52 protein-coding genes and 1 pseudogene (2 of these 53 running past the window's edge) are annotated in these 56,079 nt (G+C 61.2%); 29 read left to right on the top strand and 24 right to left on the bottom strand.

Annotated features, from left to right (window positions below):
* The 3 genes from ACQ7C1_RS09115 to ACQ7C1_RS09105 all read right to left on the bottom strand — a co-directional run.
* A protein-coding gene (locus ACQ7C1_RS09115) for a TerC family protein (RefSeq protein ID WP_085779527.1) crosses the window boundary here: on the bottom strand, positions 1 to 702 show its 5' portion. The gene continues 48 nt to the left of window position 1, outside the view; 702 of the gene's 750 nt are visible here — the first part of the coding sequence; it begins with the start codon at positions 700 to 702; the stop codon falls past the left edge of the window.
* Positions 703 to 809: 107 nt separating this feature from the next.
* Positions 810 to 1,646 carry an AraC family transcriptional regulator gene (locus ACQ7C1_RS09110; RefSeq protein WP_430958041.1) on the bottom strand — a complete coding sequence of 279 codons (837 nt, stop codon included), beginning with the start codon at positions 1,644 to 1,646 and terminating at the stop codon, positions 810 to 812.
* Positions 1,647 to 1,753: 107 nt separating this feature from the next.
* Positions 1,754 to 2,434 carry a TetR/AcrR family transcriptional regulator gene (locus tag ACQ7C1_RS09105; protein ID WP_430958040.1) on the bottom strand — a complete coding sequence of 227 codons (681 nt, stop codon included), beginning with the start codon at positions 2,432 to 2,434 and terminating at the stop codon, positions 1,754 to 1,756.
* A gap of 151 nt (positions 2,435 to 2,585) precedes the next feature.
* Here ACQ7C1_RS09105 and ACQ7C1_RS09100 point away from each other — a divergent pair, with 151 nt between their 5' ends.
* From ACQ7C1_RS09100 to xylA, 5 genes are all read left to right on the top strand, one after another.
* Complete coding sequence (locus tag ACQ7C1_RS09100; protein ID WP_430958039.1) at positions 2,586 to 3,800, top strand: HlyD family secretion protein; 1,215 nt, start codon at positions 2,586 to 2,588, stop codon at positions 3,798 to 3,800.
* A gap of 26 nt (positions 3,801 to 3,826) precedes the next feature.
* On the top strand, positions 3,827 to 5,428 hold the full coding sequence (locus ACQ7C1_RS09095) for a DHA2 family efflux MFS transporter permease subunit (RefSeq protein ID WP_430958038.1): 1,602 nt from the start codon (positions 3,827 to 3,829) through the stop codon (positions 5,426 to 5,428).
* 205 nt (positions 5,429 to 5,633) lie between these two features.
* Positions 5,634 to 6,656 (top strand): LacI family DNA-binding transcriptional regulator, encoded by a 1,023-nt coding sequence (locus ACQ7C1_RS09090; protein ID WP_430958037.1) that lies wholly within the window; start codon positions 5,634 to 5,636, stop codon positions 6,654 to 6,656.
* A 20-nt stretch (positions 6,657 to 6,676) separates the two neighbouring features.
* Positions 6,677 to 8,131 carry a xylulokinase gene (gene xylB / locus ACQ7C1_RS09085; RefSeq protein ID WP_430958036.1) on the top strand — a complete coding sequence of 485 codons (1,455 nt, stop codon included), beginning with the start codon at positions 6,677 to 6,679 and terminating at the stop codon, positions 8,129 to 8,131.
* Between the two features lie 196 nt (positions 8,132 to 8,327).
* A complete protein-coding gene (gene xylA / locus ACQ7C1_RS09080) occupies positions 8,328 to 9,638 on the top strand; it encodes a xylose isomerase (protein WP_430958035.1) in 1,311 nt (436 codons plus the stop codon).
* A gap of 61 nt (positions 9,639 to 9,699) precedes the next feature.
* Here xylA and ACQ7C1_RS09075 read toward each other — a convergent pair whose 3' ends face one another.
* A complete protein-coding gene (locus ACQ7C1_RS09075) occupies positions 9,700 to 10,731 on the bottom strand; it encodes a LacI family DNA-binding transcriptional regulator (RefSeq protein ID WP_097597195.1) in 1,032 nt (343 codons plus the stop codon).
* 256 nt (positions 10,732 to 10,987) lie between these two features.
* Between ACQ7C1_RS09075 and ACQ7C1_RS09070 the strand changes: the two genes are divergently transcribed.
* From ACQ7C1_RS09070 to ACQ7C1_RS09050, 5 genes are all read left to right on the top strand, one after another.
* Positions 10,988 to 12,514 (top strand): sugar ABC transporter ATP-binding protein, encoded by a 1,527-nt coding sequence (locus ACQ7C1_RS09070; protein ID WP_097597196.1) that lies wholly within the window; start codon positions 10,988 to 10,990, stop codon positions 12,512 to 12,514.
* Between the two features lie 76 nt (positions 12,515 to 12,590).
* Complete coding sequence (locus ACQ7C1_RS09065) at positions 12,591 to 13,595, top strand: ABC transporter permease (RefSeq protein WP_085860497.1); 1,005 nt, start codon at positions 12,591 to 12,593, stop codon at positions 13,593 to 13,595.
* Between the two features lie 86 nt (positions 13,596 to 13,681).
* Complete coding sequence (locus ACQ7C1_RS09060) at positions 13,682 to 14,629, top strand: substrate-binding domain-containing protein (protein ID WP_011426857.1); 948 nt, start codon at positions 13,682 to 13,684, stop codon at positions 14,627 to 14,629.
* 248 nt (positions 14,630 to 14,877) lie between these two features.
* On the top strand, positions 14,878 to 15,930 hold the full coding sequence (locus tag ACQ7C1_RS09055; protein ID WP_430958034.1) for a sugar phosphate isomerase/epimerase family protein: 1,053 nt from the start codon (positions 14,878 to 14,880) through the stop codon (positions 15,928 to 15,930).
* Between the two features lie 189 nt (positions 15,931 to 16,119).
* Positions 16,120 to 17,307 carry a Gfo/Idh/MocA family protein gene (locus tag ACQ7C1_RS09050; protein WP_430958033.1) on the top strand — a complete coding sequence of 396 codons (1,188 nt, stop codon included), beginning with the start codon at positions 16,120 to 16,122 and terminating at the stop codon, positions 17,305 to 17,307.
* A gap of 73 nt (positions 17,308 to 17,380) precedes the next feature.
* Here the strand turns inward: ACQ7C1_RS09050 and ACQ7C1_RS09045 are convergent, their stop codons facing one another.
* Positions 17,381 to 17,782: a DoxX family protein gene (locus ACQ7C1_RS09045; RefSeq protein WP_430958032.1), complete on the bottom strand. Its 402-nt coding sequence runs from the start codon at positions 17,780 to 17,782 to the stop codon at positions 17,381 to 17,383.
* Between the two features lie 267 nt (positions 17,783 to 18,049).
* On the opposite strand from ACQ7C1_RS09045, the gene ACQ7C1_RS09040 reads away from it, so the two are divergent.
* Together ACQ7C1_RS09040 and ACQ7C1_RS09035 are read left to right on the top strand one after the other, a co-directional pair.
* Positions 18,050 to 19,444: a GH1 family beta-glucosidase gene (locus tag ACQ7C1_RS09040; RefSeq protein ID WP_430958031.1), complete on the top strand. Its 1,395-nt coding sequence runs from the start codon at positions 18,050 to 18,052 to the stop codon at positions 19,442 to 19,444.
* Between the two features lie 81 nt (positions 19,445 to 19,525).
* A complete protein-coding gene (locus ACQ7C1_RS09035; RefSeq protein ID WP_430958030.1) occupies positions 19,526 to 21,739 on the top strand; it encodes a putative bifunctional diguanylate cyclase/phosphodiesterase in 2,214 nt (737 codons plus the stop codon).
* Between the two features lie 27 nt (positions 21,740 to 21,766).
* Here the strand turns inward: ACQ7C1_RS09035 and ACQ7C1_RS09030 are convergent, their stop codons facing one another.
* The 3 genes from ACQ7C1_RS09030 to ACQ7C1_RS09020 all read right to left on the bottom strand — a co-directional run bounded on the left by ACQ7C1_RS09030 (position 21,767) and on the right by ACQ7C1_RS09020 (position 24,158).
* Positions 21,767 to 22,696 (bottom strand): rhodanese-related sulfurtransferase, encoded by a 930-nt coding sequence (locus ACQ7C1_RS09030; protein ID WP_430958029.1) that lies wholly within the window; start codon positions 22,694 to 22,696, stop codon positions 21,767 to 21,769.
* 87 nt (positions 22,697 to 22,783) lie between these two features.
* Entirely contained in the window at positions 22,784 to 23,692 is a 909-nt protein-coding gene (locus ACQ7C1_RS09025; RefSeq protein ID WP_430958028.1) for a CHAD domain-containing protein, read from the bottom strand.
* The gene (locus ACQ7C1_RS09020) at positions 23,670 to 24,158 is read right to left on the bottom strand and encodes a CYTH domain-containing protein (RefSeq protein WP_221112661.1); all 489 of its coding nucleotides are present in this window, start codon (positions 24,156 to 24,158) and stop codon (positions 23,670 to 23,672) included. Before ACQ7C1_RS09020 ends, ACQ7C1_RS09025 begins: the two co-directional genes overlap by 23 nt.
* Before the next feature lie 155 nt (positions 24,159 to 24,313).
* On the opposite strand from ACQ7C1_RS09020, the gene ACQ7C1_RS09015 reads away from it, so the two are divergent.
* From ACQ7C1_RS09015 to ACQ7C1_RS09000, 4 genes are all read left to right on the top strand, one after another.
* Positions 24,314 to 24,952 carry a 2-dehydro-3-deoxy-phosphogluconate aldolase gene (locus tag ACQ7C1_RS09015; protein WP_430958027.1) on the top strand — a complete coding sequence of 213 codons (639 nt, stop codon included), beginning with the start codon at positions 24,314 to 24,316 and terminating at the stop codon, positions 24,950 to 24,952.
* A gap of 112 nt (positions 24,953 to 25,064) precedes the next feature.
* A complete protein-coding gene (locus ACQ7C1_RS09010; RefSeq protein ID WP_430958026.1) occupies positions 25,065 to 25,784 on the top strand; it encodes a tellurite resistance TerB family protein in 720 nt (239 codons plus the stop codon).
* Positions 25,785 to 25,901: 117 nt separating this feature from the next.
* Entirely contained in the window at positions 25,902 to 26,597 is a 696-nt protein-coding gene (locus ACQ7C1_RS09005) for a GNAT family N-acetyltransferase (RefSeq protein WP_430958025.1), read from the top strand.
* A complete protein-coding gene (locus tag ACQ7C1_RS09000) occupies positions 26,594 to 26,800 on the top strand; it encodes a hypothetical protein (RefSeq protein ID WP_085779506.1) in 207 nt (68 codons plus the stop codon). The genes ACQ7C1_RS09005 and ACQ7C1_RS09000 overlap by 4 nt, the downstream gene beginning before the upstream one ends.
* 1 nt (position 26,801) lies before the next feature.
* On the opposite strand, the gene ACQ7C1_RS08995 is transcribed toward ACQ7C1_RS09000, so the two are convergent.
* The 3 genes from ACQ7C1_RS08995 to ACQ7C1_RS08985 all read right to left on the bottom strand — a co-directional run bounded on the left by ACQ7C1_RS08995 (position 26,802) and on the right by ACQ7C1_RS08985 (position 29,537).
* Positions 26,802 to 27,878 (bottom strand): nickel/cobalt transporter, encoded by a 1,077-nt coding sequence (locus tag ACQ7C1_RS08995; protein ID WP_430958024.1) that lies wholly within the window; start codon positions 27,876 to 27,878, stop codon positions 26,802 to 26,804.
* Positions 27,872 to 28,513: a DUF1007 family protein gene (locus ACQ7C1_RS08990; RefSeq protein ID WP_097597208.1), complete on the bottom strand. Its 642-nt coding sequence runs from the start codon at positions 28,511 to 28,513 to the stop codon at positions 27,872 to 27,874. Before ACQ7C1_RS08990 ends, ACQ7C1_RS08995 begins: the two co-directional genes overlap by 7 nt.
* A gap of 130 nt (positions 28,514 to 28,643) precedes the next feature.
* Positions 28,644 to 29,537 (bottom strand): LysR family transcriptional regulator, encoded by an 894-nt coding sequence (locus tag ACQ7C1_RS08985; protein ID WP_430958023.1) that lies wholly within the window; start codon positions 29,535 to 29,537, stop codon positions 28,644 to 28,646.
* Positions 29,538 to 30,068: 531 nt separating this feature from the next.
* Between ACQ7C1_RS08985 and odc2 the strand changes: the two genes are divergently transcribed.
* From odc2 to ACQ7C1_RS08970, 3 genes and pseudogenes are all read left to right on the top strand, one after another.
* Positions 30,069 to 31,202: an ornithine/lysine decarboxylase gene (odc2, locus tag ACQ7C1_RS08980; protein WP_085779503.1), complete on the top strand. Its 1,134-nt coding sequence runs from the start codon at positions 30,069 to 30,071 to the stop codon at positions 31,200 to 31,202.
* Between the two features lie 96 nt (positions 31,203 to 31,298).
* A complete protein-coding gene (locus ACQ7C1_RS08975; RefSeq protein ID WP_097597209.1) occupies positions 31,299 to 31,889 on the top strand; it encodes a GNAT family N-acetyltransferase in 591 nt (196 codons plus the stop codon).
* A gap of 213 nt (positions 31,890 to 32,102) precedes the next feature.
* A pseudogene (locus tag ACQ7C1_RS08970) lies at positions 32,103 to 33,125 on the top strand (serine hydrolase domain-containing protein); the annotation flags it as partial.
* Positions 33,126 to 33,201: 76 nt separating this feature from the next.
* Here the strand turns inward: ACQ7C1_RS08970 and cysE are convergent.
* The 5 genes from cysE to ACQ7C1_RS08945 all read right to left on the bottom strand — a co-directional run bounded on the left by cysE (position 33,202) and on the right by ACQ7C1_RS08945 (position 37,631).
* Entirely contained in the window at positions 33,202 to 34,020 is an 819-nt protein-coding gene (cysE, locus tag ACQ7C1_RS08965) for a serine O-acetyltransferase (protein ID WP_430958022.1), read from the bottom strand.
* 83 nt (positions 34,021 to 34,103) lie between these two features.
* Positions 34,104 to 34,598, bottom strand: coding sequence for a GNAT family N-acetyltransferase (locus ACQ7C1_RS08960; RefSeq protein WP_430958021.1), 495 nt, complete (start codon positions 34,596 to 34,598; stop codon positions 34,104 to 34,106).
* 15 nt (positions 34,599 to 34,613) lie between these two features.
* Entirely contained in the window at positions 34,614 to 35,603 is a 990-nt protein-coding gene (locus ACQ7C1_RS08955) for a WD40 repeat domain-containing protein (RefSeq protein ID WP_430958020.1), read from the bottom strand.
* On the bottom strand, positions 35,603 to 36,697 hold the full coding sequence (locus ACQ7C1_RS08950; protein WP_430958019.1) for a CobW family GTP-binding protein: 1,095 nt from the start codon (positions 36,695 to 36,697) through the stop codon (positions 35,603 to 35,605). The genes ACQ7C1_RS08955 and ACQ7C1_RS08950 overlap by 1 nt, the downstream gene beginning before the upstream one ends.
* Positions 36,698 to 36,842: 145 nt before the next feature.
* Entirely contained in the window at positions 36,843 to 37,631 is a 789-nt protein-coding gene (locus ACQ7C1_RS08945; protein ID WP_183698676.1) for a creatininase family protein, read from the bottom strand.
* A gap of 85 nt (positions 37,632 to 37,716) precedes the next feature.
* On the opposite strand from ACQ7C1_RS08945, the gene ACQ7C1_RS08940 reads away from it, so the two are divergent.
* The 3 genes from ACQ7C1_RS08940 (at position 37,717) to ACQ7C1_RS08930 (ending at position 40,364) form a co-directional block, all read left to right on the top strand.
* Positions 37,717 to 38,229: a MarR family winged helix-turn-helix transcriptional regulator gene (locus ACQ7C1_RS08940; RefSeq protein WP_430958018.1), complete on the top strand. Its 513-nt coding sequence runs from the start codon at positions 37,717 to 37,719 to the stop codon at positions 38,227 to 38,229.
* 119 nt (positions 38,230 to 38,348) lie between these two features.
* A complete protein-coding gene (locus tag ACQ7C1_RS08935; RefSeq protein WP_020922290.1) occupies positions 38,349 to 39,371 on the top strand; it encodes a LacI family DNA-binding transcriptional regulator in 1,023 nt (340 codons plus the stop codon).
* A gap of 27 nt (positions 39,372 to 39,398) precedes the next feature.
* A complete protein-coding gene (locus ACQ7C1_RS08930; RefSeq protein WP_430958017.1) occupies positions 39,399 to 40,364 on the top strand; it encodes a 2-hydroxyacid dehydrogenase in 966 nt (321 codons plus the stop codon).
* Between the two features lie 13 nt (positions 40,365 to 40,377).
* On the opposite strand, the gene ACQ7C1_RS08925 is transcribed toward ACQ7C1_RS08930, so the two are convergent.
* Positions 40,378 to 41,157, bottom strand: coding sequence for a gamma-glutamyl-gamma-aminobutyrate hydrolase family protein (locus ACQ7C1_RS08925; RefSeq protein WP_430958016.1), 780 nt, complete (start codon positions 41,155 to 41,157; stop codon positions 40,378 to 40,380).
* Positions 41,158 to 41,447: 290 nt separating this feature from the next.
* Between ACQ7C1_RS08925 and ACQ7C1_RS08920 the strand changes: the two genes are divergently transcribed.
* A complete protein-coding gene (locus ACQ7C1_RS08920; protein ID WP_064804998.1) occupies positions 41,448 to 42,554 on the top strand; it encodes a TRAP transporter substrate-binding protein in 1,107 nt (368 codons plus the stop codon).
* A gap of 81 nt (positions 42,555 to 42,635) precedes the next feature.
* Here the strand turns inward: ACQ7C1_RS08920 and ACQ7C1_RS08915 are convergent, their stop codons facing one another.
* A complete protein-coding gene (locus ACQ7C1_RS08915) occupies positions 42,636 to 44,126 on the bottom strand; it encodes a TRAP transporter large permease (RefSeq protein ID WP_430958015.1) in 1,491 nt (496 codons plus the stop codon).
* Positions 44,127 to 44,146: 20 nt separating this feature from the next.
* Positions 44,147 to 44,686, bottom strand: coding sequence for a TRAP transporter small permease subunit (locus ACQ7C1_RS08910; protein WP_085779491.1), 540 nt, complete (start codon positions 44,684 to 44,686; stop codon positions 44,147 to 44,149).
* A gap of 317 nt (positions 44,687 to 45,003) precedes the next feature.
* Between ACQ7C1_RS08910 and ACQ7C1_RS08905 the strand changes: the two genes are divergently transcribed.
* The 6 genes from ACQ7C1_RS08905 (at position 45,004) to ACQ7C1_RS08880 (ending at position 51,803) form a co-directional block, all read left to right on the top strand.
* Complete coding sequence (locus tag ACQ7C1_RS08905) at positions 45,004 to 47,307, top strand: putative bifunctional diguanylate cyclase/phosphodiesterase (RefSeq protein WP_430958014.1); 2,304 nt, start codon at positions 45,004 to 45,006, stop codon at positions 47,305 to 47,307.
* A 139-nt stretch (positions 47,308 to 47,446) separates the two neighbouring features.
* Complete coding sequence (locus tag ACQ7C1_RS08900; protein WP_085779489.1) at positions 47,447 to 48,199, top strand: N-acyl amino acid synthase FeeM domain-containing protein; 753 nt, start codon at positions 47,447 to 47,449, stop codon at positions 48,197 to 48,199.
* A gap of 223 nt (positions 48,200 to 48,422) precedes the next feature.
* Positions 48,423 to 48,647 carry an aa3-type cytochrome c oxidase subunit IV gene (locus tag ACQ7C1_RS08895; protein ID WP_011426827.1) on the top strand — a complete coding sequence of 75 codons (225 nt, stop codon included), beginning with the start codon at positions 48,423 to 48,425 and terminating at the stop codon, positions 48,645 to 48,647.
* 207 nt (positions 48,648 to 48,854) lie between these two features.
* A complete protein-coding gene (locus ACQ7C1_RS08890) occupies positions 48,855 to 50,003 on the top strand; it encodes a Re/Si-specific NAD(P)(+) transhydrogenase subunit alpha (RefSeq protein WP_430958013.1) in 1,149 nt (382 codons plus the stop codon).
* Positions 50,003 to 50,401 carry a proton-translocating transhydrogenase family protein gene (locus tag ACQ7C1_RS08885; protein ID WP_430958012.1) on the top strand — a complete coding sequence of 133 codons (399 nt, stop codon included), beginning with the start codon at positions 50,003 to 50,005 and terminating at the stop codon, positions 50,399 to 50,401. The genes ACQ7C1_RS08890 and ACQ7C1_RS08885 overlap by 1 nt, the downstream gene beginning before the upstream one ends.
* A 7-nt stretch (positions 50,402 to 50,408) precedes the next feature.
* Positions 50,409 to 51,803: an NAD(P)(+) transhydrogenase (Re/Si-specific) subunit beta gene (locus tag ACQ7C1_RS08880; RefSeq protein ID WP_430958011.1), complete on the top strand. Its 1,395-nt coding sequence runs from the start codon at positions 50,409 to 50,411 to the stop codon at positions 51,801 to 51,803.
* Positions 51,804 to 51,834: 31 nt separating this feature from the next.
* Here ACQ7C1_RS08880 and ACQ7C1_RS08875 read toward each other — a convergent pair whose 3' ends face one another.
* From ACQ7C1_RS08875 to ACQ7C1_RS08855, 5 genes are all read right to left on the bottom strand, one after another.
* The gene (locus ACQ7C1_RS08875) at positions 51,835 to 52,317 is read right to left on the bottom strand and encodes a DUF992 domain-containing protein (protein WP_097597222.1); all 483 of its coding nucleotides are present in this window, start codon (positions 52,315 to 52,317) and stop codon (positions 51,835 to 51,837) included.
* A gap of 59 nt (positions 52,318 to 52,376) precedes the next feature.
* The gene (locus ACQ7C1_RS08870; protein ID WP_430958010.1) at positions 52,377 to 54,029 is read right to left on the bottom strand and encodes a sensor histidine kinase; all 1,653 of its coding nucleotides are present in this window, start codon (positions 54,027 to 54,029) and stop codon (positions 52,377 to 52,379) included.
* A gap of 421 nt (positions 54,030 to 54,450) precedes the next feature.
* Entirely contained in the window at positions 54,451 to 55,317 is an 867-nt protein-coding gene (locus ACQ7C1_RS08865) for a tetratricopeptide repeat protein (RefSeq protein ID WP_085779483.1), read from the bottom strand.
* Between the two features lie 134 nt (positions 55,318 to 55,451).
* Positions 55,452 to 55,664 carry a 30S ribosomal protein S21 gene (gene rpsU, locus ACQ7C1_RS08860; RefSeq protein WP_003585885.1) on the bottom strand — a complete coding sequence of 71 codons (213 nt, stop codon included), beginning with the start codon at positions 55,662 to 55,664 and terminating at the stop codon, positions 55,452 to 55,454.
* Positions 55,665 to 55,820: 156 nt separating this feature from the next.
* Positions 55,821 to 56,079: the final stretch of an adenylate/guanylate cyclase domain-containing protein gene (locus tag ACQ7C1_RS08855; RefSeq protein WP_430958089.1), read on the bottom strand. It continues 1,292 nt past the right edge of the window; only the last 259 of its 1,551 coding nucleotides appear in the window; the start codon falls outside the window, past its right edge; it ends in the stop codon at positions 55,821 to 55,823.

Genomic DNA, 56,079 nt, shown 5'->3' with positions numbered 1-56,079 from the left:
GTTCAGCACCTCGACCAGCGCCGAGAAGGCCATGGCGGCGTAGACGTAGCCCTTCGGCACGTGGAAGCCCATGCCTTCGGCGATCAGCGTCGTGCCGATCATCAGCAAGAAGGCGAGCGCCAGCATGACGATCGTCGGATTTCTTTCGATGAAGTTGGCGAGCGGGGTCGCGGCAACCAGCATGACGGTCACAGCGGCAATGACGGCGATCACCATAATCGGCAGATGCGGCGTCATGCCGACGGCGGTGATGATGCTGTCGACGGAGAAGACTAGGTCGAGCAGCAGGATCTGACCGATCGCCGATGCAAAGCCTGTCGTTGCCGACGTGGCGATGAAATCTTCCTGATGGTCTACGGGGTCGACGCTGTGGTGAATTTCCTTGGTGGCTTTCCAGACGAGGAACAGGCCGCCGGCGATCAGGATCAGGTCCTTCCATGAGAAGCCGTGGCCGAAGGCTTCAAACAGCGGTTCGGTCAGTTGCACGATCCAGGCAACGGTGCCGAGCAAGGCCAGACGCATGATGAGGGCAAGGCCGATGCCGATCCGGCGAGCTCTCTCGCGGTGCTCAGGAGGCAGTTTGTTGGTCAGAATGGAAATGAAGATCAGGTTGTCGATCCCGAGAACGACTTCCATCACCACCAGTGTGATGAGCGCCACCCAGGCGGCCGGGTCCTGAATGAGCGTCATGATATCCTGCATCAGCGTATATCCTCTTTGGCGTCACATGATGGAACGACGCGCGCAATGTAATGGCGCCTGCCGTCCGGACAAGCGCCACAAGCGGGTATACGAAACTGATATGATCTTTATTCCCTTACAGGTAGCCAGATTTCGGTGACGCCCATGCCGGTATAGGGATCGAAGCGCTCGTCGTAACATTCGAACATGTCGGGTGTCTCGCCATGTTCCAGGCCTGAGCTTGGCCACCATGTGCCGAAAATCCGGTTCATGGTCAGGGAAATGCCGGAGACGTGGCCGCGATGGGTGAAGACGGCGTAGCGCTGTCCCGGAAGCTTGAGCGTCGTAAACTCCGCGGGCAAGTCGCCGGCGTCGGAAATCTCGGCTGCGGCCATGTAGCGGAATTTCTCCTCCTCGCCGATATGTCTGCAGATGCCATAGGCGACATTGCCTTTCTGGCCTGGAATATGCCCGAAATGGGTATTGAACTTTTGCCAAAGCGAGGGGATGGCGGCATTGTCGCCATAAGGGTAGGTCTCCTGCAGGCCGGCAAAGAGCATTGGTTGAAGAGTCTCGAAACGGGGTGGTTCGAGGTCGTTGAGGTGGTCGGTATCCATTCGGATCGGCTCCAATAAAACAAGGTTACGGGCGTGTCCCTGTCTGCGCACAGCATCCGGCGTCATGCCGAACTGCTCGCGGAAGGCACGGGTGAAAGCTTCGTGCGAGCCGTAGCCCGCGCAAAGCGCAACCTCGAGAATGGTGGATGAGCCGGTGACCAATGCGGGCACGGCGCGGCTGAGGCGCCGTCCTCTCATGTAGCTGCTGATCGAGTGGCCGGTGACGAGCCCGAAGACGCGCGACAGATGGTAGCGCGACAATCCGGCTGCGTCCGATATCTCTTCCAGCGATATATCGCTTTCGAAATGGCTCTCTATGAACCAGATCGCCCGTGCGATGGCGTTCATCTTCATTCCCCTGGTTGCGGCTCCTTCATTAGAGAAAAGCCGGCAGCCGGGTTTGATCGTCCTTGCGGAGTTTTGGCCGAAGGGGAGCGGCAGTCAAGGATACGGGATTAAGCAGTCTCGTGCCGGCGCGCGCCGTAGGCTGCCATGAAGACCTTGATCGCACCGCGGATGACGCGGTCGATTTCCTCACGAGTCGGCGGTTCTTCCATGCTGCCGAACAGGCGGAGCTTGAAGAAGCTGCCGCTGGCAAGATCGAGAAACTGGCCGGCGGCAAGATCGATGTCGTCGATCTCGAGCCGGCCTTCGGCGACATGCTGTTCCAAAAAATCGCGCATGATCGTGCGCAGGTTTACCGGGCCCTTGAAAAAGCGTTGACAGAGTACCGGCATGCGGTCGCGAACGCCGAGAACGGTGCGCATCGCGCTGATGACCTTCTCATCGGTCATGTGGGTGACGAAGCTTATCCCGAATTCGTACAGGCCGGATTCGGGGTCATCATGCTCGGCAAGGGCCGTGCGCACGGCCGCCACGAAGGCGGCGCGCTCGGTCTCGATCATCGCCGAAAACAGCTCTTCCTTGTTGGTGAAATAGACGTAGAGCGTTCCCTTGGACACGCCAGCTTCGCGCGTTACGTCGTTCATGCTGGCGGCGTCGAAGCCCATTTTCATGAAGACTCGCTTGGCGCCGGCAAGAATTTGCTGGCGCTTGGCCGGGTCTTCGCCCGCGGCAAATCGGCCCCCGGCGGCGGGAGGACTGAATACGGCGGCGTGGTCGGGTTTTAGCGTCATGTCTCCTTAACCGTGTTCACGGTTTCACAACTTCCTTAAAAGAAATCGAACCGATTGGTTCTATACATCTTGATATGACGATAAAACAGGTTTATGTCAACTGAACCGAACCGTTCAGTTCGATTATTACTCCAAGATCGGTAGAGTGGCCATGTCGAGCAACCAGAAGAGCAACGTCGCGCGTATCGTCAGCGAAAACGCCGAAGCCGAAGAGGCAAAGGTCGCGGTCATTGCCGAGGCGCCGACGGCGGAAGCCCTGGAAAAGCCGGCTGCTCCCGCACAGTCAGTCCCGGCCCAGGGGCCAGTTGCTGCTCCTGCTACGGCAAAGAAGCGCCGCAGCCCGGTGCTGCCGATCGTCGTGCTTGCCCTGCTTGCGGGCGGCGGCTGGTACGGATACGAATGGTGGATGAACGGCCGGTTCATGGTGTCGACCGACGACGCCTATATCGAAGGTGATATCGCGACCATCTCGCCGAAGGTTACCGGCTATGTCGCGAAGGTGAATGTTGTCGCCAACCAGGAAGTCAAGGCAGGCGACGTTCTCGCTACCCTTGATAACGGCGACTACCAGAATGCCCTCGATCAGGCGAATGCCCAGATTGCGACCGAGCAGCTTTCGCTAAGCCGTATTGATGCGCAGATGGAAGGGGCCAAGGCAAGCCTTGTGCAGGCCCAGGCCCAGAAGACTGCCCTCGAAGCCACGGTTCGTGGCGCGGAAATCAAGCAAAAGCGCCAGAGCGACCTGCAGGCAAAGTCGGTCGGCACCACCGCGGATCTCGATGATGCCAATACCGCACTCGATCAGGCCAAGGCCAATCTTGCCGGCGGCGACGCCAATATCATGGCGGCGCAGGCCAATATTGCCATCCTCGAAGCCCAGCGCAGGGAAGCGGAAGGTTCCGTCCGCACGCTTGAAATCCAGCGTGACAAGGCCGCCCGCGACCTCTCCTTCACCGTGCTCAAGGCGCCTTATGACGGCATCGTCGGCAACCGCTCTGTCCAGGAAGGCGATCTCGTCTCGCCCGGCCAGCGCCTGATGGCGCTCGTTCCGGTGCGCCAGCTTTATATCGACGCCAATTTCAAGGAAACGCAGATCCAGCATCTCGTTCCAGGCTCGAAGGTCAGCGTCCATGTCGATGCCTATGACGACCATCCGATCGTCGGCACCGTCGAATCGATCTCGCCGGCCTCCGGTTCGGTCTTTTCGCTGCTGCCGCCGGAAAATGCCACGGGCAACTTCACCAAGGTGATTCAGCGCGTGCCGGTGCGCATCGCGCTGCCGCAGGATGCGCTCGACAGCGGCCGTCTGCGCGCGGGCCTCAGCGTCGTGGTCGACGTTGATACTCGCACGGCGCCGAACAAGTGAGCCTCTAACAAGGCGGAGATGATCCGATGGCCGGGAGCGCGACAGCAACAGCGGGAACAATTCCGACAGCGCCCGCCCACGCCGGAGATCGCATGGATCCGAGGAAGCTCATCGCCTTTTTCGCGATGGTGCTCGGTATGTTCATGTCGATCCTCGACATCCAGATCGTCTCTGCGTCGCTTGCCGAAATTCAGGCCGGCCTGTCGGCCGGTTCCGACGAGATCGGCTGGGTGCAGACGGCCTATCTGATCGCGGAAGTTATCATGATCCCGCTGTCGGGCACGCTGGCGCGCATCATCTCGACGCGCTATCTCTTCGCCATCTCGGCCGCCGGCTTCACCATGGCGAGCGCGCTCGCCGCGACGGCGACGAATATCGACCAGATGATCGTCTACCGCGCCATACAGGGCTTCATCGGCGGCGGCATGATCCCGTCGGTCTTCGCGGCCGCCTTCACCATCTTCCCGCCGTCGAAGCGCAGCATTGTCTCGCCGATCATCGGCCTGATCGCGACGCTGGCGCCGACCATCGGCCCGACCGTCGGCGGCTATCTCAGCCACGCCTTCTCCTGGCACTGGCTGTTCCTCGTCAATATCGTTCCGGGCATCATCGTCACGCTGGTTACCTGGAACTTCATCGACTTCGACAAGCCGGAACTGTCGCTCTTCAAGAAGTTCGACTGGTGGGGGCTGATCTCGATGGGCGTCTTCCTCGGTGCGCTGGAATATGTGCTCGAAGAGGGCAACTCGAACGATTGGTTCAACGACAATTCCATCGCGCTGGCTGCCGTCGCCTCCGGTGCCGCGGCCATTGTCTTCTTCTATCGCGCCTTCACGGTGGAGTTTCCCGTCGTCGACCTGAAGGCCTTTGCGAACCGGAATTTCTCCTTCGGCTCGGTGTTTTCCTTCGTCATGGGCATCGGCCTCTACGGCCTTACCTATATCTACCCCGTCTATCTTGGGCGAATCCGCGGCTATGACTCGCTGATGATCGGTGAGACGATGTTCGTCTCCGGGCTTGCGATGTTTTTCACGGCACCGATCGCCGGGCGGCTGTCGACCAAGATGGACCTGCGCCTGATGATGGTGATCGGTTTTATCAGCTTCGCCGCCGGCACATACATCATGATCCATCTGACGGCGGACTGGGATTTCTACGAGCTCTTCATCCCGCAGATCCTGCGCGGTTTCGGGCTGATGATGTGCATGGTGCCGATCAACAACATCGCGCTCGGCACGATGCCGCCCTCGCGCATCCGCGGTGCGTCCGGCCTGTTCAACCTGACCAGAAATCTTGGCGGCGCCGTCGGACTCGCTGTCATCAACACCGTGCTCACCAACCGGCAGGATGTGCACTACGAGCGATTGCGGGAGAATATGGACTGGGGCAATTCGGCGGCGATCGACCAGATGAACAACATGGCCGCCAATTTTACCAGTTACGGCATGGACGGCACTTCGGTCGCGATCAAGCAGATGGTTGGCCTCGCCACTAAGCAGGCGGTCATCCTTTCCTTCAGCGATGTGTTCCTGATCCTGACCGCACTGTTCGTTGCGATGATCCTCGGTGTCGCCATGATCAAGAAACCCGCGCCGCAAGGCGGCGGAGGAGGTGGCGGCGGCCACTGACCTCCGGCCCCGTCCCTCGAAAAGGCCCTCTCCGGAGGGCCTTTTTGTTGCGGCTTTCCAGCCTCTGTGTCATCAGGTGGGCGATCGCTCATCGAATTGATGCCAGCGGCCGGCAAGACCGGAAAAATGATGCGGAAATCGCCCCGCTGGTTTTTTTGATTTACGTACATCAAATTTGGCGCTAATGGTCTCGTCAGGAGGAACGATGAGGCCAACTGTTCACGATATCGCCGCTGCGGCGGGCGTCAGTCTCGCGACTGTCGACCGGGTCCTCAATCAGCGTCCTGGTGTGCGCCATGTCACGCGGGAGAAGGTCGAGACCGCAATCCGCGAACTCGGTTATATCAGGGACGTCGCCGCCGCCAATCTCGCCAAGGGTCGCACCTATCCGCTGGTCTTCATCCTCCCGGCCAGCGACAATTCCTTCATGCACGGGCTCAATGCCGAAATCCGGCAGGCGATCCTCCGCTCGCCTGCTGAACGCACCGATATTCGTACCATCGAGGTACCTGCCTTCGATCCGGCCGCTCTCGTCGCCGTGCTCGAAGGGCTTTCCCGCGAAAAGCCTTGCGGCATCGCAATGGTTGCGACCGATGCGCCGGAAGTGCGTGCCGTCGTCGACGGGCTGGTGCATGCGGGCTTTCCCATCGTCACGCTGGTGTCCGATCTTACCGGATCGCTGCGCCATCACTACGCCGGTGTCGACAATATTGCGGCTGGCCGCACGGCGGCCCGTCTGCTCGGCCGGTTCCTAGGGCCGCGAAAGGGCAAGATCGCCGTGCTCGCCGGCTCCATGCTGGTGCGCGACCATCGCGAGCGGCTGGAAGGGTTCACTGCGGTCATGGGAGAGGAGTTTCCCGATCTTGCGATCCTTCCGGTTCTGGAGGGCCGTGACGATCCGGAGATCGCCCATATGCTCGTCGCGGAGGCACTTGGGAATGCCGACATTATCGGCGTCTATAGCCTCGGCGCCGGCAATCGCGGCCTCATCCGGGCACTGAAGGAGAAGGCCGTCGACCGGACGCTGACGGTCATCGCCCACGAGCTGACCGCCCACACGCGGGCGGCGCTTATCGACAACACGATCGATGCGATACTCAATCAGAATGCCGGTCACGAGGTGCGCAGCGCCATCCGGGTGTTGAAGGCCAAGGCGGACGGGCTCGCCGTCATCGAAGCGCAGGAGCGCATCCGGCTCGACATATTCCTGAAGGACAATCTGCCGTAACGGCAAAGGGAGAATGCCACATGTATCTCGGTCTCGATCTCGGAACCTCCGGCGTCAAGGCGATGCTGATCGACGGCGACCAGAAGATCGTCGGTTCGGCCAACGGCGCGCTCGATGTCTCGCGCCCGCATTCCGGCTGGTCGGAACAGGAACCGGCTCACTGGGTGCGCGCGACCGAGGAGGCCGTCGCCGGGCTCAAGGCGAAACATCCAAAGGAGTTTGCCGCAGTCAAGGGCATCGGTCTTTCCGGGCAGATGCACGGCGCGACCCTGCTCGATGCTTCCGACAAGGTGCTACGCCCCTGCATCCTCTGGAACGACACGCGCAGCCATGTCGAGGCGGCGGCACTCGATGCCGATCCGCGCTTCCGTGCGCTGACCGGCAACATCGTCTTCCCCGGCTTCACTGCGCCGAAACTCGCATGGGTTCAGAAGCATGAGTCTGAGGTCTTCGCCAAGATTGCCAAGGTGTTGCTGCCGAAGGATTATCTACGCCTTTGGCTGACCGGCGAATATATCTCCGAAATGTCGGATTCGGCGGGCACCTCCTGGCTCGATACAGGAAAGCGCGGCTGGTCGTCCGAACTGCTTGCTGCCACCAACCTTTCCAAGGAGCAGATGCCGGCGCTCGTCGAAGGCACCGATCAGGCCGGCAGACTAAGGTCCGAACTCGCGGCGCAATGGGGCATATCGGGCACCGTCGTCGTCGCCGGCGGCGCAGGCGACAATGCTGCATCGGCCTGCGGCATGGGTACGGTCAGCGACGGCGCGGCCTTCGTCTCGCTCGGCACCTCGGGCGTGCTTTTTGCGGCCAACGGCTCCTATCTGCCGAAGCCGGAAAGCGCCGTGCATGCCTTCTGCCACGCGCTGCCCAACACCTGGCACCAGATGGGAGTCATCCTGTCGGCCACGGATGCCCTCAACTGGCACTCCGGTGTGACCGGCAAATCCGCTGCCGAACTCACAGGCGAACTTGGCGAGAGGGTGAAGGCGCCTTCCGGCGTCACCTTCCTGCCCTATCTCTCCGGCGAGCGTACGCCGCACAATGACGCCGTGATCCGCGGCGCCTTCTTCGGGCTGGAGCATGAAAGCAGCCGCGTCGTGCTCACTCAGGCCGTTCTAGAAGGGGTGGCCTTCGCCATCCGCGACAATCTCGAAGCTTTGCGCTCTGCCGGCACCAACATTTCCCGCGTTACGGCAATCGGCGGCGGCTCGCGCTCCCGCTATTGGCTGGAGTCGATCGCCACTGCGCTCGGCCTTCCTGTCGACCTGCCGGCTGATGGCGATTTCGGCGCGGCCTTCGGCGCCGCTCGTCTCGGTCTGATCGCGGCGACGGGTGCGGATCCGATCACCGTCTGCACGCCGCCAATGACGGCGGGCACGATCGAACCGGTCGCGGCGCTGAAGGGCGCTTATGAGGATGCTTACAAGCGTTACCGGGCGCTCTATCCGGCGATCAAGTCGCTGGCGCATTGAGAGTTTGAGCCAGCGGTCCCCTCACCCTGCCCTCGCCCCCGAGGGGAGAGGCGGAGCCCGCAGCGACGGCTTTGAAAGAGCTGCAAACGTTGCGGCAAGTCTCTTCTCCCCTTGGGGAGAAGGTGCCGGCAGGCGGATGAGGGGGCTGTATGGCACGAACGATAAGACTGAACGACGAACCCAAGGAGACCCCAACATGAGCACCGGATTTTTCGGCGATATCCAGAAGATCAGATATGAGGGCCCGGACAGCACCAATCCGCTGGCCTTCCGCTATTACCAGCCGGACGAGATCGTCCTCGGCAAGCGCATGGAAGACCATCTGCGTTTTGCGGTAGCCTACTGGCACACCTTCACCTGGCCGGGCGGCGACCCCTTCGGCGGCCAGACCTTCCTGCGCCCGTGGTTCGAAGACTCGATGAAGGCGGCCAAACTCAAGGCCGATGTCGCTTTCGAATTCTTCTCGCTACTGGGCGCACCCTACTATTGTTTCCATGACGCCGACGTGCGCCCGGAGGGCAAGAATTTTGCCGAGAACACCAGGAACCTCAACGAGATCGTCGATTATTTCGCCGAAAAGCAGGCGGCGACCGGCACCAAGCTGCTCTGGGGCACGGCGAACCTGTTCTCCAACCGCCGCTATATGTCGGGTGCGGCGACCAATCCTGATCCGGACGTCTTTGCTTTCGCAGCCGCGACGGTCAAGACCTGCATCGACGCCACGCAGAAGCTCGGCGGCGAGAACTACGTGCTCTGGGGCGGCCGCGAAGGCTACGAGACGCTGCTCAACACCGACCTCAAGCGCGAGCTCGACCAGCTCGGCCGTTTCCTCAACCTCGTCGTCGAATATAAGCACAAGATCGGCTTCAAGGGCACGATCCTGATCGAGCCGAAGCCGCAGGAGCCTACCAAGCATCAGTATGATTACGACGTCGCGACCGTCTACGGCTTCCTCAAGAAGCACGGTCTCGAAAACGAGGTGAAGGTCAATATCGAGCAGGGCCATGCGATCCTCGCCGGCCACTCCTTCGAGCACGAGCTGGCGCTCGCCAATGCGCTCGGGATCTTCGGCTCGATCGACATGAACCGCAACGACTACCAGTCCGGCTGGGATACGGACCAGTTCCCGAACAATGTTCCGGAAATGGCGCTTGCCTATTACCACGTTCTGGCAGGCGGAGGCTTCAAAACCGGCGGCACCAACTTCGACGCGAAGCTGCGTCGCCAGTCGCTCGACCCGGCAGACCTCTTGATCGGCCATATCGGCGGCATGGATTGCTGCGCCCGTGGCCTGAAGGCGGCTGCCAAGATGATCGAGGACAAGGCTCTGTCGCAGCCGCTCGCCGATCGTTACGCCGGCTGGGAATCGGCCGAGGCGCAGAAGCTCTTCCGCGGCGAGTATTCGCTCGAGGAGATCACCAACTGGGTCGAGACCAAGGATGTCAATCCGCAGCCGAGATCCGGCAAGCAGGAACTGCTCGAGAATATCGTCAACCGTTACGTTTGATGATGGACGCCGGCGGCCATCGGTCGCCGGCGCTTTTTGTGGTCGGCTATTCTATCTCCGTTCAGCGCTTCAACCAGTTGCGTGAGGGCGCGGAGACGGAGTTTCTCACCACGAGATCCGGCCTCAGCAGGATTTCCGTCTCGGCCGGCTGGCCGTCGGACAGAAGTTCCAGCAGCAGCGCCATCGCCTGCTTGCCGATCGCCGTCCTCGGCTGGCGGATCGTCGTCAGCGACGGGGATATGAAGACGGCCTGCGGCACGTCATCGAAGCCGGTCACCGAGAAATCCCGCGGAATATCATAGCCGCGTGCACCGAGCCCGATCATGACGCCGATCGCCGTCTGGTCGTTCACGCACATGAAGGCTGTGGGAAGCGTGTCGCGCATGAAAAGCTGTTCAACCGCATGCCGTCCGCTTTCGATCGTGCCGTCGCCTTCGAGCACGATCCTCAAGTCGGGCGGGACGCCAGCAGCGTCGAGACCGGCATCATAACCCATGCGGCGCCTGGTATAGGCGAGCCGGGTGCGGGAATCGCCGATGAAGGCGATCTTGCGATGCCCTTCGGCCAGCAGCAGGTCGACAGCTTTCCGAGCGCCCTCGGTATCGTCAACGCCAACATAGGGAATACCGCCGTTGAAGACCGGTTCGAAAACCCCGACGCTCGGCGGCAGCCGCGCCGTCATGGTCTGATGACCGAAGGGCAGGATGCCGGTGAAGAGGATGAGCCCGGCCGCCTGGTTCGAGTTGAAGAATTTCAGATATTCCAGGCCGCGCTGGGCATCGTTCTGGGTGTGGCCGATCAGGACGCCGTAGCCGTGGGCCCGGGCCTCGTTCTCCAGTCCGACGAGAATATTGGAAAAATTGGGATCGCCGATATCGGGCGCCACCACGAGGATCATGTTGGAGCGGCCGAGTCTCAGGCTCCGGGCCATGGCATTGGTCGTATAACCGGTGATGGCGATCGCCTGATTGACCTTGAGCCGCGTCGAGTTGGCGACTTTTTCCGGCGTGTGGATCGCCCGCGAGACCGTCGCGATGGAGACCTCGGCGATCCGGGCGACATCTTCGATTGTTGCGGGCGTGGAATTCGACACTGGGCTCTGCCTTAAGGCTGTCTTCGCCGCGACACTACACGGACTTGTCGAGAGGTCAAAGGCAAGCGTCAACTGATCTGTGTTAATCCACGATGTAAACCTTTACATGGTTGATGTAAAGGTTTACATAAGGCTCGAAGCGGATGGGAGCCGCATGCGCGTGCCCGTTTGAGGCCTGAGGCGGTTTTCAGACGGAAAATGTGCGCTAGTTCAAAATGGAGCGTTGCCGGGGTGCGGCGCTCTAGGGGAGGGCATAATGACCGTGGAGATCGCCGACACCGCACCCGTGGTGCTGTCCGCCAGGCGCATATGCAAATCCTTCAGCGGCGTGCAGGTCCTCTTCAGCGTCAACTTCGATCTCCGCGCCGGTGAAATCCATGCGCTCATGGGCGAAAACGGCGCCGGCAAATCCACGCTTGTCAAGGTGCTGTCGGGTTTCGAGCAGCCGAGTTCGGGCGAGATCCTGCTCGACGGCAAGCCTGTGGTGCTGCCGCCCAATGGCGCTGCGGAAGCGCTCGGCATCGTCATCATTCACCAGGAATTCAACCTCGCCGACCATCTGACCGTGACGGAGAGCCTTTTCCTCGGTCGCGAAGTCACGCGTCTCGGAGTGCTCGACCGCAAATATATGCGCGCCGAGACCCGCAAGGTTCTCGACGTGCTCGGTTCGCATGTCGATGAGAATGCCTTGATCAGCACGCTTTCCATCGCCGACAAGCAAATGGTCGAGATCGCCAAGGCGATCAGCCGCGATGCGCGCGTCGTCTTCATGGACGAGCCGACCGCCGTGCTGTCGCGGGAAGAGACCAATATGCTTTTCAAGCAGGTCCGCAAGCTCCGCGACCAGGGTACGAGCTTCGTCTTCGTGTCCCACAAGCTCGACGAGGTAATGGAGTTGACCGATCGGGTGACGGTGCTGCGCGACGGCCAATGGATCAAGACGTCGCCGACATCAATCCTGGACGGGGAATCGATCGCGCAGCTGATGGTCGGCCGCGAACTTTCCAGCCTCTATCCCGCCAAGGTCGAGCCTGATGTCGACGAGGAGATCGTCCTCAGCGTCGCTTCGGTGTCGACCGGTTATGTCAGGGATGCGAGCTTCGAAGTGCGCAAGGGCGAGATCATCGGTTTTTCCGGCCTGATCGGCTCCGGCCGTACCGAACTGATGGAGGCGATTGCCGGACTGCGGCCCCGCCTCGAGGGCGAGGTGGTCATCAAGGGGCAAGCGGTCCCCTCCGGCGACGTGCACGCGGCTAATCGCTGCGGTCTTGCCTATATGACCAAGGACCGCAAGTCGAAGGGTCTGCTGTTGCGCTCCGGCATGGCGACCAATCTGACGCTGCAATCGCTCGGAAGACATTCGCGCCACGGCTATCTCAGTCCGAGCAGCGAGGCGGCTGCACTGGCAAAAGCCAAGCGCCGCTTCGACATCAGGGTTCGCGACACCAATATCGTCGCCGGCCGCATGTCGGGCGGAAACCAGCAGAAGCTGCTGCTCGCCAAGGTCATGGAGACCGATCCCGACATCATCATCATCGACGAGCCGACGCGCGGCATCGATGTCGGCACCAAGCAGCAGATCTATCATTTCATTTCGGCGCTCGCCCGCGACGGCCGATCAATCATCGTCGTTTCGTCGGAAATGCCCGAAGTCATCGGGCTCTGCACAAGAGTGGCCGTCATGCGCGAAGGACGGATTGTCGGCGTGCTCGAGGGCGACGAGATTTCCGAGCAGGAGATCATGCGTTACGCCGCCGGGCTCAAAAAGAAGGTGGCTGCGTGAGGCGGAGCGAGACTTCGCCGACGCGGACAATAGATAGGATGCCCAGACGAACTGGGACGGGAGGTTGGTTTTGGACATGAGCATTAACGAGGAGACCAGGGCGATCCGGCGCAGGTCCTGGCGTGACGTTGATCTGCGCGCGGTTGCACCGTTTGCCGCCTTGGCCTTGCTCCTGATTGTCGGCGCATTGGTCAACCCGAATTTCATCGGCATCACCAATCTTGCCAACGTCGCGACACGCTGCGCTTTCATCGCCATCATCGCGGTCGGCGCCACCTTCGTGATCTCGGCCGGAGATCTCGACCTTTCCGTCGGCTCGATGGTCGCCTTCGTCGCCAGCCTGATGATCCTGCTGATCAATTCGGGCGTCATTGCCGATCCGGTGCTGATGCTGACGGCCGCGGTGGTCTTTACGGTGATTGCCGGGGCTCTTTGCGGCCTCGCAAACGGGCTCATCACCACCGTCGGCAAGATCGAGCCTTTCATCGCCACACTCGGCACAATGGGCATTTATCGCGGCTTGACCACCTGGCTGTCGCAGGGCGGCGCGATCACCTTGCGCTCGAGTGAAATCCAGACGCTCTACCGTCCGGCCTATTTCGGCAATATTCTCGGTATTCCCGTGCCGATCGTGGTGATCCTTGTCGTCACCGCGATTGCAGCCTTCATCCTCTATCGCACCCGTTACGGCCGCCATGTCGTGGCTGTCGGTTCGAACAGCGACGTCGCGCGCTATTCGGGCATAGCGGTCAACCGCGTGCGCACCATTGCCTTCGTCATCCAGGGCCTCTGTGTGGCGATTGCCGTGCTGCTCTATGTGCCGCGTCTCGGATCCACCTCGGCAACGACCGGCATCCTGTGGGAGTTGCAGGCCATCACCGCCGTCGTCGTCGGCGGCACGGCGCTCAAGGGCGGTGCCGGCCGGGTCTGGGGGACCATCTGCGGCGCCTTCATTCTCGAACTCGTCGGCAACATCATGCTGCTGTCGAACTTCATCAGCGAGTATCTCATCGGCGCGATCCAGGGTGCAATCATCATCATCGCCATGCTGGTGCAGCGGTCGCTGGTTCGCAAATCCTAAGACAAAGAACTTCTCGGATTGGCCGGGCTTGACAGGGCACCCGGCTCGGATTGGACAAGTCCCTGATATTTTTGGGAGGAAATAGCATGCGCAAGCTCATGTTGGGTCTGGCGGTTGCGGGGGTGGCTTTTGCCGGCGCAGCCTACGCCCAGGACAAGAACTATACGATCGGCGTATCCATTCCGGCCGCCGATCACGGCTGGACCTCCGGCGTCGTGTTCCATGCCGAGCGTATTGCCAAGAAGCTGATGGCGGAACATCCGGGCCTGAACGTCATCGTCAAGACCTCGCCGGATGCCGCGACGCAGGCAAACGCCGTGCAGGACCTCGATACGCAAGGCATCGATGCGCTCGTCATCCTGCCGTCGGATCCGGATCCGCTCGTCAACGCCATCAAGGAGGTCAAGGACAAGGGCAAGTTCGTAGCACTTGTCGACCGCGCGCCGTCGAATAACGACAATTCCGTGCGTGATCTTTACGTCGCCGGCAACAACCCTGCCCTCGGTGAAGTCGCCGGCAAATATATTGCCGAAAAGACGCCGGAAGCCGAAGTCGTCGTTATCCGCGGTCTGCCGATCCCGATCGACCAGCAGCGCCAGGACGGCTTCGACAAGGGTATCGCCGGCTCCAAGGTCAAGGTTCTCGACCGCCAGTACGGCAACTGGAACCGCGACGACGCCTTCAAGGTGATGCAGGACTACCTGACGAAGTACCCGAAGATCGACGTCGTCTGGTGCCAGGACGACGATATGGCCGTTGGCGTTCTGCAGGCGATCGAGCAGGCCAAACGCACCGACATTCAATATGTCGTCGCCGGCGCCGGCTCCAAGGACATGGTCAAGAAGGTCATGGACGGCGACAAGCTGATCCCGGTCGACGTTCTCTATCCCCCGGCAATGGTCGGCACGGCAATGGAGTTGACGGCGGCGGCACTCTACGACCAGGTCCCGGTTCACGGCAACTACATCCTCGACGCGACGCTCGTCACCAAGGAGAATGCCAAGAACTTCTACTTCCCGGATTCTCCGTTCTGATCACTTGATCGGGCAGGTGCGCCCATTCGCAAGGATGGGCGCATTTTTATGCCCTCACCTGGCGGACGGCGAAAATGCTGCACGTACCTCTTGCCCGCCACAGCCCATCATGATTAGGTCGCAGCCATACCGCATCTGGCCTCGCGCCACGCCGGCGGCAAGTGCGAGGAGGCACCTTGCTCCCGCCGAAATGCGTGTTACAAGTTCTTCAGAAACGTTTACGGTCGATATTCAGGGAGGAATCTGACATGAAGACGATCAAGGGTCCCGGCCTTTTCCTTGGCCAGTTCGCGGGCGATACCGCGCCTTTCAATTCCTGGGACGCGATCACCAAATGGGCGGCCGACATCGGTTACAAGGGCGTTCAGGTTCCGACCTGGGCGAGCCAGCTGATCGATCTGAAAAAGGCAGCAACCTCCAAGGATTATTGCGACGAGTTCGCTGGCAAGGCCCGCGAAAACGGCATCGAAATCACTGAGCTCTCGACCCATCTGCAAGGCCAACTGGTTGCCGTTCATCCCGCCTATGACGAAGCATTCGACGGCTTTGCGGCCCCCGAGGTGCGCGGCAATCCGAAAGCCCGCCAGGAATGGGCGGTCGAGCAGGTCAAGATGGCGCTGACGGCATCGAAAAACCTCGGCCTCAAGGCGCATGCGACCTTCTCCGGCGCGCTCGCCTGGCCCTTCATCTATCCCTGGCCGCAGCGTCCCGCCGGTCTGGTGGAGACGGCCTTCGACGAGCTTGCCCGCCGCTGGACGCCGATCCTCAACCATGCCGATGAGAACGGGATCGACGTCTGCTACGAGATCCATCCGGGCGAGGACCTGCATGACGGCATCACCTTCGAGATGTTCCTGGCACGGGTGAAGAACCATCCGCGGGCCAACATGCTCTACGATCCCTCGCACTACATCCTGCAATGCCTCGACTATCTCGAGAACATCGACATCTACAAGGACCGCATCAAGATGTTCCACGTCAAGGATGCGGAGTTCAATCCGACCGGGCGCCAGGGCGTCTATGGCGGTTACCAAGGCTGGGTGGAACGCGCCGGCCGCTTCCGCTCGCTCGGCGACGGTCAGGTCGATTTCGGTGCGGTATTCTCGAAGATGACGGCCAATAATTTCGACGGCTGGGCTGTGGTCGAATGGGAGTGTGCGCTGAAACATCCGGAGGACGGCGCCCGGGAGGGGGCCGAATTCGTGGCCGCACATATCATCCGCGTCACGGAAAAGGCCTTCGACGATTTCGCGGCCGGCGGCACGGACCAGGCGGCCAATCGGCGGATGCTCGGGCTTTAAAAAAGACGTGCCGTGAGGCTGCCCCTAACCCTCTCCCGTTCTGACGGGGAGAGGGGACTTGCCGCACCGGCCGTCGAGGTGGGCGTAAACACCGCGGCATATCACCTTCTCCCCGCGAGCGCGGAGAAGGTGGCGGCAGCCGGATGAGGGGCGCGCATCCGCACCAGGTTAAATTTCAGGAGGACAAGAATGGCAATCGAAGCATCATCGGAACAGACACGCGAGCCGCGCATCCGGCTGGGGATGGTGGGCGGCGGCGCGGGCGCGTTCATCGGTGCGGTGCACCGCATCGCAGCCCGCATCGACGATCAGTACGATCTCATCGCCGGCGCATTGTCGTCGACGCCTGAGAAGGCGGTTCAGTCCGGCCGCGACCTTGGACTCGACCCGTCGCGGACCTATTCCAGCTACCGCGAAATGGCGATCCGCGAGGCGAAGCTGAAGAACGGCATCGAGGCGGTCGCGATCGTTACCCCGAACCATGTGCATTACGACGCGGCCAAGGAATTCCTGAAACGCGGCATCCATGTTATCTGCGACAAGCCGCTGACATCGAACCTTGCGGACGCGAAGAAGCTGAAGAAGGTGGCCGACGAGAGCGGCGCGCTCTTCGTGCTGACGCACAACTACACCGGGTATCCGATGGTCCGTCAGGCGCGCGAGATGGTCGCGAACGGTGAGCTCGGCGATATCAGAGTGGTTCAGGCCGAATATCCGCAGGACTGGCTGACGGAAGCGGTCGAACAGACCGGCCAAAAGCAGGCGGCTTGGCGCACCGATCCGGCCCAGTCCGGCGTCGGCGGGTCCACAGGCGATATCGGCACGCATGCCTATAATCTCGCTTCGTTCATAACTGGCCTGGAACTCGACAGCCTGGCTGCCGATCTCGACAGCTTTGTTCCCGGCCGCCGGCTTGATGACAATGCTCATGTCATGCTGCGTTTCAAGGCGAAGGGCGCGGAAAAGCCGGCCAAGGGCATGCTCTGGTGCAGCCAGGTGGCGCCCGGCCATGAAAACGGCCTGATGGTTCGCGTCTACGGAACCAAGGGCGGGCTGGAATGGACCCAGAAGGACCCGAACTATCTATGGTACACGCCGTTCGGCGAGCCGAAGCGGCTGATCACCCGCGGCGGCGCCGGCGCCGGAGGGGCGGCCGGTCGTGTTTCGCGGGTGCCGTCGGGGCATCCGGAAGGTTACCTTGAGGCATTCGCGACGATCTATACGGAAGCCGCACATGCGATCAACGCCCGCAAGAAGGGCAAGGCTGTCGACAAGGCTGTGGTCTACCCCACCGTCGATGACGGCGTGAAGGGCGTGGCCTTCGTCGAAGCCTGCGTTGCCTCTTCGAAGAAAAACGGCGCATGGGTCAAGGTCTGAGTTTACCGATCGGCGTGGCTCGAGGAAAATGCCGAGGTGGGCTCAGGTCGCCTCGGCGTTTTGCTTATGGTCATTAGGCAGCAGCGCGGCCACGCTTCAGCAGGTTATCGACGCTGAGCGGGCCGGCGCCTGCCGCCACCAGATAGAGAAACACGAAGCAGAACAGGATTGCAGCGACGCCGCCGTTCTGGGCGGGATAAAAACTTTTGCCCGCATGGCCGATAAAATAGGCGAATGCCATCAGCCCTGAGAGCACGAAGGCTGCGATGCGGGTCTGGAATCCCACCAGGACGAGGAAGCCGAGGATGAGTTCGATCAGTCCGGCAATCCAGGAGAGCGAGCCCATCGGCGGCACGCTTGCCGCGGCCGGAAAATGCAGGATCTTCTGCGTTCCATAGTTGAAAAGCACAAGCGACGAGACGATGCGCAGCAGGCTCAGCAGATGCGGCTGCAGCAGATGGATTGAAGAGAGCATTGGGTTCCTTTCATGTTTGGCGATGCCTTCGCTGTGTAGGGATCATGGGCTCGGCAGCAAGTCACGACTGCTGACATTCGCGTTATGAGAGCAATCGGAGGCGAAAAACGCGGCAAGTCGAAGCGGCTGGCTTGCGCAGTCTCCGCCGCTCGGCAGCCTATACTGTAACGTTGCAGTTTTTCTGCTGCCGGGCCTGTACTTTGCTTGCCGGCTTGGCTAAATCCGAGCCCCACGGTCAATTCAGATGCTGAGAGACAGGATTTACAGATGATCGATGCGAAGACGCTTGCAAGCCGCTTTCCCGGTGATTTCACCTTCGGTGTTGCCACCGCCGCCTTCCAGATCGAGGGCGCCGGTAAAGCCGATGGCCGCAAGCCGTCTATCTGGGATGCTTTCTGCAACATGCCCGGCCGCGTCTACAATCGCGACAACGGCGACGTTGCCTGCGACCACTATAACCGCCTGGAGCACGACCTCGATCTCATCAAGGAGATGGGTGTCGAAGCCTATCGCTTCTCCATTGCCTGGCCGCGTATCATCCCGGAGGGCACGGGTCCCGTGAACGAGGCGGGCCTTGACTTCTACGATCGGCTGGTCGACGGCTGCAAGGCGCGCGGGATCAAGACCTTCGCGACGCTCTACCATTGGGACCTGCCCCTGCTGCTCGCGGGCGATGGCGGTTGGACGGCGCGCTCAACTGCCTATGCCTTTCAGCGATACGCCAAGACTGTCATGAGCCGCCTCGGCGACCGCCTCGATGCCGTCGCCACCTTCAACGAGCCCTGGTGCATCGTCTGGCTGAGCCACCTCTACGGTATCCATGCTCCGGGTGAGCGCAATATGCAGGCTGCCCTTCACGCCATGCATTACATGAATCTTGCCCACGGACTCGGCGTCGAGGCAATCCGTTCGGAAGCTCCCAATGTGCCGGTCGGGCTTGTGCTCAACGCCGCCTCGATCATCCCGGGCTCCGACAGCCCGGCCGATCTTGCCGCCGCCGAACGTGCGCATCAGTTCCACAACGGCGCCTTCTTCGATCCCGTCTTCAAAGGCGAATATCCGAAGGAATTCGTCGAGGCGCTCGGTGACCGCATGCCCGTCATCGAAGACGGCGATCTGAAGCTCATCAGCCAGAAGCTCGATTGGTGGGGTCTGAATTACTACACGCCCGAGCGCGTCGTCGACGATGCCGAACGAAAAGGCGATTTCCCCTGGACGGTGAAAGCGCCACCGAGAAGTGACATCAAGACCGATATCGGCTGGGAAATCTATGCGCCGGGGTTGAAGCTCCTGGTCGAGAACCTTTATCGCCGCTATGACCTGCCGGAATGCTACATCACCGAAAACGGCGCCTGCGACAATACTGGTGTTGTCGATGGCGAGGTCGACGATACGATGCGTCTCGATTATCTCGGCGATCATCTCGACGTCGTGGCCGACCTCATCAAGGACGGTTACCCCATGCGCGGCTATTTCGCCTGGAGCCTGATGGATAATTTCGAATGGGCCGAAGGCTACCGTATGCGCTTTGGCCTCGTCCATGTCGATTACCAAACGCAGGTCCGCACGGTGAAGAAGAGCGGCAAATGGTATAGCGCACTTGCGGCAGAATTTCCGAAAGGCAATCACATGCCGGCTCAGCAGAACAAACTGAAAAAATAGACCGGCGGAAAGCTGCAACAGGCAGTTGCTTAAACGTTTCTGAACCCTTGACTGGCAAACTCCGCTGGTCAGGGAGCCGGAATGCAAATACTCGCAAAATTGCAGGGCAGGGGATCGGCCATAGGCCGTCACATCACCGTCACGGGCGTGCTGTTCTCCTTTGCTGTCATCGTCGCGGTCGCCACCATCATGGTGTTGACGGCACTCGAACGCGTCGCTGAGAACGCCAATGTCCTTGACGACGAGCGCTCACGCGAAACGACGATCGGCGCGTTGAAGACCTTCGAGGATCAGCTCGGCGCGACGCTCGACGATTATGCCGCTTGGGATGATGCCGCTGCCAACGTCTATGCGTCCGATGGCATGGCGTGGACGGTCAGCAACTACGGCGAGATGTCGGTCAACAGCTCGCTTTTCGACATGGCGATCCTTGTCGATGATGCGAAGAACTCGATCATGGCCTATCGCGATGGCAAGCCGATGGAGGAGCCGCCCGCGGATTTCTTCGCGCCCTCGCTGTGGAAACTGTTCGACGTGGTCAAGGCGGCCGGCACGGTCGAGACGCCCCAGGCGGTCGGTTTCATCACCAGCAAACGCGGCATTGCCGCTGTCGGCGTGGCATTGGTGCGGAAGAAATCCGGCGCGCTTGATGCGCCCGCCGGGCAGCACCGTTATCTTATTTTCGCCCGCCATCTCGATGACGACAGGGTGGCCGGGCTCGGGCAGACCTATGTGATCGCCGGACTGAGGCTGGCGCCGCCGAATTTCGCGGCCGAATATCTCGTACCTATCGTCGATCCGTCGGGGGCAACGATCGGCAAGCTCGTCTGGAATTCTCGCTCACCCGGCAATATCGCCTACGCGCAGGTGCGGCCGATGGTCATCCAGGCACTCGGTCTCGTTGGGCTCTTCTTCGTGGTGCTGCTGGCCATCGGCTGGTTGGCCGGCCGACGCCTGAAGGCGGAGGAAAACAGCGCGCGCGAAGAGGCGCTGCGCGACAGGCTGAGCGGCCTTTCCAATCGCGACGGCCTCGGGCTCGCCGTCGATCGTTTTGTCCTCGAAGCGCGCCAGAGCAAACGCAACGTGCTGCTCCTCTATCTCGACCTCGACGGTTTCAAGGAAGTCAATGACAGCTATGGACACGGCACCGGCGACCAGTTGATCCGCGCGGTCGCGGCCGGCCTTAAAGTATTGATCCCGCAAGGCGCAGTTCTCGCCCGCATCGGCGGGGATGAATTTGCGATCGCCTTTCTCTCCGATGCCGAGAACGCTGCCGCCCTCCACCTTGCCGAGCAGATCCTTGATTTTCTCGTCGAGCCGCTGGAGATCGGTCGCCGTGTTGTCGTCGTTGGCGCCAGCATCGGCATCGCCATGTCGCCTGCCGGTGCAATCGATCGCGAGGAACTGGTGCGCCGTTCCGACCTTGCCATGTACAAGGCGAAGGAGGCGGGCCGTGCGCGGATGACGCTTTACGATCCATCGATGGATGCGGACCGGCAGCAGCGCAATGCGCTGGAGCTCGATCTCAGAATCGCCATTGAAAGCGGTGACCTGACGCTTGCCTATCAGCCGCTGGTCGATGCGGGGACGCATGCGCTGACCGGCGTCGAGGCGCTGGTACGGTGGAACCGTCCGGGACACGGCCCGGTTTCGCCCGAGGTGTTCATTCCGATCGCCGAGACCAGCGGCCTCATTGAATCGCTCGGCCTGTTCGTGCTGCGCAAGGCCTGCGAAACGGCCAAGCAGTGGCCGGAACTGAACGTCTCGGTCAATGTCTCGCCCGGCCAGTTCCGCAATCCCGCCTTCACCGACTATGTGCGCTACGTGTTGAAGCAGACGGAGATCGAGGCCAGCCGCATCACGCTCGAGATCACCGAAGGTTATATGATCCAGAATCCGCAGCGCACTCGCCAGTCGATTGAACGGCTGAAGGGGCTGGGGGTTAAAGTGGCGCTCGATGACTTCGGTTCCGGCTTCTCTTCGATCGGCTATCTCAGACAGTTCGGCTTCGACCGCATCAAGATCGACCGCTCACTGGTCATGGGCGTCAACGAGGACAAGCGCCAGCGCGAAATGCTGCAGGCAACGGTGGCGCTCGCCCGCTCGCTGGATATCCCGGTGACGGCGGAAGGCATCGAGACCGAGGGACAGGCGGTCGCCATGCGCCTGTTCGGCTGCGACTGTCTGCAGGGCTATTTGTTCGGAAAGCCTCTGGCGGCCGAGCGAATTACCGAGATGCTGAACGAGCTTCGTACTGCGGAGCAATCAACCCGGCGCCGCCTCGGCGCGGCCTGACGGCGAAATTCCCGGGGCGCGAACTCATCAGCTGCCGATATGCCGTTGGCCGCGTTTTTTCGCCAGCGCGATCTGATGCTGCCGCTGACGGTAGCGCAGCCGGTCTTCCTCTGTCCTCGTGTGATAACAGTGGCTGCAGGAAACGCCTTCCTCATAAAGCGGCGAGGCAATTTCCTCTGACGTGATCGGGTTGCGGCAGGCGTGGCACAGCCGGTGCTCGCCTTCCTTTAGGCCGTGTTCGACGGATACACGCTCATCAAAGACGAAACAGGCGCCCTCCCAGAGGCTTTCTTCCTGCGGCACTTCCTCCAGATATTTCAGGATGCCGCCCTTTAGATGATAGACCTCATCGAAACCCTCGGCCTTCATGAAGGCGGTGGCCTTCTCGCAGCGTATGCCGCCGGTGCAATACATGGCCACTTTGGGCTTGTTGTGCAGCCCCGTATTCCGGCGCACCCAATCAGGAAATTCGCGGAATGTCTTGGTCCTGGGGTCGAGCGCGCCGCGAAAGGTACCGATTGCCGTCTCATAGTCGTTGCGGGTGTCGATGACGATCGTATCGGGATCGGAGATCAGCGCGTTCCAGTCCCGGGGCGCCACATAAGTACCGACAGTCTTATTGGGGTCGATGTCCTCGACGCCCATGGTGACGATTTCCTTCTTCAGCTTCACCTTCATGCGCAGGAAGGGCATTTTCGAGGCGCGGCTTTCCTTGTGCTCCAGGCTCGCGAATTCCGGCTGGGCACGCAGGAAGGCGAGCACGGCGTGAATGCCGGCATCCGGTCCCGCGATCGTACCGTTGATGCCCTCATGCGCCAGAAGCAGCGTTCCCTTGATGTCGTTTTCCTCGCACAGCGCCTGCAGCGGGGCCTGCAAGGTGGCAAAGCGCGGCACGGATACGAAATGGTAGAGCGCCGCTACCAGGAACGGGCTGGTGTGTGTCAGGCTGTCGGTCATGGGCGGGAAATACAGAAAATTGACCGTTCGCGCAATTGCCTTCCGCGCAGGCGGCCTACCGTCTTCGGGATCGCGCCTGCCCATCGCTCAATTCGCAGCCGTCAGCCAGAGAAGCTCGATACGCTCCGATTCCTCATCGGGATCATCGGCGAAGACGGTTTCGGCTTTGAGGAGGGCGTGCCGCCGGTCTTCCTGCTGGCGGAAGATGATCGCGTCAAGAAGATGCGCCAGATCGTCGTTGCGGGTGAAGAGCTGCGGCTCGGCTTCGACCAGCTCACAGAGTACGGCAAGGTCATGGATGTGGCCGAGATCCTCGACCAGTTCCTTGGCCGCATCGCGCTTGGCCTTCATCGCGGTCGGCCAGATGTCGCGCAAAAGAGCGTGGTAGAGCCGATAATCGTAGGTGCGTTTGCGCAGATCATGGAAATCCCCGGCCGATGCATCGCCGTGACATCTGGCAAGTGCCGCCTTTGCCTTGCGCGCGGTGCGGCGCCAGCTCTTCGCCAGCATGCGTGCGTTCTTGCGGTGGCTGCCATCGAAGGAAATGCCATCCAAAGCCGCGATTGCCTCCTTCAGCACGCCTGGGGCTTCTATCAGCCGCTGTTGCAGGCCGCTCTCGGCATCCGCCATCCAGTCGCGGCGCCCCTCGAGAATGGTGACGATCCGGCCGAGCGCCTCGCTTTCCTCTTGCCCCCGGGCTGAATGCTGCAAATATTGGGCGGTGCCGATGAGCGCGGCAGCGTCGCGGATCGCCGAAAGCGAGCGCGCGGCATCGCGCAGTCTTGCATTTTCCTGTTTCTGGAAATCAGGCAACTCGCGCGCGACGAGCCGGTAGAGCGAGCGCAATCGCTTCAGGTTTTTTCGGAAGGAATGGATTGCCTCGTGCGCACCGTCCGGCCGCTCTTCGAGAAAGGTAATGGCACCTTCCAGCTGCTCAGTCGCGACGCTCCTGAATGCCTCGGTGAAATCGTCGTCAGGCCGAATGCGATAGGCCATGCCTGTCGTGCCCGTATTCTGTGGCAAGGGCCTGGTTGGAGTAGCGGAAATCGCCGGTCACTTCGCGGCCAAGCCAGGCGGGCAGGACGGGTTTGTCAGTTTCTGCCGTCATCTCAACTTCGGCAATCACCAGTCCGCGATGCTCACCGGCAAAGACGTCGACTTCCCAGACGAAGCCTTGATGCGGGACGCGGTAGCGCGTCTTCTCGATGACGACGCCGATCGCGCTCTGCAACAGCTCCTCGGCATCGGCAATCGGGATGTCATATTCGAATTCGTCACGGGTGATGGCACTGCGGCCAATCTTGATCGTCAGCTTCGCTTTCCTGCCGTCGAGGGTGCGAACGCGAACGGAACGGTCGTCCATCGAGGCGATGTAACCCTGCCTCAGGACAGACTTGCTCTCGACGGCGGAACGCCATCCATCGCCGCGTACAAGAAACTTCCGCTCGATCTCTTTCGCCATGTCGGTGAACCTTTTGTGACGATCGCCGCACGGTAGACCAATTTCCAGGCATTTCATACCCTTCTTCTCACGCAGCCGGGTTTTATCTCGACAAGGTTCGGCGAGGGCGTTATTCGGAATGCAAATTTCAATCGTTTCAAGGAGGTCGTGCAACCATGGGCGAGAAAACAGAGAAGCTCCTTTCCATCCTGAAACTCCAGCCGGTCGTTCCGGTTCTGATCGTTGACGATGCCAGGTCGGCGGTGCCGCTGGCCCGCGCGCTCGTCGCAGGCGGCCTGAAAGCAATCGAGATCACCATGCGCACGCCGGCGGCACTCGATGCCGTGCGAGCCGTCGCCGCCGAGGTCGAGGGCGCCGAAGTCGGCGCCGGCACCATCCTGAATGCCGCCCATTGGCAAGCGGCTGTCGAGGCCGGCTCGAAGTTCATCGTCAGCCCGGGCACGACGCAGGAGCTGATTGATGCCGCCGCCGATTCCGACGTGCCGCTGCTTCCGGGAGCTGCGACCGCCAGTGAAGTCATGGCGCTGCGTGAGGAAGGCTATCAGGTGCTGAAGTTCTTTCCGGCTGAGCAGGCCGGGGGCGCCGCTTATCTCAAGGCACTCTCTTCGCCGCTCGCCGGCACGCTGTTCTGCCCGACCGGCAGCATTTCGCTGAAGAACGCCAGGGATTATCTTTCGCTGCCGAACGTCGTCTGTGTCGGCGGTTCGTGGGTTGCGCCAAAGGAAATGGTCGCAGCCGGCGACTGGACCGGCATTACCAAGCTTGCGACTGAGGCCGCCGCGCTGAAGGCCTGAGGTTGCATGGGCGGGGTATGAGCGCCAGGCACAGCCCCCACGCCCAATATTTGTATTTCAGCCGTCGCAAACCTATGTTCTCCTCCGGCCTCAAACAGGGAGACGACGAGGAATGTTCGACGCAAAGAAGCTTCTCGACCAGTTCTTGGGTTCGCAAGTGCCGGGTCTCGGCGGTTCAGTCCGCGACAGAGCGGACGGGGCTATACAGACGGCAAAGAACAATCCAATGAAGACCGGCGCGATCGCAGCCGTACTTCTCGGCACCAAGACCGGTCGCAGTATCGCCGGCAATGCATTGGCGATCGGCGGTCTTGCCGCTATCGCCGGCCTTGGCTATCAGGCCTACAAGAACTATCAGTCGGGCCAAGCGCCCGCGGCCCCCTCGGATGCGCCGTCGGCGAACAACCCAGTGCTGCTGCCGCCGCCCGTCGAATCCGGTTTCGGACCGGCATCGCCTGCTGGCAGCAACGAATTCGTGCTGGTGCTTATCCGGGCGATGATCGCCGCAGCCAAGGCCGACGGCCATATCGACGACGCCGAACGCGCCCTGATTATGGACAAGATCAAGGCCGCTGACGTCAGCGGCGAGGCCGCTGCTTTCATCGAGGGCGAACTTGCGTCACCGACGGATATCGACGCGCTCGTGGCTGCGGCGGTCACGGAAGAACAGCGCGTCGAGCTCTACACCGCCTCGCGGCTGACCATCGATCCGGATTCGCGCGCCGAGCGCGGTTATCTCGATCTGCTCGCCGGCCGGCTCGGCCTCGCCGATCAGCTGGTCGACCATATCGAGGCGACGGTGTCATCCGCCAAGACGACCTTGTCACAGTGACATCCAGGCCGGTTGCCTTTATCGGGCGACTGGCCTATCCACTCCCGGAGCCTTCCCCGGATAAATTGACGCTTTCGCCAATTTATCCGGGGAAGGCTCTGGAATAGGGGAGTGAACATGCGCGATCTTGCAAATTTCAAGGGCTGCCCGGCGCCGAAGCCGGTTACGCTGAAAGGCCGTTTCGTCACGGTCGAGCCCTATCGTCGCGAAGAACATCTCGAGGCGCTGTGGGACGGGCTCGGCGGCATGGGCATCAACCGGCTGCTTCTTTATTTCGCGCAAGACGACTTCTCCGGTATCGAGGATTTCGCCAACTGGCTGGAAAGCGTCTACACCAAGTCCGGCTGGCTCACCCATATCTTCCGTGACAACGCCACAGGCAAGGTCGTCGGCATGGCGAACTACATGCGCGCCGACCCGGCAAACGGTGTCGTCGAAATCGGCGGCGTGGCTCATGGTCGCGAGATGAGCCGTTCGCCGCTGTCCACCGAAGCGCATTACCTTATGGCCAAACATGTGTTCGAGGACCTCGGCTATCGCCGCTACGAATGGAAATGCGACAACAAGAACGAGGCGAGCAAGGCGACGGCACTGCGCTACGGCTTCAGCTTTGAAGGAGTGTTCCGTCAGCACATGATCTCCAAGCATCGCAATCGCGACACCGCCTGGTTCTCGATGATCGACGCCGAATGGCCGCTGATCAACGATGCTTTCGAGGCCTGGCTTTCCCCCGAAAATTTTGACGCGGCCGGCAAACAGATCCGCCGCCTGCAGGATATTCGTGCGGATCTGGAAAAGGAACGGCTCGCGTGAGCCCGGAAAGCCGCTCGCAGGCGATCGCCGCCGCTGTCATCCTGCTCGGCGCGGGCATCGTCCTCTATTTTCTGCCGACCATCGTTCTATGGATCGGCAATTTCTCGCCGACGCTGGGAATTACAGTCGGCTTCTGCCTGATCATGGCGTTTTTTGCGGTCTTCTGGCTGCGGGCGCGCTATCAGCGCCACAGAGGAAAATAATCTACCCTTGCAGTGAGGCCCCGAGCAGGACGGCGCCCATCAGGATGACAAGCAGGGCGCCGAGGATTTCAATGGCGTTGCCAACCCAGACGGAAGCCGTCGAGCCGCGTCCGGAGAGGCGGACCGCCGCACTCTTGGCGGTGACGGCAAGCGTCGCGAGCACGGAAACCGTGATCGCCGTGCCGAGCGACATGGCAGCGACCGAAAGCGCGCCCCCGAGATAGAGGCCGTTCAGCAGCGAGAACGTCATGACAAGCAAAGCCCCGGAGCAGGGTCGAAGGCCGACGGCTACGATCGCCGACCAGGCCTCGCGGACGCTGAACCTGTCGCCGGCGAGCAGGGCCGGATCGGGCACGTGCGTATTGCCGCAGGTCTCGCAGGCCATGCCGGGAACGAAGTTGTGGCCGGCGTTCACGGCCTGCGCCTTGCCGTTGAAGGCATAGGACTGGCGTTCGGCTGCGTTATCCTTCCATTCCAGCATCATGGACACCGGACCGGCCGACGTCGCCACCAGCCGGCGGCGCGGCAGATGGCTTGCCATCGAACGCAGTTTGCGGAACAGCAGCCAGCCACCGAAGAGGATGACCATGATGAAGCTCATGATTTCCATGGCATGAGTGGCTGTCGTCAGCGTAATCCCGGTGCCGCGCAGCACCAGCCAGGCGCCGCCGACCAGCGCCATGGCGACGACGCCCTGAATGAAAGCCGAAATGAAGGAAATAACCACGCCGCGCTTCAGCTCGACCTCGTTGGCGATCATGTAGGAGGAGATGACCGCCTTGCCGTGACCGGGGCCGGCGGCATGGAAGACGCCGTAGGCGAAGGAAAGGCCGATCAGCGATGTCAGCTGCCACGGATCTTCGCGCATGCCCTTCAGCGCACCAGTCAGCGCCCTGTAGAAGGCCTGCTGTTCATAGTTCACGTAGAGCAAAAGCGGCGCAAACGGTCCGCCTGTCGGTTGAAAACTCGGTTCGGCCGTGCCGATGCCGAGCGGCGATTGCGCGTGGGCGAGGCTTGCCGCCGTCAGGAGCGCGAGCAGTGCTGCGGAAAGGATGAGGGACGGGCGTTTGATCAGCATGTGAGCTCCAGCCGTGTGGCGAAGAGTTTGGACATGTTGGTGCCGGTGGGGTCGTTGAAGAAGGCGTCCGTCAGCGACTGCTTGTTTTGCGATATCACCTCGTCGGCATCCGGCCTTACCACCTGGTGTTTGCAGGCCTTGAAGCCGTCGCCCACCGTTGCCAGCTCGTTGTCTGTGGGAAAATCAATCGACGTATAGAGCGTCGGATCGTAGACGCCGAAGGTAAGCCTGCCCTTGAGCGGCATCTTCTCCGCCGGCTTGACCGCAAAGAACATCAGGAGCTGGCCGTTCTTATAGTCGACATGGATGATGTCCGGCTGCTGGACGGTGATGCTCTTCCCGTTGATCGTCAGGTTCATGTAATAATCGTAATCGGCAAGCGATTGCTTCACCGTTTTGCCGACCTGCGCGAGTTCGTTCGGCTCCAGCTTCAGATCGGTGTTCTTGTCGAAATCCATGACGACCGAAGAGGAAAAGACCTCGTCAAAGCGCCAGACATTACGCAGTTCCTCGACGCTGCCGTCAGCGCCAGCCACGACTTCGAGCCGCGCCTCCACGAAGATGTGCGGATGCGCAAAGGCGGCGGCCGGCGCCAGCGAAAGAAGCGCGGTGATCAATGGTATGGATTTGTTCATGCGTCCCGCTGCCTTATTCGCTCGACCCGAGTTCTTGCCAGAAATTGGGACGGAATTGGGACCGGTTTGTCGGTGAGTCCCCATCGGCACCGCTCCATCGTCCGACCGGACAGCTCCTGCCGTGCAGATCTCAAGGATACTTCCTGAACCAATTGTGCAGGTAATCGACAAAGATCCTCACCTTGGCCGGCAGGTATCGACGGTGCGGATAGACGGCGTAGATGCCGCGGTCGGTCGGGATGTAATCGTTGAATAGCGTCACCAGCTCGCCACTTTCGATCGGCTTGCGGGCGATGAAATCGGGAATAAGCGCGATGCCGATGCCGGCAAGCGCTGCGCGCAGCGTCGCGTGCGGGCTGTTGACCTCAATCGGCCCGGAGACGGCGACGGCGAAGGTTGTGTTGTCAGGATTGTGGAAGCGGATGCTGCCCTGGGTGCGCGAATTGGTGTCGACGATAAAGGGGAGATTGGAAATGTCGCTTGGATGCTCCAGATCGGGATGGCGCTCCAGAAAATCCGGGGTGGCGCAGAGGTGGACGCGGAAATCGGAGATCTTGCGGGCAATCATGCCGGAATCTTCGAGCTTGCTGATGCGGATCGCCACGTCGAATCCTTCCTCGATCAGATCGACGAATCGGTCATCGGCAGAGATCTCCAGCGCAAGGTCCGGGTTCTCGCCGGCGAAATCGATCAGCGACTGGCCGACGTCGGCGTCGACGAAGGTGCGGGGGACGGAGACGCGCAACCGTCCCTTCAGCTGTGCATTGTTTTCGCGCACGAGATCGGCAAGGTTGTCGATCTCCTTCAAAATATCGGAGGCGCTGCGATAATAGGTGTGGCCGGCCTCCGTCATGGAGAACTGCCGGGTGGTGCGGTTGAGCAGCAGTGCGCCGAGCTCGTCTTCCAGTTCGCGCACATATTTGGACAGCAGAGCCTTTGAGCGGCCGGTGCGCCTGGCGGCGGCGGAAAAGCCCTCAGCCTCGACGACATCGATGAAGGCGCGTATGCGCGTCAAGGTATCCATGGTGCTTTCCTAGAACTGTTTCGGAACATTGAACAAATTGGCCCGTGCTGTTCAATTATTTTTTTGCCCACAGGATCAAAAAATCGCTTGATTATGAAGGCGAATATTCTTATCTCCCAGGCAGCCCAAAGTCGCACGTGCCCATGGGTGTCCGCCGAACCCTCGAATTGGTGAGGAAATCGGTAAGGTACCTGGAATTAACCCCTCCAGTCGCTATTCCGGCCAACCGGAAAATGCGAGGACGCCTGAAGCAACGACGGTGCGGGCCTTTTTGTTCTCTCCCTGCTTTCCATCAGTGGGGGTTACTGAAGAGGCACACCATCATTGCCGGAAGTGCGGTTGGGACTCTCCCTCCAATCCATGGCAGACAAAGCCGAACTTACACCGCGTCCGCGGCGTTGGTTCACTATCCGCGCATCGAGCGCTTGCTATGGTTCCGGGGTCTCCACCGGCTGGTTCCAATGCGAGTTCTCGTATGCCCTTTGTCCTCCGGTTCATGCCGGAGCTCTGGAATTGGAAGAGGGAACTGAAATGACCACCCAGCGCATCCGCGACTTTCTCGCAACCCGACGTCCCGACGGTCCCTGCCTCGTGGTTGACCTCGATGTTATCAGAGACAATTTCCACGCCTTCCGTCACGCCATGCCGGATAGCGCCATTTACTACGCCGTCAAGGCCAACCCGGCTCCGGAAGTGCTGAAGCTGCTCGCAGGCCTCGGCTCCAATTTCGATTGCGCATCCGTTGCCGAAATCGAAATGGCGCTCGAAGCCGGTGCGACTGCTGCCCGCATCTCCTATGGCAACACGATCAAGAAGGAGCGTGACGTTGCTCGCGCGCACGCGCTCGGCGTCAGCCTCTTTGCGGTCGACAGCCACGAGGAAGTCGAGAAGATCTCGCGCGCCGCTCCCGGCGCCCGTGTCTTCTGCCGCGTGCTCACTGATGGCGAAGGCGCCGAATGGCCGCTGTCGCGCAAGTTCGGCTGCGTTCCGCAGATGGCGGTCGACGTTCTCGTCTACGCCCATCAGCTCGGCCTGCAGTCCTACGGCGTCTCGTTCCATGTCGGCTCACAGATGACCAAGGTCGATGCCTGGGATTCGGCTCTGGCCGATGCCAAGCGTGTCTTCGTCCAGCTTGCCAAGCAGGGCATCCACCTGCAGATGGTCAACATGGGCGGCGGCTTTCCGACCAAGTATCTGCGCGACGTTCCGTCCGCGGAAGCTTACGGCAAGTCGATCTATCAGGCGCTGCGCACGCATTTCGGCAACCAGATCCCGCAGACGATCATCGAGCCGGGTCGCGGCATGGTCGGCAATGCCGGTGTCATCAAGGCGGAAGTCGTGCTGATCTCCAAGAAGTCGGACAATGACGACGCCCGCTGGGTCTTCCTCGACATCGGCAAGTTCGGCGGTCTCGCCGAAACCATGGACGAGGCCATCCGTTACCCGATCCGCACCGAGCGCGACGGCGACGAGATGGAGCCCTGCGTGATCGCCGGCCCGACCTGCGACTCGGCCGACGTGCTGTATGAAAAGAACCTCTATCCGCTGCCGCTGTCTCTGACGATCGGCGACGAGGTGCTGATCGAAGGCACCGGCGCTTATACGACGACCTACTCGGCAGTCGCTTTTAACGGCTTCGAGCCGCTGAAGGCCTACGTCATCTAAGGTCTTGTTTCTGCTAGTCCCGTAACCAGCCGGGGCGGCAAATCCACAATTTTCCGAAGTCACCGTCTGAAACGGTTTTGAGTGCGGGAGGCCACGATGGCCGCTGTTCTTGATTCTGTCCGCGCATTCTTTGCGCCCTCCATTTTCACCATCGACGCCGAAAATCCGTCGGATGTCGTCGCGCGTGAAAACCTGCTCGATCGCGTCATGGGCACTGACCGCCGCAAGAAATCGTCGGAGAAAATCCGTCGCAACCGCATTCCGGCCGAAGGACTTGCGCTGGTCGCGCGTGATCGCGACGGCCATCTGATCGGCACGGTACGGCTCTGGAACGTCGAGGCCGGCGTCAACGCCGAAGGCACGCCGATCAACGCGCTGCTGCTCGGCCCCCTGGCCGTCGATTGCCGTCACGGCGGCAAGGGCGTCGGCTCGGCCCTGATGCGCGCGGCAATTCTCGAGGCGAAGAACCGCGGGCATGGCGCCGTCCTGCTCGTCGGCGATGCCGCCTATTACGAGCGTTTCGGCTTCTTCGCCGAAAAGGCTCGCCATCTTGTCATGCCGGGCCCGTTCGAACGTTCGCGCTTTCTCGCGCTTGAGCTCACCGAAGGCTGGCTTGACGGCGCGGCCGGCATGATCGTTCCCTCGGGATGCATGCTGGCCAGCGCGCCGGTTCGCCGCGCAGCTTGAGCTGCGCGCCCGCCGGTGGGATAGGGAACTTTCCCTGCCGGTATTATCCGCGCCGCTGATCATGCGGGAGGCGGGCCTGTCGTGGTTTGCGGCGCGGATTGTCTTTCCAGCCGAGAGGATGAGGCGCAGGTATCGGCTCACCAGCAGACACGATCGCGTGAAAAGTGCCATGGGCACGCGAAGATACTGCGGCGATATCCTATCTTCGGCCGCATGATCCGTATTTTTTCCCTTCTCCTTTTCTTCTGCCTGCCGTTTGGCGCAACAGGCCTTGCGTCCGTCCAGACCATGGCGTCCGCCGCCGGGCTTGGTCCGCGGCTCGACCAAGCGGCGAGCGATCCGGCGCTGCGGCCGCTGAAGACGGTGATCGTCGCTCGCGACGGACGCGTGCTCATCGAACGCGGCTTCCGTGGTCATTCGCCGTCGGAATCGACCAATATCAAATCCGCTTCGAAATCCATCATTTCGGCGCTCGTCGGTATCGCGATCGACAAAGGCTTGCTTGCTGGGCCGGACCAGAAGATCGCGCCGATCCTGAAGGCCGATCTTCCCTCATCGCCCGACCCGCGGCTCAACGACATCACCATCGGCAATCTTCTCTCCATGCAGGCGGGGCTCGACCGTATGTCCGGGCCGAATTATGGCCGCTGGGTCTCCTCGCGCAACTGGGTGCGCTTTGCGCTCTCGCAGCCTTTCGTCGATCAGCCCGGCGAGGAGATGCTCTATTCCACCGCATCAACGCATCTGCTTTCGGCCATTCTGACCAAGGTCAGCGGCCGGTCGACCCTGGCGCTGGCGCGCGAATGGCTCGGCCCAGTCGAGGGTTTCCGCATCGGCGCATGGGAGCGCGACCCACAGGGCATCTATCTCGGTGGCAATCAGATGGCAATGAGCGCCCGGTCCCTGCTTGCCTTTGGCGAACTTTATCGCAATGGCGGGCGTACGACGCAGGGAGTGCAGGTGGTGCCTGCCGACTGGATCGTGCAGTCCTGGCAGCACCGCACCAATTCGCGCTTCTCCGGCGACGAATATGGCTATGGCTGGTTCACCCGCGTGATCGGCGGTGAACAGGTGCATTTTGCCTGGGGTTATGGCGGCCAGATGCTCTACATCGTGCCGGCGCTCGATCTGACCGTCGTCATGACGTCCGAAGAGAGAGGTCCCTCGGCCCGAAACGGCTACCGGGATCTGCTGCATGGTTTGCTGGCCGACATCATCGGCACAGTGCGGGCGGCTTCACCGCAGCGGCGGGCCGAAATCGAAGGATTCTGGGAAACCAGGCCCCATGGCGAACGAGGGGTCTCCCGAAAGCTTAGATATTTTGATCCATCGTCTCTGCCGGGATCTCATCGCCGCGGTGGATACGAACGACAGTGGCAGGAACGCCGGCGACCGTGCAATGTTCGGGGACCGGCTTCAGCACGACGCTGCCGGCGGCGATCTTGCTGAAGGCACCGATTTCGATATTGCCGAGAATCTTGGCGCCTGCGCCGATCATAACGCCGTGGCGGATCTTCGGATGACGGTCGCCCGTCTCCTTGCCGGTGCCGCCGAGGGTGACGTTCTGCAGGATCGATACTTCGTCCTCGATCACAGCCGTTTCGCCGATCACGATGCCCGAGCCATGGTCTAGCATGATGGAAGCGCCGATCTGGGCCGCCGGATGGATATCCGGGCCGAAGACCAGCGAGGCGAGATTGGCGAGCCAGGTGGCGATCTCCCGGCGGCCGGCGCTCCACAGCGCATGGGCGACGCGATGCGTCTGCAGCGCATGAAAGCCCTTGAGGTTCAGAAGCGCATGCAGAAATGTGGTGCAGGCAGGGTCGCGATCGCGCACGGCGGCGAGATCGGCCTCAACTTTCCGCATGATATCGTCATCGAGCGTGGAAAGGATGAGATCGAACAGATCGCCCGTTTCGACGTGCGCCACCGCGAGCCGCGCCGCCAGCACGCGGGCGAGGATCTCATGGCTGGCGGTGGTATCCGTCACCTGCTCCGCCAGCAGTCGCCGCAATATCGGCTCGCGCCCCGCAAGCTTGCCCGCCTCAGCCCGGATCACCGTCCAGACGGATCCGCCATCCGAGGACTGCGGCTGTTGCGCAGCCAAACCAGGGCCGGTCGATTTCGGCATTGACGTTTCCTCTGTCAAGTCACGGCCCGTCGTGGGTGGATTCCATGTTTTGCACAGCCAAGGCGATTAGCAAGCGTGATCTTCTAACCGGACGGTTTCAGGCCCAGCGTCGGGTCCGGAAGACGGCGCCAATGATAGAGCACGTCAGGCTCTTTTTTCTCATTGTCTGCGCCGTCGGTCTCTTCGCCGGCGATGAAGCCATGTCGCTCATAGAACGCGCGTGCGCCCGTATTGCGCTGGAAAGTCCAAAGCCGGATATCCTCCATCTCCTGCTTGGCGCGGCCGAGGAGGAGGGAGCCGATGCCGACGCCCTGGAAATCGGGCAGAACATAGAGCTGCTCTATCCAGTCGTCGCCAAAGGCGATGACACCGATGAGCCTGTTTCCCGTGGCCGCGCCGAGGATCGTGCAGTCGCGCAGCAGATGCATGCGCCAATACTGCTCTTCTTCCTCAGGCGTGTGCAGGATGGGCAGCCAGGGCAGGCGCTGCCGGAGCGCCTCGCGCCTGATTTCTGCCGCCGCACGCATGTACCCGGCGCCGAGTGTCACGAGTTCAGCTTCCTTCGAAGCGTCGTCCATTTCAGCAACGCGACCTCAAGCCGAGATATCGATGACGCCGCAATCGCCGGCTTCCGAGGCGAAGGCGAGCAGCTTGCCGTTTGCGCTCCAGCTCATCGCCGTGATCGCGCCCTTGCCGGGGCGGCGCAGCAGCGCTTCCTTATTGTCGGCAACGCGTACAGCGAGGATCATGCCGTCGACGAAGCCAATGGCGAGGATATCCTCCAGCGGATGGAACTTCACCGAGGTCGCCATGATATTGGCGCGGGTGCCGAGCTCCAGCGGTGCCTTGCCCATCGGCCCGTCCTTGCCTTGGAAAGGCCAGACGATGGCAGCCGGCGCCCCCGAGGAGGCGAGCCATTTGCCCTTGACCGACCAGGAGAGGGATTTCACCTTGGCGGGATAGCCGGTCATGCGCATGTGCCGGGCCTCGGCGCCGGGCTTGCTGTCGAGCTTCCAGCCGTGCAGCGCGTTTTCCTGCATCGAGGTGACGAGAAAGTTGCCATCCGGTGAGAAGGTCACGCCGGTATGCGCGCCTTTCCATTCGAGATCGACCGGTTTGGCGCTCATGCCGACCCAGTGGAGCGACACGCCGTTGTAACGGGCGGCGGCGATGCGCAGACCCTTCGGCGCGAAGGCGATGCCTTCGACCGTGCGCTCCTCTGCGAATTCCTTGGTCGTGCCGTCGGCAAGACGCACGAGCGTACTCTTGCCATAGGAATAGGCGATGGTGCCCTGGGGCCCGGCCGCGACCTGCGAGATCCATTTGCGCGGCGCGCTCGCGAGTTCGCTGACGCTGCCGTCGGCCGCGATGCGCAGGACCTTGCCGTCCTCGCCGCCGGAGATCAGGCTGTCGCTATAGGGATCGCGGATCGCGGTGAGCATGCCTTGATGGGCTTCTGAAACCCTCTCGCCGCCATCCAGCCGGTGAAACGTGCCGTTTGCGTTTGCGAAGAAGGGAATATCACCTAAAAATTCGACGGCCAGAACGTGGCCGTCGACATCAAGCGGCGCAACTGTCGGCATCAGGCGGCTGCCTCGCAGGCCTTGAACGAAGCCTCGAGTTTTTCGCGGTCGAGATCGCGGCCGATGAAAACGAGACGGCTTTCATGCTTCTCGCCATCCTTCCACGGACGCTGGTGATCACCCTCGATGATCATGTGCACGCCTTGGACGACGTAACGCTGGGGATCGTCCTTGAAGGCGATGATGCCCTTGAGGCGAAGAATGTTCGGGCCCTGCATCTGGGTGATCTTCTGGATCCAGGGGAAGAAGCGTTCGGGGTTCATCTGGCCGCCGCGCAGCGACACCGACTGCACTGTCACATCGTGGATCGCCGACATGGCGCCATGATGATGATGATCGTGCCCGTGGTGATCATGGTGATGATCATGATCATGATCATGATGATGGTGGTCGTGATCGCAGTCCGGGCCGCAGACATGGTCGTCATGGTCGTGTTCCAGGAAATGCGGATCGTTTTCGAGTGCGCGTTCCAGGTTGAAGGCGCCCTGATCGAGCACGCGGGCGAGGTCGACGCCGGAGCGGCTGGTCTTGTAGACGCGGGCGGCCGGGTTGATGGCGCGGACGATGTCTTCGATCACATCCAGTTCTTCCGCGGTGACGAGGTCGCTCTTGTTGATGACGACCACATCGGCGAAGGCGATTTGGTCCTCGGCCTCGCGGCTGTCCTTCAGGCGCAGCGGCAGGTGCTTGGCGTCGACAAGCGCGATGACGGCGTCGAGCTCGGTCTTGGCGCGCACGTCGTCGTCCATGAAGAAAGTCTGAGCGACGGGTACCGGATCGGCAAGGCCCGTCGTCTCGACGATGATGCCGTCGAAACGGCCGGGGCGGCGCATCAGTCCTTCGACGACGCGGATCAGGTCGCCGCGCACCGTGCAACAGACGCAGCCATTGTTCATCTCGTAGATTTCTTCATCCGATTCGACGATCAGGTCGTTATCGATGCCGATTTCGCCGAACTCGTTGACGATGACCGCATATTTCTTGCCGTGGTTTTCGGAGAGGATGCGGTTGAGCAAGGTCGTCTTGCCGGCACCGAGATAGCCGGTGAGCACGGTGACGGGAATAGGCTTCTGGGTGGAGATCGCGTCGGTCATGAGAACCTCTAAATTAGGCGTACGGCCGAACGGCTAGGGATCGGCCTTTGAGCGGTTGGTCTCATATAATGGCATGGGCACCGCAGTTCAAAGGATTTTATATGTTATAAGATCACGTCGCCGCCCGATGCAGACGATCGCTTTTTCAACGGAGTTCGCCGACGTCGAATGCATCGACATCCTCCAAAAGTTCCACCAGCCCCTTCACCGCATGGGCAATCAACGCCTCGCCCTTTTCGGCCGTCGCAGCCGCGGCATTGCCAGCCACGCCTTGTTCGTTGATGTCCGACATCTTCCAGCCAAAGGCATGCTGGCCGTAGGCGCGCAGGTGCTTGAAGCGGGTGGCGAATTCCGTCTGCCGCGAGGAAAAATCCTCAGCCTTTGCCATGTCTACCTTGTCGGGGTGAAGCGCCAGCATGACCGAGGTCTCGATATCGCCGCCATGGATGCCGATCGCCTTTTCCTCCGGCGCAATCACGCCATCCGGCAGGCCGAAGCGGGTCCAGCTCGTCGCCACCGCCAGCATGGCAAAGCGGACCCGCGCCTCGGTCGCGACGACCGATATCAGAGGCGAATTGCCGCCATGGGCGTTCAGCATAACGAATTTGCGAATGTCTCTCTTCGCCAGCCCTTCGGCAATGCCGAGCCAGCGGTTGACCGCTTCGTCGAAGGCGAGCGTCTTCGTTCCTTCAACATCCATATGTTCTACGGAATAGCCGACCGATTCGGTGGGAAGGAAGGTGACCGACAGTCCGGCGGGCAGGGCCTTCTTCAATCTTCCGGCGATGCCGTCGGCAATTAGGGTGTCGGTTTCGAAGGGCAGGTGAGGGCCATGCTGCTCATGGGCACCGAGCGGCAGCAGGGCGATCGGGCGGCCTGCGCCGGAGGCACGGACCGAGCCGCTGTCGTCGAAGCGGGGCGAAGGCGTCATCATCCGGTCGTTGCCTCTTGTTTATGACGAGATCATGGGCAATGTCATATCGCAGCGGCGTCGGGGCTTAAAGATCAAAGGGATGGCTATGGGAAAGAAGCATAAGGACGGCAAGAAGAGCAAGTCCAAGAAGAAGGACCAGACGGAGTACACGATCGTCGATCTTTCTCCGGCGCTCACCCAAGCGGCCCGTTCGATGCGCACGGTGCTCTCGCGCAACCTGTTCGAAAGCGGTCTCTATGCCGGCCAGGACGGCGTCATTCTCTCGCTTGCCGAGAGCGACGGTATGACGGCGGGCGGCCTTGCGCAAAAGCTCGGGGTCAAGGCGCCGACGATGACGCGGACGATCGGCCGCATGGAGGCGCAGGGCTTTCTCGAGCGCAAGCCCGATGCCGAGGATGCGCGCCTCACCAAGGTCTATCTCACTGCGCTCGGCCGTGACAGCGTGCGGGCGATCGAAATGGCGGCCTCGGCCTGTGACAGACTGGCGACGCAGGAATTTTCAGAAAAGGAAATCCGCAATCTGGTTCGCCTGCTGAAGGCGATCGACGCCAATCTGCAAGCCGAAGCGCATGGTATCGAAGAACCGGACGAAGACTGAAATTTCTCCTGAAAGACGAATTGCCTCCGCCGGTTAAATCTTTTAATTAAACATTTTAAGGGGACCGCGCCGGTTGCCGTGCGGTCTTGCTGTCTTGCGTGCTGCCTGGAGGAGGACACGTGGTCCAGAAGATCAAGCTATCGACAATCGCCGAAACGCTCGGCATTTCAACAGCGACCGTATCGCTCGCCTTGCGCGACAGCCCGCTGGTGGCCGGCAATACGCGGGAGAAGATCAAGGAGCAGGCGCGCGCGCTTGGCTATATCTACAACCGGCGTGCCGCCAGCCTGCGCACCTCACGCTCGGGCATCATCGGTGTCGTCGTGCACGACATCATGAACCCTTTCTACGGCGAAATCCTGAAGGCGATCGAAAGCGAGCTCGACCGCAGCCGCCATACCTTCATTCTCTCCAATCATTATGACAATGTCGAAAAGCAGCGCACCTTCATCGAGACGCTTCTGCAGCTCGGCGGCGACGGCGTCATCATGTCGCCGGCGATCGGTACGCCGCCGGAAGATCTGCAGTTGGCGGAAGAGAACGGCATGCCGGCGATCCTCGTCGCCCGCTCGATGGACGGTCTGGAGCTGCCGACCTATCGCGGTGACGACAGCTATGGCATCTCGCTCGCCACCAATCACCTGATCGGTCTCGGTCACCGCTCGATCGCCATGATCGGCGGTACGGACCAGACATCCACCGGCCGCGACCGCTACCAGGGTTATGTCAACGCCCTGCGCAAGGCGGGCATCGAAGTCGATCCGAATCTGCGCATTCCCGGGCCCCGCTCGAAGCAGGGCGGTTTCGAGGCGGCGGTGCATTTCCTCTCGCTGCCGCAGAAGCCGACGGCGGCGGTCTGCTGGAACGATCTCGTCGCGATCGGCCTGATGAACGGCATTGCCCGCGCCGGTCTGGTGCCGGGCCGCGATATTTCCGTCACGGGTTATGACGATCTCGAGGAAGCCTCGATCGCCACGCCGGCGTTGACGACCGTCTGGAACGGCCAGACCGAAGTCGGCCGTCTGGCTGCGCGCGCACTTCTCGATCGTCTTGCCGGCAGCCACGAACCTGACGGCATGCATCTCATCAAGCCGGAAATGCGCATCCGCCAGTCGACCAGCCCCCATCGGCCCCGCGCCTGAACCAGACCCCGTCCAAGAGGAAAAGCCATGTCCCGCATCGCCATTCTCGTTCCTGGGAAGATACACGAGCGTGTTCTCGAAAGGCTGAAGGATCGTTTTGAGATCATTGCTGTCGCCCGCGAGGAAAAGCTGGCGCTCGACAGCGAGACCGCGGGCCGCATCCGCGGCGTTGCCGTCTCCGGCGCTTTTCCCGGCGCCTGGATGGATCAGTTGCCTGGTGTCGAAGTGATCGCCAGTTTCGGCGTCGGTTATGACGGCATGGATGTGAAGCGTGCGGTCGAAAAGGGCATTGTCGTCACCAATACGCCAGACGTTTTGAACGACGAGGTTGCCGATACGGCGATCGGCCTGCTCCTGAACACGATCCGCGAGCTGCCGCGGGCTGAAGCCTGGCTGCGTGCCGGCAATTGGAAGCCGGGCACGGCTTATCCGCTGTCACGTTTCTCGCTCAAGGGCCGCCATGTCGGGCTCTACGGCCTAGGCCGCATCGGTCTTGAGATCGCCAAGCGGCTGGAACCGTTCAAGGTGAAGATCAGTTATCACACGCGTTCGCGCCATGCGGAGGCGCCCTACGATTATCACCCGACGTTGAAGGGATTGGCTGAGGCGGTGGACACGCTGATCGCCATCGTTCCGAAGACGCCGCAGACGCATAAGACGATCGACGCCGATGTCCTGGCCGCTCTCGGTCCGGATGGGGTTCTCGTCAATGTCGGCCGCGGCTGGACCGTCGACGAAGAGGCGCTGAGTGCCGCCCTCGCATCAGGCGCGCTCGGTGCGGCCGGCCTCGACGTCTTCTACGAAGAGCCGAGCGTGCCGTCCGGCCTGCTGGAACCGGCCAATGCGGTGCTGCTGCCGCACGTTGCCTCGGCCTCCGTGCCCACGCGCATGGCGATGGCCGATCTGGTTGCCGACAATCTCATCGCCTGGTTCGAGAAGGGGGCAGCGCTGACGCCGGTGCCGGAGACGCCGCAAAATATTCAGCGCGGCTGAGCTCGACTGCCTCCTAGGCGGTCGCCGGTGCCGTGATAACCGGGCGTTTGCCGCCGGCATAGCTGCGGACGGCATCGCCGAAGGCGGCAAACAGCTTGTTCGACGCCTTGTCGGTTTCGGCCCAATATTCCGGGTGCCATTGCACGCCGACGGCGAAGGCCTTGGCATCGATGACGGAAACGGCTTCCACGGTGCCGTCTTCGGCGATGGCTTCCACCTGCAGGCGCGGTGCGGTTCTGGCGATCGCCTGGCGATGCAGCGAATTCACGCGGATATCGCCTGGACCGAGAATGCCTGCTATGCAGGAGCCTTCCTTGACATGGACGGTCTGGCGGATGGCATACATGCCGTCACGGTCGACACCTTCCGGCCGGCGATGATCCCAGATGCCGGGCTGCTCATGGATCTCGCTTGCCAGCGAGCCGCCGAGAGCGACGTTCAGTTCCTGAATGCCGCGGCAGATGGCAAGCAGCGGGATGGCACGGTCGATGGCGCGGCGGATCAGCGGCAAACTGGTGGCGTCGCGGGCGGGGTCGAAGGGGCCGTCCCTGTCAGTCGCCTCGGCGCCATAGAGCGAGGGATGCACATTGCTGGCAGAGCCTGATACCAGCAGACCATCGACGCGGTCGAGCACCGCGTCGGTATCATAGCCTGCCTCGAAGGCGGGAATCACGAAAGCCATCACGCCGGCCGCATTCAATGCGGCACCGACATATTGATGCTGCACGGCATGCCAGGTCGCGCCGTCGAAGCTGCGGATATCGGCAGGAATGGCAACGATTGGTTTCGTCATGTTTGCACCGGTAAAATCTTCTGCTCGTCGTTTTTGCCGCCAGAACGGCGGTGGAGTCAACGCCTGGCTTTGTCCGACGACCAATTGCACCGCAAACGGCGTCGCGGCTCTGGGGCTCGCGCTAAGCTGCTGATTTTGATGGACGCGCTCGCGCGCTCCCTATTGCTATCCTGATGCCAAAGGCTAATAGACTAAAGCTTGAATCGCGGCCCCCTCCATGCTTAGCTCTGCCCTCGCTGCGGGTAGGGATGGATTGGCCGCGCAGTGCCATCTATACGGGAGGTTTTTTGATGGATCGTCGTTCGTTTTTCAAGAAGGCGGGAACCGCCAGTGCCGGCGCGGTTGCCGCAACGGCGCTGGCGGCGCCTGCGATCGCGCAAGAGAATCCGAAGATCGCTTGGCGCATGACGTCTTCGTTTCCGAAGAGCCTGGATACGATCTATGGCGGTGCCGAAGACATCGCCAAGCATGTTGCCGCTGCGACCGACGGCAATTTCACCATCCAGCCTTTCGCGGCCGGTGAAGTCGTGCCGGGCCTGCAGGCTGTCGATGCGGTGGCCGCCGGTACGGTCGAGGCAGCCCACACCACCTCCTATTATTTCGTCGGCAAGGATCCGGCCTATGCCTTCGGAACAGCCATCCCGTTTGGATTGAACAGCCGCCTGACCAACGCCTGGTTCTACGAAGGCAATGGCAATACGCTGATGAACGAGTTCTACGCCACGCAGGGCATGTATGCCCTGCCGGCCGGCAATACCGGCGCACAGATGGGCGGCTGGTTCCGCAAGGAAATCAACACGCTTGACGATCTGAAGGGCGTGAAGATGCGCATTGCCGGCCTTGCCGGACGCATTATGGAGAAGGTCGGCGTCGTCCCACAGCAGATCGCCGGCGGCGACATCTACCCGGCGCTCGAAAAGGGCACGATCGATGCGGCGGAATTCGTCGGCCCCTATGACGACCTGAAGCTCGGCTTCCACAAGGTGGCGAAGTACTACTATTACCCGGGCTGGTGGGAAGGCGGCCCGACGGTGCACGCCTTCTTCAATCTGGATAAATGGAGCAACCTGCCGAAGCACTATCAGGCAGCGCTCACCGACGCCTGCGCCTTCGCCAACACCAACATGCTGGCGAAATACGACATGAAAAACCCGACGGCGCTGAAACAACTCGTTGCCGAGGGTGCGACGTTGCGCCCGTTCAGCCAGGAGATCATGGAAGCCTGCTTCCAGGCGGCAATGGGCATCTACGGCGAAATCTCGGCCAACAACCAGTATTTCAAGAAGATCTACGAGGATCAGACCGCCTTCAAGCGCGACGCCTATCTGTGGATGCAGCTTTCGGAATACACCTTCGATACGTTCATGATGATCCAGCAGCGGGCCGGGAAGCTTTAGGCTTTCCGCGAGCGACATCGGCGCTTTAGGCGAATGCAAGAAAAACCCCGGATCGTTGATCCGGGGTTTATTTTTGTTTGGCTATTTGGCAGGCGCGGGCGGAGCTCCCGGCAGGCCGTTCAGCGGCGGCAGGGTGAGGCCCGGTATCTGCGGCGAGCCCTTGCCGCCGCCCACCGGCGGCAGGCCGAGCTGGCCGCCAAATCCCGGCACTTCGATCTTGATCGAGTTCGGGTCGACCTTGGGGCCATGGTCCAGCCAGTAGGTGACCGATTGCGGCCAGAAGATCACGATCGCAACCAGAATAATCTGCATGCCGACCCAGGGCAGCGCGCCCATGTAGATATCGGAGGTCTTGACGTCCTTGCTGGCGATCGAGCGGAGGTAGAACAGAGCGAAGCCGAAAGGCGGATGCATGAAGCTGGTCTGCATGTTGACGCAGATCAGGACACCGAACCAGATCAGGTCGATTCCAAGGCTGGAGGCAACGGGCGCGAGCATTGGAATGACGATGAAAGCGATCTCGAAGAAATCGAGAAAGAAAGCCAGCACGAAGATGAAGATGTTGACGAAGATCAGGAAACCGACCGGGCCGCCGGGGATGCCCGACAGCATGTGCTCGATCCACCGCGAACCATCCATGCCCTGGAAGACCAGGCTGAAGCAGGTGGAGCCGACCAGGATCATCACCACCATTGATGTAATATGCGTGGTCGATGTCATTGCTTCGCGGATTAGCGGCCAGGTGAGACGGCGGTTCATGGCTGCCAGCGCCATGGCGCCGACGACGCCGAGCGCGCCGGCTTCCGTCGGTGTCGCAAGGCCCATAAAAATCGTACCGAGCACGAGGAAGATCAGCACGATTGAGGGCACCATGCCCATCAGCACTTTCGCCAAAAGCGCCCAGTTGAAGTCGCCGCGCACCTCTTTCGGCAGCGGCGGCATCGATTTCGGCTGGATGATCGACATCACCAGGATGAAGAGCACGAAAATCGTCACCTGCAGGATCGAGGGGCCGATGGCGCCGAGATACATGTCGCCGACCGATCTGCCAAGCTGGTCGGCGAGAACGACGAGCACGAGCGAGGGCGGGATCACCTGGGTGATGGTGCCAGAAGCGGCGATGACGCCGGTGGCAAGGCGCGGGCTGTAGCCGTAGCGCAGCATGATCGGCAGCGAGATCACCCCCATGGTAATGACGGAGGCGGCTACCGTGCCGGTGATGGCGCCGAGCACGGCGCCGACGAGGATGACGGCATAGGCGAGTCCGCCGGGAACGCCGCCGAAGAGCTTGCCGGTGCCTTCGAGCAGATCCTCGGCAAGACCGCAGCGTTCCAATATCGCGCCCATGAAGGTGAAGAAGGGAATGGCGAGCAAGAGGTCGTTGGAGACGATGCCGAAAAAGCGCAGCGGCAGCGCTTGCAGAAAGGCTTCGCTGAAATGGCCGGTGACGATGCCGATGATGCCGAAGAACAGGCCGACGGCCGCGAGTGAAAAGGCGACCGGAAAGCCGTAGAGCATGAAGATGACCATGCCCAGGAACATGGCCGGCGGAATGATGCCGAAATCAAACAAATCCGTTCCTCCCGGGAGCGCTACTGCAGTGGCTTTTCGTATTTGGTGTCGATGCTGATTTGGCCGGTCAGCGCTGCGATCCGCTTGATCAGCTCGGAAACGCCCTGGAGCGAAAGCAGCGCGAAGCCGGCGACGAGGATCAGCTTTACGGGCCAGCGGATCAGCCCGCCGGCATTGGCCGATATTTCCCCCTGCCGGTAGGAAAGCGCGAAGAAGGGCCAGCAGAGCCAGGTGAGGAAGACGCAGACGGGGATGAGGAACAGGATGAGGCCGACAATGTCGATCCAGATCTTCGCCTTGTCGGACACTGCGCCATAAATCAGATCGACACGAACGTGCTCATTGTTGCGCAGAGCATGCGAGGCGCCGAGCATGACGACGAAGGCAAAGAGGTACCACTGGATCTCAAGCCAGCCGTTCGAACTGTAGTTGAAGGTGTAGCGAACGATGGCATTACCGGCGCTGATGAGACAGCAGAACAGGACCATATATTCGGAAAGTTTGCCCATGATCCGACTGATCGAATCAATCAGCCGGCTTGCCGCCAAAAGTGTCGACATTCGTTTCCCTTGTTCTTGTCCTGCCATTTTTCGGCAGCTTTCCCTCTTTCGAATCGGTGTAGACCACGGCTTTTGAAATTGGAAGGATAAATGCCTCTGGTTAGAGCATAGTCTAAGTCGCAACAGGCGGCCGTCGATGTTTTAACAACCTAGGCGTGGATAAATTATTTCCTTATTCTCGCCAGGAGGATGCATGATCTCGCGTAGGCTGTGATGTTCATCCGCTGGTTTTAGAAAATTTGACCAAATGTTTGATTCGATTGAAATCAATTTTTAAAGGGTTGGCCTTAGAATCCCCGCGCACAGGGAAAGTGTGGATGAAGCCAGATAACCCGAACAGGGTCCCTATTGATGTGTACTTGTCGTTTGTGAGCTCCCTTTCCGGGAATCGCATGACGCTTCTTGTCGGCGTGATCGTCCATGTCGCGACGTGCCTTGCAGTGGCTGCCAAGACACAGTACTCCATCTACATCCTGCTGTCGGTCGCCTTCCTTCTGGTCTTCAGCGCTCGCATGGCCATCTTCCGGCAGTTCGATCGTGTCGACAAGCAGAGCCTGTCGCGCGCGGGAATCGAGCGTTGGGAGCGGATTCTTGTTGCCGCCGGATCCTGCACCACCGCACTTCTTGGCATCGCCAGCGGCTATGCTATCTTCGTCGTGCACGATTCCTTTGCGGAGCTTGCCTGCATTTCCGTCACCATGGCGACCATGGTTTCCGTTGTCGGGCGCAACTACGGCTCGCGCTTCGCAGTCGACCTCCAGACGGCCTTCTGCTGCCTGCCGATGATCGTCGGCAGCCTGCTGGCGCTCGATTTCTATCGCGGCGTGCTGTCGATCTTTCTCATCCCCTTCTGGCTGACGACGCGGGCGATGGCGAACGGCGTGCGCGAATTTCTGTACGAGAATGTTATCGCGCGTCGGGAAATCACCATCATCGCCGACCGTTTCGACACGGCGCTCAACAACATGCCGCATGGCCTCGTCATGGTCGATGACGAAAACCGCATCCAGGTCGTCAACCGCAAGGCCTGCGAACTGCTGAAAATCGGCGCGCCGGAGCGGCTGAAGGACCGTGATCTTGGCGCCGTGCTGCGCTATGGCGCACGCTACAGCTTCATGGACGCCTCACAGCCGGAGCTCATTCTGCGCCAGCTCACCCAGGTGGCCGAAGGCAACTTGTCGCGCACGCTCATTCATTTTCCCGAGGGCCTGTCGCTCGAATTCTCCGCCAGCCGCAGGGCCGACGGTGGCGCGGTGCTGATCTTCGAAGACGTATCCAGCCGTGTGAAGGCCGAGCAGAAGATCATGCATATGGTCCGCTTCGATGCGCTGACTGGCCTGCCGAACCGCGAATATTTCGGCCAGCTGGTGCAGGAGTATCTCGCCAAACATCCGAGGAAATCGGGGCCGCTTGGCTTTATGGTGCTCGATATCGACGAGTTCAAACATGTCAACGATATGCGCGGTCACGTCACCGGCGACCATCTGCTTTGCTCCATCGCCGCCCGCATCAAACAGGTCTGTGGCAACGCCATCCTCGGCCGGCTGATGGGCGACCAGTTCATCCTGTTCTTCCCGCATGCGAAGGAGCCGGCCTCACTCGACCTCGAGATCCGTCGCGTGCACGCTGCGATCCAAGGCCATTATGAGGTCGACGAGCTGACCTTCCTCATTTCGCTCAGTGCTGGTTACGCCATTCTCGAAAGTTCCGCTTTCGCGATGGACGAATGGAGCGTCAAGGCGGATCTTGCGCTGTTCGAGAGCAAGTCGCGTTTCAAGGGCGGCATATCAGGCTTCGAGCGCGAGATGGACGGGCGCTATATCGAGCAGCAGAAGCTGAAAGCAGACCTTCGCGAGGCAGTCGCGGCGCAGTCGCTGCACCTCGTCTTTCAGCCGATGTTTCGGGCCGACGGTTCGCGCATCGAATGCGCCGAGGCGTTGGCGCGCTGGGTGCATCCGGAGAAGGGCTCGATTCCGCCCGACGTCTTCATTCGGCTCGCCGAGGATATGGGCATCATCTCCGACATCACCCGTTTCGTGCTGTCCCAGGCCTGCAGCGAATGCATGACCTGGCCGGAGCACATCGCCGTCTCGGTTAACCTCTCGGCACGGGATTTGCGCGATGCCGACATTCTGTCGGTGGTCGCCGACGCGCTTGCCGATTCGGGGCTCAACGCGGCGCGGCTGCATCTCGAAGTCACCGAAAGCTGCCTGATCGACGAGCCGCAGGCTGTGCGCGCCATCCTGGCGGAACTCAGAGCCCGCGGCATCACCATCGCGATCGACGATTTCGGCACCGGCTTCTCCAGCCTCAGTTATCTCGACACGCTGCCGCTCGATATCGTCAAAATCGACCGCTCCTTCGTGCGGAATATCGTCGAGGATACTCGCCGCCTCAAGCTGCTGCGAGGGACGGTCAATCTCGCCCGGGAACTCGGTCTGAAGATCGTCATCGAAGGTGTCGAGACTGAAGAGCAGCTCGCTCTGCTCAACAAACACCGCAGCACCGATCTGGTGCAGGGCTATGTTTTCTCGCAGCCGGTGCCTTCCCAGAACATCCCACTCCTGCAACAGGGCGTCGGCCGCCGCGCCGTCCAACGTCGCCGCAACAAGGTCGCCTGAGACTTCGGTCGACGCCGATTTTCCTTGTGATACCCCCGCCGTTAACCTTAATACTTTATAAACGGTCCGAATTATCGGATTTCCTTGCCTAAATGTCGCTGGCGTATGATTAATGATCCGTTAACGAGTGGATCAAAATATGTCAGACACACTGTTCACGCGTAGTGATTTCAGTACGAAAATTTTGGAAATTCTGGATCATGTCGAATATCGCCGTGTCGAAAGCAGCGAAGACATGGAGGAGGTGGAGCGGTTGCGCTACAAAGCCTACAAGGCCCACGGCGCGCTGTCGCTTGCCCCGGAAGGCCTGTTGGACGATGTCGATTTCGACAGCCATGCCTATATCTTCGGTCTCTACTATTATGGCGAACTGGTCAGTACGATCCGAATTCATTATGTGACGCCGGAGCATCGTATCAGCCGGTCCGGAGAGGCCTTTCCCGAGGCGATGGATGAACTTCTGGACGCCGGACTAACCTTGATCGACCCGGCGCGTTTCGCGGCCGACCCGGAGCTCACCGCCAATATGCCATGGGTTCCCTACCTGACGCTGAGACCCGCCATCGTTGCGGCAGCGTATTTCCGGGCTGACCGTGTTATTCAGTCCGTTCGGCCCCCGCATGCCGCCTTCTACAAACGGGTCTTCTATGCCGATACTATTGTGCCCGGCCGACTGGCGGAGAGTTACGGGGTTGATGTGACGCTGATGGCGACGAATGTGGTGGAGGTCGGGCGCAAGCTATTGACGCGCTATCCCTTCTTCATCTCCAGCGCCAGCGAACAGCGCATGATGTTTTCGCGCAATCCCCACGATACGCTGCCGCCGCTTACCATCATCCCGACGGCGCGCTTCGTGCCGCAAGGTGAACTTGGCACCGACCTGCCGCTGTAATTTCTCCTGCTCTGCGAATGAGGAGAGGTTATGCAGCGTGACGAGATCCGCAGCCGGCGCCCTCACGTTTTTCCTTGCGGAAGAAGGTGGCTTGGAACCCGCGGCTGCGGCATTCTCATGCATTGCGCTTTCGCCTGTCATTGTGTAATTCCTGCAGGCAGGGACTTCCCTCGGCCTAAGAGGGAATCAGGCAGCGCAAAAGCATTTCAGGGAGACGATATTTATGGCCGAACATCATACCGGACCGGTCGAGACCGGCGCGCCGATGGATTACAAGGAACATGAGCAGACCTACAACATGTTCATTGCCGGCACGAAATACGGCACGATGCTTCTCGTCGTTCTCCTGCTCGCGATGACCGCCGGTTTCTTCGGCGGCGCCGGCCTTCTCGGCGGTCTCTTCGTCTTCATCGTTCTTCTCGCCGCCGGCATCTTCCTGTTCCGCTGATCGCGGCTGGCGCATCGGCCTGAAAATCGCAATCGATTTTCGGCAAACACGATGTGTCTATTCAAGGGAGCTGGAGCGTCTTTGTGCGTCCAGGGGGGACGCAGGCGCTCTAAGGGGAGGGGAGGCTTCTCCGAAGCCTTGTGAATTAGGTGCTTGGCCTGCGCAGGCGAGCCTGCGGCGGTCTGGCTGACCCGGAGGAGGGGGCAGTTGGGCAATATTGTTTTCGTTGCAAGGGAAACCACGGACGGGGAGACGCGTGTCGCGGCCTCCGCCGAGACCGTGAAGAAGATGAAGGGTTTCGGTTTCGACGTCGTCGTCGAGGCCGGCGCCGGTGCGGCTTCGCGCATTCCGGACGCCGAGTTCGAGGCCGTAGGCGCCAGGATCGGCAGTTTTGCCGATGCAGCCTCCGCCGACGTGGTGCTGAAGGTGCGCCGCCCGAGCCCATCGGAAATCGCGGGTTACAAGAGCGGCGCCGTTGTCATCGCGATCATGGACCCCTACGGCAATGACGAGGCGATTGCCGCACTCGCAAGCGCCGGGCTTTCGACCTTCGCCATGGAGCTAATGCCGCGCATCACCCGCGCGCAGTCCATGGACGTGCTCTCCTCTCAGGCCAATCTCGCCGGCTACCAGGCCGTCATCGAGGCCGCGGCGGTCTACGACCGCGCCATGCCAATGATGATGACGGCGGCAGGCACCGTGCCGGCGGCCAGGGTCTTCGTCATGGGAGCCGGCGTCGCCGGTCTTCAGGCGATCGCCACCGCGCGCCGCCTGGGTGCCGCAGTCTCGGCGACCGACGTGCGCCCGGCCGCCAAAGAGCAGGTCGCCTCACTCGGCGCCAAGTTCATCGCCGTCGAGGACGAGGAGTTCAAGGCGGCGGAAACGGCCGGCGGTTATGCCAAGGAAATGTCCGCAGACTATCAGGCGAAGCAGGCAGCCCTCGTCGCCGAACACATCGCCAAGCAGGATATCGTCATCACCACGGCTCTCATTCCCGGCCGGCCGGCGCCGCGGCTCGTTTCGCGCGCCATGCTTTCCTCGATGAAGCCAGGTGCGGTCGCCGTCGACCTCGCGGTCGAGCGCGGCGGCAATATCGAGGGGGTCGTTGCCGGCGAGGTCGCCGACGTCGACGGCGTCAGCGTGATCGGCTTTGCGAATATGCCGGGCCGGGTCGCGGCCAGCGCCTCGGCGCTTTACGCCAAGAACCTCGTCACCTTCCTCGAGACGATGGTCAACAAGGAAACGAAGGCGGTCGTCGTCAACCTCGACGACGAGCTCGTCAAGGCGACGATGCTGACCTATGCCGGCGACGTGGTTCATCCCGCCTTCGGCGGCGCGAAGAAGGGAGATATGTGATGGCCAGTGAAGCAATGGACAGAGCGCTGCAGCAGTTGAACGACGCGGTGACGGCCGTTGCCACTGCAGCCGCGCAGGCTCCGGAAGCGGCTAGTGCGGCGACGGGCGGGGCGATCGATCCCTTCGTCTTCCAGCTGGCGATCTTCGTCTTGTCGATTTTCGTCGGCTATTACGTCGTCTGGTCGGTGACGCCGGCGCTGCATACGCCGCTGATGGCAGTGACCAACGCGATCTCGTCGGTCATCGTCGTCGGCGCGCTGCTGGCGGTCGGCATCTCCACAAGCGGTCTTGCGACCGGTTTCGGTTTCGTCGCCCTGGTGCTGGTTTCGGTCAACATCTTCGGCGGCTTCCTGGTCACGCAGCGCATGCTTTCGATGTACCGCAAGAAGGACAGGTGAGGGATCGATGACCAGTATCGCAGCTTTCCTCTACCTCGTTTCCGGCGTTCTCTTCATTCTGGCGCTGCGCGGCCTCTCCCATCCGGCCACCAGCCGCAAGGGCAATCTCTTCGGCATGATCGGCATGGGTATCGCCATCCTGACGACGCTGGTGCTGGCGACGCCCAACTTCGGCGGGTTCGTGCTGATCATCCTCGGCCTTGCCATCGGCGGCAGCGTCGGCGCCTATGTCGCCCGCACTATCGCCATGACCTCGATGCCGCAGCTCGTCGCCGGCTTCCACTCGCTGGTCGGGCTTGCCGCCGTGCTGGTGGCTGCCTCGGCGCTCTATACACCAGCCTCTTTCCGTATCGGCGAGATCGGCCATATCCACACCGAGGCGCGCATCGAAATGGCGCTCGGCGTGGCGATCGGGGCGCTGACCTTCACCGGCTCGATCATCGCCTTCCTGAAGCTTGACGGGCGCATGTCCGGGAAGCCGATCCTGCTGCCCTACCGGCACCTGATCAATGTAACCCTGCTGGCGCTGATCGTGCTCTTCATCATCGGCCTTGCCGCGACCGAAAGCCATTTCGACTTCTGGGCGGTCGTGGCACTGTCGCTGGCGCTCGGTGTTCTGCTGATCGTGCCGATCGGTGGCGCCGACATGCCCGTCGTCGTTTCGATGCTGAACTCCTATTCCGGATGGGCTGCGGCCGGCATCGGCTTCACGCTCGGCAATCTGGCGCTGATCATCACCGGCGCGCTCGTCGGCTCCTCCGGCGCCATCCTGTCGTATATCATGTGCAAGGGCATGAACCGCTCCTTCATATCCGTCATTCTCGGCGGTTTCGGCGGCGAGACGGCGTCCGGCGGGACCGATACGTCAGACAGGACGGTCAAGCTCGGCTCCGCCGAGGATGCGGCCTATCTGATGGCCAATGCCTCGAAGGTCATCATCGTGCCGGGATACGGCATGGCGGTCGCTCAGGCTCAGCATGCGTTGCGCGAATTGGCCGATAATCTCAAGAAGAACGGCGTCGAGGTGAAATATGCGATCCACCCGGTCGCAGGCCGCATGCCCGGCCATATGAACGTGCTGCTGGCCGAAGCCAATGTTCCCTATGACGAGGTTTTCGAGCTCGAGGACATCAATTCCGAATTTGCCCAGGCGGACGTCGCCTATGTCATCGGCGCCAATGACGTCACCAATCCCGCAGCGCGCGACGACAAGACCTCGCCGATCTACGGCATGCCGATCCTCGACGTCGACCGGGCGAAGACCTGCCTTTTCGTCAAGCGCTCGCTGGGTTCGGGTTATGCCGGCATCGACAACACGCTGTTCTACAAGGACGGCACGATGATGCTGCTCGGCGACGCCAAGAAAATGACCGAGGATATCAACAAGGCGATCGCGCATTGAGCTGATGAGCCGCCCTTTGGGGCGGCTTTTCTCATATTTCGCCCGGCACCAGCGTCATCTTCTCGACGCCGATCGCCAGGTTCAGCCCTTCCTGAGCCTGGACGTTCAGTGGCTGCAGCATGAAAGCCTTATTGGTGCCGCCGGCGATCACTTTGGCGCCGGCGCCCGCACCGATGCTCGCATCAGCGCCGACTCCGTAATATTCGCCGGCAAGGGCGAATTGCGGCATATCGGTGCCGGTCTTTGCCAGGACCTGCCAGATCATCACGCTCTTGCCCGTCTGGCCGATGTCGAGGCCGAATTTTTCGATTTTGCCGGCATAGACCGCCTTGGCGCCGCCGGCTGCCGGTGTATAGGTACAGATGAGGTTCTTCTGCGAGGTGACGATCAGACCCTGACCGCCATCCGATCCGCAGACCAGACGGCCAAGCGTCACATAATTTTCCGCGCTCGCCGGGCTTACCCAGGCAGCCGCGGTCAGAGCCGCGGTGGCGATCATCGTTTGCTTGAACATGGTCCTTCTCCTTGAAAACGACCTGTCCGAAACGGGTTGAGGTGGCGATTGTTCCTGGGTTATTCCCGCTCCAGCGTGGCGCGCTGGGCTATCAGTACCCATAACAGGCCTTCAGGCCGGAAATCGACCTGCACCGTGCCACGGAAGGCGGCAGCGGCATGCGCCTTGATGACGGTCGTGCCGAAGCCCGAGCGCGACGGCTCGGTGACCGCCGGGCCCCCGCGCTCCTCCCAGGTGAAGCGGAGCAGGGCATCCGGCTTGCCTTCGTCCCTAACATCCTGCCAGTCGAAGCGGACGCGCCCCTGCGGAACGGAGAGCGCACCATATTTCACTGAATTGGTGGCGAGCTCATGCAGGGTAAGGCCCAGGTTCTGCACCGCATCCGGCTTCAGGACGAAATCTTCGCCTGTGATTTCGATCTGGTCGCGCGATTGCGGGAAGGCCTGCAGATGGATATCAACGACCCGCCGGAGCGACACGCCTCCCCATTGCTCGCTCGTCAGGAGCTCTATTGAACGCGCCAGCCCCTCAAGGCGGTCGGCGACGGCAGCCTGAAAGGTTTCGACGCTGTCGGCCTGTTTGGCCAGCTGGCGCATCATGGCCTGAGCAAGCGTGAGAAGGTTCTTGGTACGATGGACGAGTTCATGCATGACGAACCGCAGCCGGTCCTCGGTCTGGCTGCGATCGAATGAGGCGTTCGAAAGAGCGATCGCCACCTGGTTCGCCTCGATGACGCTTGTTTCAACCGGTGAGACGATGTGGCCCTGACCCATGCGGTTCGCCATGTCGGCAATCTCGCGAATGGTGGTGCGGACCTGTCTCGCGACGGCATAGGCGGCCAGTACGGCAACGAGCACGAGGGCAACTCCTCCGATGATGAGGAAACGCCAGGTGCTGAGAATCGACGCCTGCGCCACCGGCCCCCAGATCACCGTCTTCCAGGACCAGCCGGGAATTTGTGCATAACCGAGGAGCATGTGCGGCAGGATCGTCTTGTCTTCGAACACGCCCCGGGAAAAACTGAGCGCCGGCAGGATGCGCGGATCGAAGGGCGTGCCGGGTTCGAGGGCAGTCGGGCCGGCGGCAACGACCACGTGACCACTTTGATCAAGCACAGCCGCCGACCATCCAGGGGCTAGACCCTGGGTCGTTACGAGCCGGCCGAGATCCTGGGCATCCTGTGTGATGATGAGGGCGGAAACGGGATTGTTCTTTCTCGGCAGGATGACATTGTAGACCCAGTCGCCGCTGGTTCTGCCGCGGACCACATCCGACGCTTCGATGTGACCGGATTTCATTGCGGCATCGAGGGCGGCGATGTTTGTCGTCTTTCCGAGCTCCGCGCCGAAAGGTCGGCGTGTGTTCAGCAGTTGCTGGCCAGTTGCGTCGACCGCTTGGACGTAGAGCGCATTGTTCCGCAGAGCTGCTTCCGTGCGCTGGTGGAAGGAGGCGAGATCGCCGTTTTCGAGTTCCGGGGAGCTCGACAGCAGCCGCAACGTCGTCGCCATATCCTGAAGCTGGCGATCGATGATGCGCGACAGGGCAAGCGCGTCCTGCGCCGTCTCGCGCTTTAGCGCGGAGCGCTGGTTGTCCTCCAACTGCAGCAGAAGCAGCGTCACGAAGGCGAAGATCGGCAACGCGATCGCCACCGCCATGGCAACGAGATAGGTGCCGATCGAAGCTTTGGGAAAAAACAGCGCCACGATCTTCATTTATTGCGCGCCGCCGCCACAAGTCCCGATATTGCCGCGTCCTTTGTGCGTCTTGAAAGATGTGCGGCGCTGCTGTGCGCGCTGTCCGCAACAGTTTTCGTCTGCGGTCAGGAAAGCAAAGATCCGCATCTCTCGCAAACCGCCCTCAACATGTTTTCGCACACCCCGATAGCGGGCTATCGAAGCAGCCGCATGTTAGGGGGAGCAAAAGCAGGTTGCAACATCGTATAACATGCCACGGAAGACGGTGGCGGTCTTTCCGTCTCTCTTTTCAAAGCGATGCGGCGCCTTCATAACAACTTATTCCGCCACCCGTTGCTGCACGCGCACCGGGCCCGGTCATCGATAAAGATTCTGCCGGAGATTTTCTGCAACGCCAAGGTTCGGGGCATCCGATGGCCCGGTCGCCCCAATCACATTCTTAGCCGGCTGGAGCGCCCACTCGGGCGAGACCATCGCGGGCCGGCTGGTATTTCGGGTCAAGCCCGACCGCATGGCGATAGGAGCGGGCAGCCTTGGCCTTGTCGCCGCGACGTTCGTAGACAAGAGCCTGGTTGGCCCAGGATTCGGCGATATTGCCGTTGAGATCGATCGCGTGATTGAAATCGGCAAATGCGTTGTCGTCGTCATTCAGCGCGATGTAGGAGATGCCGCGGCCATTATAGGGCTCGGGCGAATTCGGGGCGAGCGAGATGGCCTTCGAGAAATCGTCGATTGCCTTATCCTGCTGATTGCGCTTCTGATAGATCAGGCCACGATTGTGATAGGCGCGGCCATCGGTCGTGCCGAGCTGGATCGCCTTGCTGAAATCGTTGAAAGCTGCATCGTCCTGTCCGGCCATGCGATAGACATTGCCGCGGCCGATATAGGCGACGTCGTAGCTCGGATTGATCTGCAGGGCGGCATTGTAGTCGGCAATCGCCTGCTGCTGCTGGCCCATGTTGCGATAGACGAGCGCGCGATTGGCATAGGCCTGGAAGAAGCGCGGGTTGATCTGCAATGCTGTGTTGAAATCGTTCAGCGCCTGGCGGAACTGGCCGCTGCGGCCATAGGCGGAACCGCGGACATTATACCCTTCGGGATCCCTCGGATTGGCGTTGATAACAGCCGTCAGCGACGCGATGTTCTCTTCCGAGCCCTGCGCCTTGTCGATGCGGATTACGGCATCCGTGGTGTTGGTCGTCTCGCAGCCGGCAAGGCCGACCATGGCCGCCAGCGTCAAAGCCGGCAGGAATGCGGATTTCTGAAAGCGCCAGGCGCGGGACGGATTGAAGGTGGTATCAGCCATTCGGGCTCGCTTTCCCCATGCGGCATATCCGATTTCTGGATATGCGATCTTCAGCGGCAAACTAAAAAGGCGGCGGCGAACCCATCGCCCCCGCCACAATACATCTGAAAACGTCGAAAAAACGACGGCAACGCTTAGCGTGCGACCAGGCCTTCGCGCTGGGCGCGCTTGCGGGCCAGCTTGCGAACACGGCGAACAGCTTCGGCCTTTTCGCGAGCGCGCTTCTGCGAAGGCTTCTCGTAGTAGTCGCGCATCTTCATTTCGCGGAAAATGCCTTCGCGCTGCATCTTCTTCTTGAGAGCGCGGAGAGCCTGATCGACATTGTTATCGCGGACAAGTACCTGCACGAGAATCACGTTCCTTTGGTTTGGTTGATGCCTGAGGCAGCGCAGCGCCAGGGGCAAAAATATAACGTTCGCGCGGCCGCGGCCTTGCGATTGGTGATGCGGGATAGCAGATCGAGTAGGGGAAGTCCAGATGGATATCGGCGGCAGTTGGAAAAATCATACCTGCCCGGCATCCTGTCTCAAGCGAGCCGCTTCCAGCGGGGCCTCGTCCAGGGCGGCGATTGCCTCCTTGAGCGCCGTCCTGACCCGGAGTCGATCGGCAGGCTCCAGCCGGCTCATATCCAGATGCAGGTCGAGACCCGAGAGATGTTCGCTGAGGACGCGGCTTTTGTGGTCGGCGCCGAGCCTCAGCCCGTCGACGGCATAGGGCACGACCTCGCGCTGGATGCCCTTCATGGTGATCTGCGGCAAGGGA

Source organism: Rhizobium sp. Nf11,1 (assembly GCF_050587665.1).
Classification (GTDB): domain Bacteria; phylum Pseudomonadota; class Alphaproteobacteria; order Rhizobiales; family Rhizobiaceae; genus Rhizobium.
The sequence above is the reverse complement of the archived record's forward strand: the minus strand, read 5'-3'. Positions and strand labels throughout refer to the sequence as shown.

Bases quoted from the DNA above. Each gene is read 5' to 3' on its own strand.
- ACQ7C1_RS08920 (WP_064804998.1), top strand. From the start codon at position 41,448: ATGGATCGTCGTTCGTTTTTCAAGAAGGCGGGAACCGCCAGTGCCGGC.
- ACQ7C1_RS08875 (WP_097597222.1), bottom strand. From the start codon at position 52,317: ATGTTCAAGCAAACGATGATCGCCACCGCGGCTCTGACCGCGGCTGCC.
- ACQ7C1_RS08865 (WP_085779483.1), bottom strand. From the start codon at position 55,317: ATGGCTGATACCACCTTCAATCCGTCCCGCGCCTGGCGCTTTCAGAAA.
- ACQ7C1_RS08945 (WP_183698676.1), bottom strand. From the start codon at position 37,631: ATGATGACGCCTTCGCCCCGCTTCGACGACAGCGGCTCGGTCCGTGCC.
- ACQ7C1_RS09015 (WP_430958027.1), top strand. From the start codon at position 24,314: ATGGGCGAGAAAACAGAGAAGCTCCTTTCCATCCTGAAACTCCAGCCG.
- xylA (WP_430958035.1), top strand. From the start codon at position 8,328: ATGAGCACCGGATTTTTCGGCGATATCCAGAAGATCAGATATGAGGGC.
- ACQ7C1_RS09060 (WP_011426857.1), top strand. From the start codon at position 13,682: ATGCGCAAGCTCATGTTGGGTCTGGCGGTTGCGGGGGTGGCTTTTGCC.
- ACQ7C1_RS08995 (WP_430958024.1), bottom strand. From the start codon at position 27,878: ATGCTGATCAAACGCCCGTCCCTCATCCTTTCCGCAGCACTGCTCGCG.
- ACQ7C1_RS08950 (WP_430958019.1), bottom strand. From the start codon at position 36,697: ATGACCGACGCGATCTCCACCCAGAAGCCTATTCCCGTCACCGTGCTC.
- ACQ7C1_RS08870 (WP_430958010.1), bottom strand. From the start codon at position 54,029: ATGAAGATCGTGGCGCTGTTTTTTCCCAAAGCTTCGATCGGCACCTAT.
- ACQ7C1_RS08910 (WP_085779491.1), bottom strand. From the start codon at position 44,686: ATGTCGACACTTTTGGCGGCAAGCCGGCTGATTGATTCGATCAGTCGG.
- ACQ7C1_RS09055 (WP_430958034.1), top strand. From the start codon at position 14,878: ATGAAGACGATCAAGGGTCCCGGCCTTTTCCTTGGCCAGTTCGCGGGC.
- ACQ7C1_RS09005 (WP_430958025.1), top strand. From the start codon at position 25,902: ATGCGCGATCTTGCAAATTTCAAGGGCTGCCCGGCGCCGAAGCCGGTT.
- ACQ7C1_RS08905 (WP_430958014.1), top strand. From the start codon at position 45,004: ATGAAGCCAGATAACCCGAACAGGGTCCCTATTGATGTGTACTTGTCG.
- ACQ7C1_RS09030 (WP_430958029.1), bottom strand. From the start codon at position 22,696: ATGACCGACAGCCTGACACACACCAGCCCGTTCCTGGTAGCGGCGCTC.
- ACQ7C1_RS09110 (WP_430958041.1), bottom strand. From the start codon at position 1,646: ATGAACGCCATCGCACGGGCGATCTGGTTCATAGAGAGCCATTTCGAA.
- ACQ7C1_RS09090 (WP_430958037.1), top strand. From the start codon at position 5,634: ATGAGGCCAACTGTTCACGATATCGCCGCTGCGGCGGGCGTCAGTCTC.
- ACQ7C1_RS09100 (WP_430958039.1), top strand. From the start codon at position 2,586: ATGTCGAGCAACCAGAAGAGCAACGTCGCGCGTATCGTCAGCGAAAAC.
- ACQ7C1_RS09070 (WP_097597196.1), top strand. From the start codon at position 10,988: ATGACCGTGGAGATCGCCGACACCGCACCCGTGGTGCTGTCCGCCAGG.
- ACQ7C1_RS08895 (WP_011426827.1), top strand. From the start codon at position 48,423: ATGGCCGAACATCATACCGGACCGGTCGAGACCGGCGCGCCGATGGAT.
- ACQ7C1_RS08975 (WP_097597209.1), top strand. From the start codon at position 31,299: ATGGCCGCTGTTCTTGATTCTGTCCGCGCATTCTTTGCGCCCTCCATT.
- ACQ7C1_RS08955 (WP_430958020.1), bottom strand. From the start codon at position 35,603: ATGCCGACAGTTGCGCCGCTTGATGTCGACGGCCACGTTCTGGCCGTC.
- xylB (WP_430958036.1), top strand. From the start codon at position 6,677: ATGTATCTCGGTCTCGATCTCGGAACCTCCGGCGTCAAGGCGATGCTG.
- ACQ7C1_RS09040 (WP_430958031.1), top strand. From the start codon at position 18,050: ATGATCGATGCGAAGACGCTTGCAAGCCGCTTTCCCGGTGATTTCACC.
- ACQ7C1_RS08960 (WP_430958021.1), bottom strand. From the start codon at position 34,598: ATGGACGACGCTTCGAAGGAAGCTGAACTCGTGACACTCGGCGCCGGG.
- ACQ7C1_RS08925 (WP_430958016.1), bottom strand. From the start codon at position 41,157: ATGACGAAACCAATCGTTGCCATTCCTGCCGATATCCGCAGCTTCGAC.
- ACQ7C1_RS08990 (WP_097597208.1), bottom strand. From the start codon at position 28,513: ATGAACAAATCCATACCATTGATCACCGCGCTTCTTTCGCTGGCGCCG.
- ACQ7C1_RS09045 (WP_430958032.1), bottom strand. From the start codon at position 17,782: ATGCTCTCTTCAATCCATCTGCTGCAGCCGCATCTGCTGAGCCTGCTG.
- ACQ7C1_RS09035 (WP_430958030.1), top strand. From the start codon at position 19,526: ATGCAAATACTCGCAAAATTGCAGGGCAGGGGATCGGCCATAGGCCGT.
- ACQ7C1_RS09095 (WP_430958038.1), top strand. From the start codon at position 3,827: ATGGCCGGGAGCGCGACAGCAACAGCGGGAACAATTCCGACAGCGCCC.
- ACQ7C1_RS09105 (WP_430958040.1), bottom strand. From the start codon at position 2,434: ATGACGCTAAAACCCGACCACGCCGCCGTATTCAGTCCTCCCGCCGCC.
- ACQ7C1_RS09025 (WP_430958028.1), bottom strand. From the start codon at position 23,692: ATGGCCTATCGCATTCGGCCTGACGACGATTTCACCGAGGCATTCAGG.
- ACQ7C1_RS08900 (WP_085779489.1), top strand. From the start codon at position 47,447: ATGTCAGACACACTGTTCACGCGTAGTGATTTCAGTACGAAAATTTTG.
- ACQ7C1_RS08880 (WP_430958011.1), top strand. From the start codon at position 50,409: ATGACCAGTATCGCAGCTTTCCTCTACCTCGTTTCCGGCGTTCTCTTC.
- ACQ7C1_RS08930 (WP_430958017.1), top strand. From the start codon at position 39,399: ATGTCCCGCATCGCCATTCTCGTTCCTGGGAAGATACACGAGCGTGTT.
- ACQ7C1_RS09010 (WP_430958026.1), top strand. From the start codon at position 25,065: ATGTTCGACGCAAAGAAGCTTCTCGACCAGTTCTTGGGTTCGCAAGTG.
- ACQ7C1_RS09020 (WP_221112661.1), bottom strand. From the start codon at position 24,158: ATGGCGAAAGAGATCGAGCGGAAGTTTCTTGTACGCGGCGATGGATGG.
- ACQ7C1_RS08985 (WP_430958023.1), bottom strand. From the start codon at position 29,537: ATGGATACCTTGACGCGCATACGCGCCTTCATCGATGTCGTCGAGGCT.
- odc2 (WP_085779503.1), top strand. From the start codon at position 30,069: ATGACCACCCAGCGCATCCGCGACTTTCTCGCAACCCGACGTCCCGAC.
- ACQ7C1_RS09050 (WP_430958033.1), top strand. From the start codon at position 16,120: ATGGCAATCGAAGCATCATCGGAACAGACACGCGAGCCGCGCATCCGG.
- cysE (WP_430958022.1), bottom strand. From the start codon at position 34,020: ATGCCGAAATCGACCGGCCCTGGTTTGGCTGCGCAACAGCCGCAGTCC.
- ACQ7C1_RS09065 (WP_085860497.1), top strand. From the start codon at position 12,591: ATGAGCATTAACGAGGAGACCAGGGCGATCCGGCGCAGGTCCTGGCGT.
- ACQ7C1_RS08885 (WP_430958012.1), top strand. From the start codon at position 50,003: ATGGCCAGTGAAGCAATGGACAGAGCGCTGCAGCAGTTGAACGACGCG.
- ACQ7C1_RS08940 (WP_430958018.1), top strand. From the start codon at position 37,717: ATGGGAAAGAAGCATAAGGACGGCAAGAAGAGCAAGTCCAAGAAGAAG.